Annotated in this window: 60 protein-coding genes and 4 pseudogenes (2 of these 64 cut by a window edge); 27 read left to right on the top strand and 37 right to left on the bottom strand. The window is 68.3% G+C overall.

The window, feature by feature from the left end; translation table 11 throughout:
- Positions 1–5 carry the start of an HNH endonuclease signature motif containing protein gene (locus tag E4N62_RS19830; RefSeq protein WP_230216166.1) on the bottom strand. The gene continues 658 nt to the left of window position 1, outside the view, so the window shows 5 of its 663 coding nt (coding positions 1–5); it begins with the start codon at positions 3–5; the stop codon falls past the left edge of the window.
- Positions 6–313: 308 nt separating this feature from the next.
- On the opposite strand from E4N62_RS19830, the gene E4N62_RS19825 reads away from it, so the two are divergent.
- The 3 genes from E4N62_RS19825 (at position 314) to E4N62_RS48065 (ending at position 2077) form a co-directional block, all read left to right on the top strand.
- On the top strand, positions 314–748 hold the full coding sequence (locus E4N62_RS19825; protein ID WP_230216164.1) for a hypothetical protein: 435 nt from the start codon (positions 314–316) through the stop codon (positions 746–748).
- Positions 749–797: 49 nt separating this feature from the next.
- Complete coding sequence (locus E4N62_RS19820; RefSeq protein WP_230216162.1) at positions 798–1649, top strand: hypothetical protein; 852 nt, start codon at positions 798–800, stop codon at positions 1647–1649.
- Between the two features lie 299 nt (positions 1650–1948).
- On the top strand, positions 1949–2077 hold the full coding sequence (locus E4N62_RS48065) for a hypothetical protein (protein ID WP_268269554.1): 129 nt from the start codon (positions 1949–1951) through the stop codon (positions 2075–2077).
- 259 nt (positions 2078–2336) lie between these two features.
- On the opposite strand, the gene E4N62_RS19815 is transcribed toward E4N62_RS48065, so the two are convergent.
- Both E4N62_RS19815 and E4N62_RS19810 read right to left on the bottom strand, forming a co-directional pair.
- Positions 2337–3014, bottom strand: a complete 678-nt coding sequence (locus E4N62_RS19815; protein WP_230216160.1) for a hypothetical protein — start codon at positions 3012–3014, stop codon at positions 2337–2339.
- A gap of 122 nt (positions 3015–3136) precedes the next feature.
- Entirely contained in the window at positions 3137–3973 is an 837-nt protein-coding gene (locus E4N62_RS19810; RefSeq protein ID WP_230216158.1) for a hypothetical protein, read from the bottom strand.
- Between the two features lie 223 nt (positions 3974–4196).
- On the opposite strand from E4N62_RS19810, the gene E4N62_RS19805 reads away from it, so the two are divergent.
- From E4N62_RS19805 to E4N62_RS19795, 3 genes are all read left to right on the top strand, one after another.
- Positions 4197–4667, top strand: coding sequence for a hypothetical protein (locus tag E4N62_RS19805; RefSeq protein WP_230216156.1), 471 nt, complete (start codon positions 4197–4199; stop codon positions 4665–4667).
- Between the two features lie 180 nt (positions 4668–4847).
- Positions 4848–5831 carry a hypothetical protein gene (locus tag E4N62_RS19800; protein ID WP_230216154.1) on the top strand — a complete coding sequence of 328 codons (984 nt, stop codon included), beginning with the start codon at positions 4848–4850 and terminating at the stop codon, positions 5829–5831.
- 52 nt (positions 5832–5883) lie between these two features.
- On the top strand, positions 5884–6534 hold the full coding sequence (locus E4N62_RS19795) for a DUF3223 domain-containing protein (RefSeq protein WP_230216152.1): 651 nt from the start codon (positions 5884–5886) through the stop codon (positions 6532–6534).
- On the opposite strand, the gene E4N62_RS19790 is transcribed toward E4N62_RS19795, so the two are convergent.
- Positions 6535–7212, bottom strand: a complete 678-nt coding sequence (locus E4N62_RS19790; RefSeq protein WP_230216150.1) for a hypothetical protein — start codon at positions 7210–7212, stop codon at positions 6535–6537.
- 229 nt (positions 7213–7441) lie between these two features.
- Positions 7442–8026, bottom strand: coding sequence for a DUF4352 domain-containing protein (locus E4N62_RS19785; RefSeq protein ID WP_230216148.1), 585 nt, complete (start codon positions 8024–8026; stop codon positions 7442–7444).
- A 275-nt stretch (positions 8027–8301) separates the two neighbouring features.
- Between E4N62_RS19785 and E4N62_RS19780 the strand changes: the two genes are divergently transcribed.
- Positions 8302–8721 carry a hypothetical protein gene (locus E4N62_RS19780; protein ID WP_230216146.1) on the top strand — a complete coding sequence of 140 codons (420 nt, stop codon included), beginning with the start codon at positions 8302–8304 and terminating at the stop codon, positions 8719–8721.
- A gap of 66 nt (positions 8722–8787) precedes the next feature.
- Positions 8788–9312: a hypothetical protein gene (locus E4N62_RS19775; RefSeq protein WP_230216144.1), complete on the top strand. Its 525-nt coding sequence runs from the start codon at positions 8788–8790 to the stop codon at positions 9310–9312.
- A 171-nt stretch (positions 9313–9483) separates the two neighbouring features.
- On the opposite strand, the gene E4N62_RS19770 is transcribed toward E4N62_RS19775, so the two are convergent.
- A complete protein-coding gene (locus E4N62_RS19770; protein WP_230216142.1) occupies positions 9484–10470 on the bottom strand; it encodes a DnaB-like helicase C-terminal domain-containing protein in 987 nt (328 codons plus the stop codon).
- A gap of 423 nt (positions 10471–10893) precedes the next feature.
- A complete protein-coding gene (locus E4N62_RS19765) occupies positions 10894–11313 on the bottom strand; it encodes a hypothetical protein (RefSeq protein WP_230216140.1) in 420 nt (139 codons plus the stop codon).
- A 528-nt stretch (positions 11314–11841) separates the two neighbouring features.
- Between E4N62_RS19765 and E4N62_RS19760 the strand changes: the two genes are divergently transcribed.
- The 4 genes from E4N62_RS19760 to E4N62_RS19745 all read left to right on the top strand — a co-directional run bounded on the left by E4N62_RS19760 (position 11842) and on the right by E4N62_RS19745 (position 16812).
- Positions 11842–12906 (top strand): DUF6083 domain-containing protein, encoded by a 1065-nt coding sequence (locus E4N62_RS19760; protein WP_230216138.1) that lies wholly within the window; start codon positions 11842–11844, stop codon positions 12904–12906.
- A 98-nt stretch (positions 12907–13004) separates the two neighbouring features.
- Positions 13005–14888, top strand: coding sequence for a UvrD-helicase domain-containing protein (locus E4N62_RS19755; RefSeq protein WP_230216136.1), 1884 nt, complete (start codon positions 13005–13007; stop codon positions 14886–14888).
- A 756-nt stretch (positions 14889–15644) separates the two neighbouring features.
- Positions 15645–16166: a PadR family transcriptional regulator gene (locus E4N62_RS19750; protein ID WP_230216133.1), complete on the top strand. Its 522-nt coding sequence runs from the start codon at positions 15645–15647 to the stop codon at positions 16164–16166.
- 16 nt (positions 16167–16182) lie between these two features.
- Positions 16183–16812 carry a hypothetical protein gene (locus tag E4N62_RS19745; protein WP_230216131.1) on the top strand — a complete coding sequence of 210 codons (630 nt, stop codon included), beginning with the start codon at positions 16183–16185 and terminating at the stop codon, positions 16810–16812.
- A gap of 105 nt (positions 16813–16917) precedes the next feature.
- On the opposite strand, the gene E4N62_RS19740 is transcribed toward E4N62_RS19745, so the two are convergent.
- The 5 genes from E4N62_RS19740 to E4N62_RS19720 form a co-directional block, all read right to left on the bottom strand.
- The gene (locus E4N62_RS19740; RefSeq protein WP_230216129.1) at positions 16918–17649 is read right to left on the bottom strand and encodes an A24 family peptidase; all 732 of its coding nucleotides are present in this window, start codon (positions 17647–17649) and stop codon (positions 16918–16920) included.
- A gap of 16 nt (positions 17650–17665) precedes the next feature.
- Positions 17666–18040: a fic family toxin-antitoxin system, toxin component gene (locus tag E4N62_RS19735; RefSeq protein WP_230216127.1), complete on the bottom strand. Its 375-nt coding sequence runs from the start codon at positions 18038–18040 to the stop codon at positions 17666–17668.
- 17 nt (positions 18041–18057) lie between these two features.
- Positions 18058–18291, bottom strand: coding sequence for a hypothetical protein (locus E4N62_RS19730; protein ID WP_128382311.1), 234 nt, complete (start codon positions 18289–18291; stop codon positions 18058–18060).
- A 332-nt stretch (positions 18292–18623) separates the two neighbouring features.
- On the bottom strand, positions 18624–19499 hold the full coding sequence (locus E4N62_RS48785; RefSeq protein ID WP_230216125.1) for a DUF4190 domain-containing protein: 876 nt from the start codon (positions 19497–19499) through the stop codon (positions 18624–18626).
- A 180-nt stretch (positions 19500–19679) separates the two neighbouring features.
- Positions 19680–20483, bottom strand: a complete 804-nt coding sequence (locus E4N62_RS19720) for a hypothetical protein (RefSeq protein WP_230216123.1) — start codon at positions 20481–20483, stop codon at positions 19680–19682.
- 260 nt (positions 20484–20743) lie between these two features.
- Here E4N62_RS19720 and E4N62_RS19715 point away from each other — a divergent pair, with 260 nt between their 5' ends.
- Positions 20744–21733 carry a DUF4238 domain-containing protein gene (locus E4N62_RS19715; RefSeq protein WP_230216121.1) on the top strand — a complete coding sequence of 330 codons (990 nt, stop codon included), beginning with the start codon at positions 20744–20746 and terminating at the stop codon, positions 21731–21733.
- 68 nt (positions 21734–21801) lie between these two features.
- On the opposite strand, the gene E4N62_RS19710 is transcribed toward E4N62_RS19715, so the two are convergent.
- Positions 21802–24471: an ATP/GTP-binding protein gene (locus E4N62_RS19710; protein ID WP_308185274.1), complete on the bottom strand. Its 2670-nt coding sequence runs from the start codon at positions 24469–24471 to the stop codon at positions 21802–21804.
- A 149-nt stretch (positions 24472–24620) separates the two neighbouring features.
- Between E4N62_RS19710 and E4N62_RS19705 the strand changes: the two genes are divergently transcribed.
- Positions 24621–24866, top strand: coding sequence for a hypothetical protein (locus tag E4N62_RS19705; protein WP_230216119.1), 246 nt, complete (start codon positions 24621–24623; stop codon positions 24864–24866).
- On the opposite strand, the gene E4N62_RS19700 is transcribed toward E4N62_RS19705, so the two are convergent.
- The 4 genes from E4N62_RS19700 to E4N62_RS19685 all read right to left on the bottom strand — a co-directional run bounded on the left by E4N62_RS19700 (position 24830) and on the right by E4N62_RS19685 (position 28345).
- Positions 24830–26683, bottom strand: coding sequence for a zeta toxin family protein (locus tag E4N62_RS19700; protein ID WP_230216117.1), 1854 nt, complete (start codon positions 26681–26683; stop codon positions 24830–24832). The genes E4N62_RS19705 and E4N62_RS19700 overlap by 37 nt on opposite strands.
- A 105-nt stretch (positions 26684–26788) precedes the next feature.
- Positions 26789–27511, bottom strand: a complete 723-nt coding sequence (locus tag E4N62_RS19695) for a hypothetical protein (RefSeq protein ID WP_230216115.1) — start codon at positions 27509–27511, stop codon at positions 26789–26791.
- A 199-nt stretch (positions 27512–27710) separates the two neighbouring features.
- On the bottom strand, positions 27711–28079 hold the full coding sequence (locus tag E4N62_RS19690; protein WP_230216328.1) for a hypothetical protein: 369 nt from the start codon (positions 28077–28079) through the stop codon (positions 27711–27713).
- Between the two features lie 8 nt (positions 28080–28087).
- Positions 28088–28345, bottom strand: a complete 258-nt coding sequence (locus tag E4N62_RS19685) for a hypothetical protein (RefSeq protein WP_230216326.1) — start codon at positions 28343–28345, stop codon at positions 28088–28090.
- Positions 28346–29036: 691 nt separating this feature from the next.
- Between E4N62_RS19685 and E4N62_RS19680 the strand changes: the two genes are divergently transcribed.
- The gene (locus E4N62_RS19680) at positions 29037–29237 is read left to right on the top strand and encodes a hypothetical protein (RefSeq protein ID WP_230216112.1); all 201 of its coding nucleotides are present in this window, start codon (positions 29037–29039) and stop codon (positions 29235–29237) included.
- Between the two features lie 233 nt (positions 29238–29470).
- On the opposite strand, the gene E4N62_RS19675 is transcribed toward E4N62_RS19680, so the two are convergent.
- Both E4N62_RS19675 and E4N62_RS19670 read right to left on the bottom strand, forming a co-directional pair.
- Positions 29471–29845, bottom strand: a complete 375-nt coding sequence (locus tag E4N62_RS19675) for a hypothetical protein (RefSeq protein WP_230216109.1) — start codon at positions 29843–29845, stop codon at positions 29471–29473.
- A 75-nt stretch (positions 29846–29920) separates the two neighbouring features.
- A complete protein-coding gene (locus tag E4N62_RS19670) occupies positions 29921–30145 on the bottom strand; it encodes a hypothetical protein (RefSeq protein WP_230216107.1) in 225 nt (74 codons plus the stop codon).
- Positions 30146–30319: 174 nt separating this feature from the next.
- Here E4N62_RS19670 and E4N62_RS19665 point away from each other — a divergent pair, with 174 nt between their 5' ends.
- Positions 30320–30625: a hypothetical protein gene (locus E4N62_RS19665; RefSeq protein ID WP_230216105.1), complete on the top strand. Its 306-nt coding sequence runs from the start codon at positions 30320–30322 to the stop codon at positions 30623–30625.
- Positions 30626–30942: 317 nt separating this feature from the next.
- On the opposite strand, the gene E4N62_RS19660 is transcribed toward E4N62_RS19665, so the two are convergent.
- The 6 genes from E4N62_RS19660 to E4N62_RS19635 form a co-directional block, all read right to left on the bottom strand.
- Positions 30943–31320: a PIN domain-containing protein gene (locus E4N62_RS19660; RefSeq protein ID WP_230216103.1), complete on the bottom strand. Its 378-nt coding sequence runs from the start codon at positions 31318–31320 to the stop codon at positions 30943–30945.
- Complete coding sequence (locus tag E4N62_RS19655; RefSeq protein WP_230216101.1) at positions 31317–31580, bottom strand: hypothetical protein; 264 nt, start codon at positions 31578–31580, stop codon at positions 31317–31319. Before E4N62_RS19655 ends, E4N62_RS19660 begins: the two co-directional genes overlap by 4 nt.
- 187 nt (positions 31581–31767) lie before the next feature.
- Entirely contained in the window at positions 31768–32193 is a 426-nt protein-coding gene (locus E4N62_RS19650) for a hypothetical protein (RefSeq protein WP_230216099.1), read from the bottom strand.
- Between the two features lie 75 nt (positions 32194–32268).
- Entirely contained in the window at positions 32269–33663 is a 1395-nt protein-coding gene (locus E4N62_RS19645; protein ID WP_230216097.1) for a hypothetical protein, read from the bottom strand.
- A 114-nt stretch (positions 33664–33777) separates the two neighbouring features.
- Positions 33778–34596 (bottom strand): DciA family protein, encoded by an 819-nt coding sequence (locus E4N62_RS19640; RefSeq protein ID WP_230216095.1) that lies wholly within the window; start codon positions 34594–34596, stop codon positions 33778–33780.
- Positions 34593–37205: a hypothetical protein gene (locus tag E4N62_RS19635; RefSeq protein ID WP_230216093.1), complete on the bottom strand. Its 2613-nt coding sequence runs from the start codon at positions 37203–37205 to the stop codon at positions 34593–34595. The genes E4N62_RS19640 and E4N62_RS19635 overlap by 4 nt, the downstream gene beginning before the upstream one ends.
- An 808-nt stretch (positions 37206–38013) precedes the next feature.
- On the opposite strand from E4N62_RS19635, the gene E4N62_RS19630 reads away from it, so the two are divergent.
- Complete coding sequence (locus tag E4N62_RS19630) at positions 38014–38661, top strand: hypothetical protein (protein WP_230216091.1); 648 nt, start codon at positions 38014–38016, stop codon at positions 38659–38661.
- On the opposite strand, the gene E4N62_RS19625 is transcribed toward E4N62_RS19630, so the two are convergent.
- The 5 genes from E4N62_RS19625 to E4N62_RS19605 all read right to left on the bottom strand — a co-directional run bounded on the left by E4N62_RS19625 (position 38619) and on the right by E4N62_RS19605 (position 42979).
- Positions 38619–39545, bottom strand: coding sequence for an NAD(P)/FAD-dependent oxidoreductase (locus tag E4N62_RS19625; RefSeq protein ID WP_230216089.1), 927 nt, complete (start codon positions 39543–39545; stop codon positions 38619–38621). The two genes, E4N62_RS19630 and E4N62_RS19625, sit on opposite strands and share 43 nt — an antisense overlap.
- A complete protein-coding gene (locus E4N62_RS19620; protein ID WP_230216324.1) occupies positions 39542–40153 on the bottom strand; it encodes an isochorismatase family cysteine hydrolase in 612 nt (203 codons plus the stop codon). The genes E4N62_RS19625 and E4N62_RS19620 overlap by 4 nt, the downstream gene beginning before the upstream one ends.
- Positions 40128–41297: a helix-turn-helix transcriptional regulator gene (locus E4N62_RS19615; RefSeq protein ID WP_230216087.1), complete on the bottom strand. Its 1170-nt coding sequence runs from the start codon at positions 41295–41297 to the stop codon at positions 40128–40130. Before E4N62_RS19615 ends, E4N62_RS19620 begins: the two co-directional genes overlap by 26 nt.
- Before the next feature lie 174 nt (positions 41298–41471).
- On the bottom strand, positions 41472–42224 hold the full coding sequence (locus E4N62_RS19610; protein WP_308185269.1) for an AAA family ATPase: 753 nt from the start codon (positions 42222–42224) through the stop codon (positions 41472–41474).
- Positions 42221–42979, bottom strand: a complete 759-nt coding sequence (locus tag E4N62_RS19605; protein ID WP_230216085.1) for a GntR family transcriptional regulator — start codon at positions 42977–42979, stop codon at positions 42221–42223. Before E4N62_RS19605 ends, E4N62_RS19610 begins: the two co-directional genes overlap by 4 nt.
- Positions 42980–43280: 301 nt before the next feature.
- On the opposite strand from E4N62_RS19605, the gene E4N62_RS19600 reads away from it, so the two are divergent.
- The 3 genes and pseudogenes from E4N62_RS19600 to E4N62_RS19590 all read left to right on the top strand — a co-directional run.
- Positions 43281–44087: a hypothetical protein gene (locus E4N62_RS19600; RefSeq protein WP_230216083.1), complete on the top strand. Its 807-nt coding sequence runs from the start codon at positions 43281–43283 to the stop codon at positions 44085–44087.
- A 331-nt stretch (positions 44088–44418) separates the two neighbouring features.
- On the top strand, positions 44419–44916 hold the full coding sequence (locus tag E4N62_RS19595; RefSeq protein ID WP_230216081.1) for an ATP-binding protein: 498 nt from the start codon (positions 44419–44421) through the stop codon (positions 44914–44916).
- A gap of 232 nt (positions 44917–45148) precedes the next feature.
- Positions 45149–45262 (top strand): annotated as a pseudogene (locus E4N62_RS19590) (WhiB family transcriptional regulator); the annotation flags it as partial.
- A 110-nt stretch (positions 45263–45372) separates the two neighbouring features.
- Here E4N62_RS19590 and E4N62_RS19585 read toward each other — a convergent pair.
- Positions 45373–45840 carry a DUF6194 family protein gene (locus E4N62_RS19585; protein ID WP_230216079.1) on the bottom strand — a complete coding sequence of 156 codons (468 nt, stop codon included), beginning with the start codon at positions 45838–45840 and terminating at the stop codon, positions 45373–45375.
- Positions 45841–45872: 32 nt separating this feature from the next.
- Here E4N62_RS19585 and E4N62_RS19580 point away from each other — a divergent pair.
- A pseudogene (locus tag E4N62_RS19580) lies at positions 45873–46665 on the top strand (MerR family transcriptional regulator).
- Positions 46666–46676: 11 nt separating this feature from the next.
- The gene (locus E4N62_RS48780; RefSeq protein WP_230216344.1) at positions 46677–46985 is read left to right on the top strand and encodes a hypothetical protein; all 309 of its coding nucleotides are present in this window, start codon (positions 46677–46679) and stop codon (positions 46983–46985) included.
- Positions 46986–47077: 92 nt separating this feature from the next.
- On the opposite strand, the pseudogene E4N62_RS48775 reads toward E4N62_RS48780, so the two are convergent.
- The 3 genes and pseudogenes from E4N62_RS48775 to E4N62_RS19560 all read right to left on the bottom strand — a co-directional run.
- Positions 47078–47197 (bottom strand): annotated as a pseudogene (locus E4N62_RS48775) (hypothetical protein); the annotation flags it as partial.
- 8 nt (positions 47198–47205) lie between these two features.
- Positions 47206–49692, bottom strand: a complete 2487-nt coding sequence (locus E4N62_RS19565; RefSeq protein WP_230216077.1) for a tyrosine-type recombinase/integrase — start codon at positions 49690–49692, stop codon at positions 47206–47208.
- A complete protein-coding gene (locus E4N62_RS19560) occupies positions 49692–50843 on the bottom strand; it encodes a site-specific integrase (protein ID WP_230216075.1) in 1152 nt (383 codons plus the stop codon). The genes E4N62_RS19565 and E4N62_RS19560 overlap by 1 nt, the downstream gene beginning before the upstream one ends.
- A gap of 176 nt (positions 50844–51019) precedes the next feature.
- On the opposite strand from E4N62_RS19560, the gene E4N62_RS19555 reads away from it, so the two are divergent.
- The 3 genes and pseudogenes from E4N62_RS19555 to E4N62_RS19545 all read left to right on the top strand — a co-directional run.
- Complete coding sequence (locus E4N62_RS19555; RefSeq protein WP_230216073.1) at positions 51020–51385, top strand: MerR family transcriptional regulator; 366 nt, start codon at positions 51020–51022, stop codon at positions 51383–51385.
- A 46-nt stretch (positions 51386–51431) separates the two neighbouring features.
- Positions 51432–52448, top strand: coding sequence for an NADPH:quinone oxidoreductase family protein (locus E4N62_RS19550; protein ID WP_230216071.1), 1017 nt, complete (start codon positions 51432–51434; stop codon positions 52446–52448).
- Positions 52449–52457: 9 nt separating this feature from the next.
- A pseudogene (locus tag E4N62_RS19545) lies at positions 52458–52571 on the top strand (IS481 family transposase); the annotation flags it as partial.
- A 2-nt stretch (positions 52572–52573) separates the two neighbouring features.
- Here E4N62_RS19545 and E4N62_RS19540 read toward each other — a convergent pair.
- Positions 52574–53047: a DNA-binding protein gene (locus E4N62_RS19540; RefSeq protein ID WP_230216069.1), complete on the bottom strand. Its 474-nt coding sequence runs from the start codon at positions 53045–53047 to the stop codon at positions 52574–52576.
- Positions 53048–53182: 135 nt separating this feature from the next.
- On the opposite strand from E4N62_RS19540, the gene E4N62_RS19535 reads away from it, so the two are divergent.
- Together E4N62_RS19535 and E4N62_RS19530 are read left to right on the top strand one after the other, a co-directional pair.
- Positions 53183–53686: a hypothetical protein gene (locus E4N62_RS19535; RefSeq protein ID WP_230216067.1), complete on the top strand. Its 504-nt coding sequence runs from the start codon at positions 53183–53185 to the stop codon at positions 53684–53686.
- 67 nt (positions 53687–53753) lie between these two features.
- Positions 53754–54629 carry a hypothetical protein gene (locus E4N62_RS19530; protein WP_230216065.1) on the top strand — a complete coding sequence of 292 codons (876 nt, stop codon included), beginning with the start codon at positions 53754–53756 and terminating at the stop codon, positions 54627–54629.
- 40 nt (positions 54630–54669) lie between these two features.
- On the opposite strand, the gene E4N62_RS19525 is transcribed toward E4N62_RS19530, so the two are convergent.
- Entirely contained in the window at positions 54670–54882 is a 213-nt protein-coding gene (locus E4N62_RS19525) for a hypothetical protein (protein ID WP_230216063.1), read from the bottom strand.
- Positions 54883–55126: 244 nt separating this feature from the next.
- Positions 55127–55405, bottom strand: the 3' portion of a protein-coding gene (locus E4N62_RS19520) for an ATP-binding protein (protein ID WP_230216061.1). Its footprint extends 138 nt past the window's final position; the window shows 279 of its 417 coding nt (coding positions 139–417); its start codon lies beyond the right edge, outside the window; it ends in the stop codon at positions 55127–55129.

The raw sequence follows: 55405 nt of genomic DNA, 5'->3' as shown, positions 1-55405 counted from the left end.
CCCATACCGAATCGTCCGAGGCTGTCCCGAAGTTCCGGTTCACGGGACACCGTGCGCCGTGCCCGCACGCCCTGCAGCCATGCGGGCAGGCCACTTTCGTTCTCACTGTCACTCCCCCGCACAAACTCCCCCTTGGGTGCCGTCCCCGTGCCGTGACGGCATCCTGGCACGCACCACCGACAACTGGGCTGCCGCTGAACAGTCTGTGGCCGCCGTCCCCTGGCTGGGGAGGACGCATCTGGGAAAGCCCCTCTTTGAGTGAGCGGCCACCGTACGACGGACCGGTGCGTGGGCGCGGTTCTACGATGCTCGGATGGCTTCCTACGCGAAGGACCCGCGCTGCCTCGCCATGGCCGAGGCCCTGGTGCCGTTGCTGCGCCGCACCTGCCCCGAGGGCGCCGGCGGCTACGGCGGCTCCTACCAGGTGAACTTGGACGACGAGGAGGCCGTCGGGCTCGGCGGAGTCGAACTGATCAGGGCCGCGATGCGCAAGGCAGCCCGTCAGCTCGACTGGAAGGTCACCACCATCGGGTGGATCGGCACCCGCTTCGGCACCATGGTCGCCATCCAGGACACCCGGGACGTCCCCGAGGAGTTTCGGGCAGTGGTCGACGCGGCGAGGAACGAGCGCATGAGCGCCGCCGTGGCCAGGGTGTGGAGCGAGCCGGGCGAGACGCCTGTCGAGCGGGGGTCGGTCGCCCTGATGACGCAGGAGTTCCGCGCAGCTGTCGCCGCAGCGACCCCCTGATCCGGCACGTCCCGCAGACCTTGCCCGCTGCAGGGGGTACATGTACCGCATGGCGAACGAGCGGGTGCGGTGGCCGGTCGTGGTGGACCGGGCGAGACAGATCGTGGAGGGGTACGCGCCGCTCAAGGTCACCCTGCGGCAGGTGATGTACCGGCTCGCCTCCGAGGGCGTCCTGCCGCACACGCCGCCGATGTACCGCCGCCTGTCGTCGCAGCTGGCCAAGGCCCGCCGGGAGGGCCGCTTCCCCGACCTGATCGACACCCTGCGGGAGGTCCACGTCCCGGCGGCCTGGCCGGACTCGGGCGCGTTCCTGCGCGAGGTCCCCGACTGGTTCCGCCTGGACCGCACCGCCGGCCAGGAGCACGCCCTGTACGTCGCCGCGGAGAAGGACACCCTCCGGCAACTGCTGACCGACTGGCTCGCCCCGCTCGGCGTCCCGGTTCTCGTGGTCCGCGGCTTCGGCTCCCAGTCGTACGTCGACGTCGTCCGTGAGCGCACCGCCGGTGACCCGCGTGAGGCACATCTGGCCTACGTCGGCGACTTCGACTGTTCCGGTGAGGATGTCGAGCGGGACTGGGTGGAGCGCACGGGTTGCTGGAGCCGGGTCACCCGGGTGCTGCTCACCCGTGGCCAAGTCAGCGAGTACGCCCTGCCCGCGACCGCGGGCAAGCGCGACGACCCGCGCTGGCCGGCCTTCGCCCGCCGCTACGGCTTCGACATCGACCACCCCGTGCAGTGGGAGGTCGAAGCCCTCGAGCCCGACGAACTCCAGCGCCTGGTCCTCGCCGCCGTCGACCCGTACGTCGACCGCGAGATCCTCGCCGAACAGATCGCCCGCGAAGAACAGCAACGCCGCGCCCTGACCGACTACCTCGGCCGCTGGGGCTCGGCCGGCGAGTGATCGGCGTAGCGCAGCACGAGTCCCGGAGGAAGCGCAACGCATACTGCGGGACGGTGACTTCATACTCCCCCTCCCTGACACCGGCGAACTCGGTGTGATAGAGGGCCCATCTGCCGCAGAGGGACGTCAACGCACGGCGGGGGACTTGCACTTGCATGCACGTCTACTGTCAGGTGCCCCAGTAGTATGAATGGCGCTTCACCAGACACTCCCTTGAACTCTGCGTTGGGGGACGCGAGTTCACAGACCACCGGGGCCCGAACCGCGGGCGCCGGAGGAGAGGAAGGTGAGGTGGTGCGGTGTCCGGCCTGGACGAGCACGGCAGGAAGAAGTGGACCGGCCCAGAGAAGTGGCAGGTCATCCTGTCGGGGCTGAGCTTCGGGGTGGCGGCCATCGCCCTGGTGGGACAGTTCTCTCAGTACTTCTGAGTGCCCACCCGAGGACCCGGTCGGACCGGCGGCTGCATGCAGCGAGCCCGGTCGGCATCTACTCGACCGGGCTCGTAACTGCGTGAAGGCCTAGTTCTGGTGCCAGCCGGAGCTAGGCCCTTCGTGCGTCTCGCCCCGTCCGGGGCGAGAACAAGAACTCATCGAGCTGAGTTACCTGTAGTTCGCTCTGGTTAGCTCGACTGCAATCTAGGTTCTCACGTCCTCTGATTCATTGCCAACATCCGCGATCGTCGTCGGACTACGTTCTCGCTACGTTCTCCGTACGCTCTCGCCACCTTCTGACTGCACTCTCAGTCCGCGAGCGAAACACGGCTTCGCGCCGCTGGCTCTCCAGCAGCAGCCGTACGTGTCCGCCGAACCGACGCACCGCCGCGATCGTCACCGTGGCCTCGACGCGCTCGCCTTCCCGGATCCGCTTCAGCGGCTTGAAGGAAGCGCCCAGGCTGTTGTGGTGCTCGACGAACAGCTCGCCCGGCATCGGCACGGGCTGGCGCGGACCGGGAAGGATCTTGCCAGCCCGGTAGGCCTCGGCCAAGTGGTCCAGGTGCTCGGGCCGGTAGCCGTCCGGGAGGTAGATGAGAGCGCAGGCACGGTCGAGCCGCCGGTAGAGGATGTTCAGTTCGTCGTCCGCGTCCCACATGGACTGCCACTGCTCGCGAGTCAGCTCGTTGCCCGGGATGTGCCGCAAGGGCTCACTGTCCCGCTTGACCTCCAGGTAGCGGCGGATCGTCGCCTCGACCTCGGAGCGGCTGAGGAACTCGGTCGCGAACTGGCGGGCGTGGTGCTCGTCGTACCAGGCGGGCAGGCAGTACTCCGAGCTGCCGGTACGCCGCATCCGCCCGAGAAGGAGGGGCGTGGGACGGTCCGCGCGGCTGGAACGAACGGGCGTGGTCGAAGGAGTGGTCTGGGTGGTCATCGCGATCGCCTCGCAGAAGCGTGGGGTCGGCCCCGGCCGGACGGCCGGGGCGATTCGTCTCGTGCCTGGAAGTGCGCTGATGAGCTGGGTTTGCCGTGATGGCCTGGCGGCCGCGCGAGGCGTCAGCCGGTCGTCCACTGAAGGTCGGAGACCGCCAGGGCGTCCTTGTTGCACAGGCGCACGAGGTCGGCGGTGGACAGGCCGCGCCGCTGCGCTCCCTCCCAGACGAGCTGAGGCGAGACGGCACCGGCGACGTGCTGCAGGGTGTCCGCGCAGAAGAGCGCCATCAGCTGCGGGTCGTCGGCGTGCCGGGCTCCGGCCTTCCTGGCGGACGCGAGGGTGTTCTCGTACACGCTGCCGTCCGCGCGGCGGGCGGCCGTGCCCTTCCTGGCGGCGGGTTCGCTGGTGGCGGGCTGGTCGGCGGGGGCCGCGTCCGGCTCGTACCAGCGGTACATTCCGCCGCGGGCCGCGCGGAACGACGCCTCCGTGGGGACCTCATGGACCCAGTCGGCATCTGCGGACGGCGAGCGCTGCGCGGTGCTGGGGATGCCGTAGACGGCGACCGAGCCGACATGCGACTTGTACTTGCCGGAGTCGCGGACCGCTTCCAGTTCCTCGCGGCTCTGGGACGGCAGCATCTCGCCGTTCGCACCGCAGCGGGGGCCTCCGTTGACGATGTCGTCGGCAGGGTTGACGAGATGCCATGCCTGCTCCACGGCCGTCAGCGGCGAGACGTAGCGGGCGATGTCGAGGTTGCCGTCGGCGTCGCGGAAGACGGCGACCATGCGCTGGCGGGTGGCTTCGGGGCCGTCACCGAACCACATCTCCAGGACGCTCAGGGCCCATCCTTCCAGGCGGGTGACCAGGCCAGGACCGCCGTAGACGAAGATCCGGTCTCCGGGGGCGAGTGGCGTTGCAGGGGTGGTCTGTTCGGTGCTGACGGTTCCGGTCGGGTTCATGCGATCCCCTCAGGGAGGCGAGTTGGGTTGGCGTGGAACAAGTTGCCGCTTGATCCTTAAAATCAATTATACGCCTTTCCGTGACGGGGTCAATACCCGGACACACAGCCCGCGAAGAGCCCGCGCGAGGTGCACTCCGCGAGATCCGCGGGCAGGCTCCCTCGTCACGCTCACGCTGATCACGGGCGCGCACAGTGTGCGCCCGGTCCGAAGGGAGACACAGGTGGGAATCGTCGCCAGGCTGTTAGGCAAAGAGCCCTCCATCGACTGGCCCCGGAGCTACAACACCTTCCGCAACGAAATGTCCAAGGCGGCCGGCATCGGCGTGGCCAGGATCCGCTGCCACCCCAACACCTGGGCCTATCTGGAAGAGAACGTCCCCCGGGACGAAGACAAGGGCCCCGGCGGCGTCTTCCGCCCTCCGACCGAGGAAGAGATCGTGACCGAGAAAGACGGCATGATCACAGTGCCGCTCTCCGGGACCAGCCTCGCCGCGGTGCTCAGCTGGTGCCGCACTGCCGTGTCGAGCACGCTCAGGGGCCCATGGTCCGCACTGGACGCATCCATCGCCCGCCGCGTCGGCGCTGCCATCTCCCAGGCGCTCCGCAACGTGATCCCCTCCCACGGCCAGGACGGACCCACAGCCGTGATCTACCTCGACGACCGGATCACCGCCAAGGAAGCCAAGCCGTAAACCGTGCGGGTGGACCGCCTCGGCTCGGAGACTGACCCATAGCCGGCACCTCCGGCCGCCCGTTCCGCCAACCGGGTGAATCCCGCTCCATCGATCGGGTGGTGGCGTCCAACGACGTGCGGGCAGCAGGTGCAGGGTGTGCGGGGAACGATCCCGCGGAGAGAGACGGACCCCCCACAGATGACCCTGTTCGGCGTCGAGCACGTCCTCCCCCGCGACCAAGAGACAGACGCCCTGGCCGGGACCGAGTTGCGCGAGCAGGCGGCCAAGGCGGTCGACGCACTGTCCGCGGCCGTCGGTGAGGACCCGCAGACCCTGTCCCGCCGGGTCCTCAAGCTGCTGAACCTGCCGCGGCTTTCCGACGCCGACGACCACGACCTGCGAGAGATCCTCCGGGAGCTCCGCATCTGCGAGCAGGAAGGCAAGCGGGCCTATCGCGCACGTCTGCGGCGCGTCACCCGGGTTCCCCGGCCGGGCGGCATCGGCCGGCTGCCCCGGCCCCGGTCGGTCAAGGGCGCGAGCGCGCCGGGTATTTGCGCGCTGTGCGGCGACGGCTACACCGCGGGCGAGCTGATCGGCCGCCCGCCGTTCACGGAGGAACTCCCTTACCTGCCGATCGGCTGGCTGTGCTGGCACTGTCTGGTCCATCGCCGCCAGCAGCCACGCCGCCGGGACGTCCTGCTGCGCTTCTTCCACGCGCTGTTCGCCGGCATGGAAGGCGTCGGTCTCAACGGCCACGAGTGCGGCGTCCTGCTGGACTGGCTCACCCAGGAGCCGGCCCTCGCCAACAGCAAGCCGTGGACGGCCGACCCGCTGGAGAACACCCTGGTACGGCTGCGGGCCAGCACCGCCGACGCAAACCCGGCCACCTGGCTCAGCGCCCAGACCGCGCACACCATCATCGCCGTACTGCAGGAGGCCCCCGCCTCCCCGAGCACGACGCCCCAGGATGGCGAGACGCTCGATGCCCTGGTCCAGCACCTGGCCGAATGGGAGACCAACCCCGCCGGCGTGCGACGGGCACAGTACGGAACAGGCTGGCGCTACCGTCAGCGCGTACTTGAGCTCACCGCCCACCCCACCGGCCTGTCCGAACGCGGCGGCCCCTTCCACCTCTTCCAGTGCCGGGTCAACCCCTCGGGACAGCTCGTAGAAACCGAATAGACCAGAACCCGAGTGGGCAGCACTGCCGCACACAGGAAGAGGAGGGGACGCGTTGCCCAAGTTCTGGATCGGACCGCGGGAGTACCCGTCGAAGAAGGCGGCGCAGGAAGCCGTCCGCGACGTGCTGTACGGATACAGCGTGGGCAGCATCGTGGACCAGGAGGCGGATCACCTGCTCCTGCTGGACCTTCTCGACATGCACGCCGAGGCCGATGCCAAGATCGGCGTGGGCGTGGAGTCCTTCGCGATCGCGCCACCGCTCAAGGGCCCCTACCCGGGCTTCGAAGTGATCCGCACCGACGGCACCCGGATCGACTCCTCCTACCTGGCCTGCCTGAAGCCCCCGACCTACCGCCAGCAGGTCTGTGCCGCGATGCGCCTCGAAGCCGAGCCGAACACGACCGCCTACTTCACGTCCCGGGCGGCGGCCAACACCCTGGTCTCGGACGAATCCGGCAGAACGCTGGACATCACTGACACCCACGTCAGCCACTACCGCGGCCCCTCGTTCGCGGAACTCGCCGCGGCATTCGCCCACGACGTCGGCGGCTGGGACGCGATCGAGCTGACCACGTCGAGCGACCCGGGCCGCGGCCAGTTCACCGATCGCCAGCTGGCCGAGCGCTGGCGCGAGTACCACCAGGAGCACGCGGTCCTCGCGCTGCTGTCCTCCCAGGAGAACCTGCGCCGCCCCCGCACGTGACTAGGTTCGCTCCCGCGCGTAATCCGGCCCCAGGTTGACCTGCCAGTCCTGCACGTTGGTGATCTGATCAAGAAGAAGGTCCAGCGCGGTGCACGCCTCACCTGCCCTGCGGGCGAGCTCGGGGACGTCGACGTAGAGAGGGTCCGGGCGGGCCGGCACCTGCGTCCCGCCCGGACCCTTGACCACGCTGTACCGCAGCGCCTGGCCACTCGGATCCAGGGCGTGGACCTCGTCGCAGAGCGATGTGACGTCGCCCTGAAGGTGCATCCGGAACATGGGCGCGAGCTGGACGAGATAGTCAGTCAAGACGCTGAGCTGATGGGTGTGGGCGAGCTTCTTGCCGACCTTCTCCACGATCTCGGGCGGCTGATCGCCCGGTGCAACCTCGAACTTGATGCTGTCGACCAGAGCGCGCAGCACCACTTTGAGCCCCAGCTCGAGAGCGTGCCGGTAGTTGTACAACACGACCAGTACCAACGAATCGTCCGCGCGGTCGGCGTGCCAGTGATCGGCCAGATGGTCGGCGGCCGTACGGAACGCGAACGCAAGCTCCGCATCAGTCTCCAGCTCCGGCTCTGCGGCCTCGGAGGGAGAGGCGGCAGACCGTCCGCCGAGGATCGCGTAGTCCTCTGTCCAAGGGCTCGGGTACGAAGAGGAGAACACGGCACGAATCGTCATGAGGAACATCTTGGAGTCCCGGACGACGGAGTGGGAGCGAATAAGGAGCGGAGGCCGCTCCCAGATCGTGGCCAGCGTCCTCTCCTGGTCGGACACGTCAGGTCCGCTGATGCTGCTGTAGCGCATCAATCGCGTCAGGTCCGAAGCGAGATCCGGCGGCCGGACGCTGGGCGTGCCGGATGTGCTGATCTGTGGTGTGGAGCTGAGGGCCCCATGGTTCGTCCCTGGCTCACTGATTCGGCAGTTCGATCACAACTGTGGTGTCCGAGACGTCACCGCCGCTATCTGGACCGGGCATGGTCAGAGTCCCGCCCCGGACCGGTACATCGAACACGATCGCTCCCCTGACGTACTCGCCAGGCAGGTAGCTGGTGCTGATGCTCTCCTTCTCGGGATGGAAGACGCCCGTGCTGAGTACCTGGCCGTCCGGTCCCGTCCAGTGGAACGGATCATGGAAGTGGCCGTTTGTAGTTCCGACGTTGGCCAGCGTCACGTTCACCACAACGTAGGTGCCTCGCTCGCTGTCCGTGGTGTACTCGCTCAGGCGCTTCACGTACTCGACCCCGTGCACGGTGAGCTTGAAGTCGGCCACGTCGTTGCTGACGGCACTGGTGAAGCGGAACTCGCCGCTGTCCCCCACCCTCAGCGTCTGTGTCCGCGTCTTCTCCTGCTGCTCTTGGCGCTGCGGCGACTCCTGCTGCTCCTGTCGCCATGGCGACGCGGGGTCGTCGCCTCCTCCGCAGGCCACCACGCCCCCCAGCGTCAGCGCCCCGGCCAGAGCTGCCGACGCTGCGGCTGTCTTCCGATACCGCATGATGGATCATCTTCTTCGGACTGGTTATAGGTCCAGTGTGGACCCGCACCCGCAGGTCAGAGGTACTTCCGTCGTTGTCGCGGGCGAAGCGTCCTGTACGCCGTGCGTTTCCGCCCGATAGCCCACAGGTGGGGACCATCACACCAGGTCAGGCCCATGCTGAGTGGCTGATAAGCGAACTAATCGGCATGATCGGGGGAATGTTCGACAAGCTCCGCCGCCGCCCCCGCGCAGCAGCTCTGCCCGTTCCGCATCCGGCCCCGGCCCTTCACACAGTGGCCGACGCTGCCCTCCTCGCCCGCGTCGACCGCGTACGCGAAGCCCTTACCGCCGCCGGCGTCAATCTTGAAGGGCTCGGCGCCGCTCCCGAACCTGCGTGGTTCGCTCACCTGCGCAGCGGTCAGCGCCTGTCTCTCGGCCCGACGGAACTGAAGGAGACAGCTGACCATCTCCCCGGGATCGCGGTGGAGGCCGTCCTCTCCGAGGAGGCCTGCGCGAGGCTCTTGAGTCGCATCGAGGTACTCACCACCCTGCGGGAACTCAAGGACCAAGGGCTGGACCTGCGCTTCTGCCACGGCGGGGTCCCCGAAGATGCAGCAACGGTGCGGTCTCTGGCCAACCACGTCCGCAATCAGATCGCAGCGGCGGCCGCAGGCGATGACGACGCGGCTACAGGTCCCGGAAACGCTGCCTGACGGCAGTGGCCAGGCAGGGAACCCGCGTCAGGCGACTGCGAAGCCCGGCAGCAGTTCCTCCTGTGTGTGCTTGCGCAGACGACAGGTCGTGGTGGCGAGCGGGCGCCGTGGCGGGTCGGCGGTGCTTCTCGCTACCGTCGCCAGATGACCTTCAATGATGAGTTCGCCGCCGACTTACGACCGAGCGAGGCACCGACCGGCGTGATTGTCAGCGCGCTGCGCTGGGAGATCCTGAACGAGTGGGTCCGGTACCTGAACGACGACAAGCACCCGGACAAGACGGCCGAGATGTCGTACGTCTGGGGATTCATCAACCGGGATTTCGGCGGCGACGCGCTGCGGTGCCTGTGGGGCAAACACGAGACCAACTACCCCATGTTCGCCGAGGCCGTGTGGCTGCTGCACCGCGAGTTCAGCGAAGGCGCCGGCTCAGAACATCACCCTCTGTTCGCCGACCTGCCGCGGATCCCTGCCGACGTCCTGTTCCGAAAGATCGCGAACTCCTCCGCGGTGGCCTTCCGGAAGCTGACCGCAGACCAGATGGTCGAGATCCTCCGCAAGGCACCGCAGGACTACGCAGCGATGCGGTAAAGGCCCACCCCGAACGCCGACGGCCCCGCCCTGGAGTTCGCCTGATGGGCGGGGCTGTCCATGGCTCTCACCAACCGCGTCAGGGTCCTGACCCGCATCGACCTGCTCTTAGCGCGCCTCGCGCGTGATCTCGTCGATCGTCCGGTGGGTTGCGCCGGAGTGGTTCCAGAGTCAGCGAACAGGCTCGGAAACCAAGTCGAAGAAGCGGGCGCGAGCGAGTTCCACACCCACCTCGACGGACCCAGTCCGGCCGTGGCGGTTGTGCGGGACGAGGAGCTCGGCGCGCTGCACGGCCGGCTCGGGCAGCCCGTACCGCGGGAACAGGACCTCCGGATACAGCTCGGGATCGGGTGAACGTTCGTAGCGGCCCGTGCTGTGCTGCGGGTCGTAGTAGGCGGGACGGTGCAGGAGGATCACCGCCTCCGCGTGGCTGAGCAGGGCCTCGCCGTGGCAGAGGTCGCTGAGCCGGGGCCGGTGATCGTCCCGGAGTTCCGGTGCCTCGGTGAGCTGTTCCACGATCACCACGGCGGCCTTCAAACGGGTCGCTAGCTGTTGGAGATCTGCCACGACACTGGCGACCTCCTTCTGACGGTCCCCCGAGGCACGCTGCTGCAACGCGCCGTCCATCAGGCCGAGATAGTCGACGACCAGCAGGTCCAGATGACCGTGCCGGCCCACTACGGTGGCGCACTGCCGCTCGATCTCGGCGACGGCGGGCGTGGTGCCGTCGCCGCCGAAACTCAACAGCATCTTGCTGTCGGCATCCGCAGCAAACGCGCGAAGGAGGTCAAAGTTGGAGGGATCCAGCGTCCGGCGGCGCATCTTCTCGGTGAGTACGCCGGTTTCTGCGGCGAGCGTCCGCTCGAGGAGCCCCTCGTTCGACATCTCCAGGGAAGCGACCTGAGCCGGACGGGCCTGGCGGAAGGCACAGTTGCGCGCCATGGTCAGGGCGAGCATGGACTTGCCCATCGCGGTACGGGCCGCGACCACGGTGAGACGTCCAGGCCGCAGCCCGCCACCGAGGAGTTCGTCCAGGGCTGTCAGGCCGGTCAGAACGCGGGGCTTGGGCACATGCTGCTTCACGGTGCGCCGGTGGCTGCCCTCGCCGGATTGGGTGCCGCGGCGGGCATCGGTCTTGCGGGCGTGGTTGCGGACCACGGTGTCTTCCGTTCCGACGCTTCAGGCCCGTGGTCCCGTACGCGTCGTCGCTCACAGAGTGACCATGCCGGGGGAGCGCTGGCGTTGATGCGCTGGCACCTGGGGTTCGACGCCCCTTGTGGTCCACGGGACCGTTCAGAGGCTCACACGGGCCGACGCAGCTGCGGCCATCGCCCGGCAGCCTAGCGAAGCAACATCCTCTCCTCGCGCTCCGCCACACCCCGCGTGTCGTTGCCCGCTCGTCGGACATCGTCCAACGGGCGTTGATCTTCGGCGCAAGACCGTCTTTCGTGTCCGAGAACCGCCCGGCAGACTGGGCCGCCGGTGAAGTGACCAGGGGGGATACATGGAGTTGGAGCCCACCGAGCTGTCGGAAGCCATCAAGGCGGTTCGCGCCGGACTGGCTGTAGACAGGGCCCCTCGTCACCGAGAGGGGGTCTCCGTTGCAGGTTGGGGAAGCGGCCCTGGGATCGGTGCGCTGGCTTTTGCCGCGTTCCAGTCCATGAGGAACCGTGCCGGCAGGTCACGCCGTTCGACCACGCGAATCGCGGCGGGGTCGATACAGACACTCTCATCCTCGCCTGCGCGCTCGAGGAAACCTCGTGCTGTAAGCCGCTCGACGGCTTCGAGAACCTCGTCGACGGTCAGGAAGTCGAGCGGCATGAGGATCAGCGCCAGGCCGAAGTTGTTCATCTTCGGGCCGTCAGGCCGGAGCACCTCCGCCTGCTTCAGGGCCAGCCGCAGCAGGGCCGCGGCCTCGTACGGGTAGGCCGCCAGATCCTCCAGGGCATCTTTGTGCCAGGACACCACCAGCGTGCCGGCGTCAGTGGAGTCCAGTTCCATGTACATGCGATCTGCGTGCGGCGGCAGGATCCGGTGGGGCGGCATAGGTTCCAGCGCGCGCCGGGCGTCCGAGATGCGCCCGCCGTGAAGCTGGGAGCGGCCAGCCCGATCGGGCGCGCACTTCTCCCCCGGCGCGGCACGGCAGTCCGGACAACTCCGGGCGCGGGCCCGCTCACGGACGGCCGGCGGCACAGCTCGACTCACCACTACCTCCCGAAAAGCCTCACGGGCACGGTGGACCAACGCGCGTGATACGCCGAGGTCACCAGAGTTACGGCCAACTGGGTGCCACGCCGTCGTCGCCATGTCGGTCATGGCACGAACACCGGACGACACCGCCACACTCGCAGGAGCGGCATTAACCGACGCCCCACGCGCACACGCCGGGCCTCGCGCTCCTTGCCGGGTATCTGCGCCGCTCACCGGACATGCCAAAGGAATGCCGTCGTGACGTCCCGGTCGGCAACGCCACGCCCCTAAAAGTAGTAAATGGGCGGTAAGGGCCTTATGGGTGTGTAGAAGAGGCTCGTGTCAGAGCGCTTTCACTGGGACGGTTCCCACAAGGGTTACGGCGAGCAGCCCGGCTTCGCCGGGGCGCGCACGATGTGGCTGCACCGCAACAACGCATCCACAACGCTGCGGCGGGATGCCCTGACGCGGTGCCGCTACTGCGGCCTGCTGATGGAGTACTTCGACCGATACGACCATCTGCGAATCCCGATGCTGCCCAAGCAGATTCCATCCGCCGCCGTCCCCGCTCGGATGCGGTGGCACGTCATGGGCGGGATCGCGTTTCCCGGCGACAACAGGCAGACGATGTGCCTCGTCCCGCATCCCGCTTTCTGCCCGATGGTTGAGCACGAGGACGACGATCTGTCCCTGGCCGAGGCCCGTGCGGTCTTCCGCAAGAAGTCGGAGGAATTGATCGCGGCCGGGTTCATTCCGGACCTGCGCCCTCCCCGGTGCGAGGAAGAGGTCGCCGAGCAGCACGTCGAGGACGTCGAGGGTGTCCGGCATGTCGTCGCCTACTCGAGCCTGTTGTGGCTGGCGCCGGGCCCAGTGGAGACGATCCAGTGCGTGGCGCACGCGAGTAGCACGGATGAGAGGTGCAAGAAGCTGGTCTGGGAGGGGGAGGGGAGCTGGCAGGAGGTCGAGATCCCCTACGCGCCGGGCCGCGCGGGGCAGCAGGTCCTCTGGGCGGGTACGACGATGTGGGTGTATGGGCTGCACGCGCTGTACACCGCCGAGTTCAACCGGTGGATGCGCCAGCGCTGCGGATCCCATGCCCCGGGCCAGTCCTACGCGCCGGATGCCGTGCCTCCCCAGTGGGTCACGTTCGATGCCCTGCGCCACGACGAGTACATCCTGCGCCAGCGCCCCGCCGGCGCGGAGGTGATGCAGAAATCGCCAGCCACGCTCCCCGGGATCGCCCTGGGACCAAAGCGCACGGCATGCGCCAACACCGGCTGCCGCAACGGCAGCGCCGCCCCGGTCCCGGAAGGGTGGCTGTGCTCGCAGTGCGAACACAGGAGCGCCCGCCGCGAACGGACCCATCAGAAGTGGGTCGCCCCACCAAGTGACCACCATGTGTAACGAGGGCGCTACTCTACGGGTCGTTGCTGGTGTGAGACGAGGAGCGTGCGATGGGTCCTTCTCCCTCGCGCCGCCGCGGTCCTGCCCCCGATGATCAGATGGCGCTGTTCGGGCCCGCCCAGCCGGCTCCGTCCGCTCCACCTGTGCCGCTCTCCCCGCAGGCGGAGCTGCGGCAGCTGATGACCGTGATCACGGCGCGGACGAGGCTGGGATTCCGCGAGGTCAACTACCGGCTCAACCGCAGGCTGGGGGTGGACACCCGCCAGGGGGTGCCCTCCGAGGTGATCGAGCGCGCCGTAGTCCTGGCCCGTGAATGGCTGGCCAGCCTCGACCGGCCCAAGCCGCCTCCCCCACCGCCGCAGCTCCGCATCGGTGCCGTGTTCGATACCCGGAGCCCTCGGCAGCCGTCGCCTGCGTCACCACGCCCGGCGCGGGGGCCGAAGCCGACACCGGAGCAGGAACGGGTGCTGGAGGGCAAGCAGTCCGGGACCCATCTCGTCCTCCAGGCCGGCGCGGGCACCGGGAAGACCACGACGTTGACGATGCTCGCCCGCTCCGACCGGCGGCGCGGCATCTACATGGCCTACAACCGGGCCGTCGTCGACGACGCGGCCCGCAAGTTCCCGTCGAACGTGCCCTGTTTGACCGGGCACGGCCTGGCCATGCGCACGGTCGGCCGCCGGTACTCCGCGCGGCTGAACGCTCCGCGCGAGCCCGGATGGAAGGCAGGCCAGCGGATCGGCATCGCCCCCACGATGAAGGTCGTCCTGGGAAACCGGCTGATCACCCACAAGACCTTGTCGTACACGGTGTTCGAGACGGTGCGGAAGTTCTGCCACTCCGCAGACACCGAACTCATGCGGCGTCACGTGCCGACGCTGCGCGGGCTGCCCGACGAATACCGCTCCGACCTGGCCCGCCTGGTCCTGCCCTATGCCCGGCGCGCCTGGAGTGACCTGCAGAACCCCGAGGGCGGCCTGGTGCGGTTCGTACCCGACCACTACCTGAAGATCTGGGCACTGACCGAGCCGACGATCCGGGCCGACTTCCTGCTCCTGGACGAGGCTCAGGACACCAACCCCGTCCTGGAAGAAGTGTTCAAGGCGCAACGCTCCCACTCCCAACTGATCATGGTGGGGGACTCGGCCCAGGCCATCTACGGCTGGCGAGGAGCCCGCGACGTGATGACCGGCTTCGACGGAACTCAACTGTGTCTGTCGCAGTCCTTCCGGTTCGGTCCCGTCCTCGCAGAGGAGGCGAACCGATGGCTGCGCATCGTCGAATCCCCGCTGCGACTGAAGGGCACTCCCACCCTCGACACGAGCATCGGGCCCGTCGACACCCCCGACGCAGTGCTGTGCCGCTCCAACGCAGGCGCCATCACCGAGGTGCTGCGCCTGCTGGAAGAGGGCACGCGTGTCGCGATGGTGGGCGGCGGCGAGGCCCTGGAAAAACTCGCGCTGGCAGCGGGCGCACTGAAGGCCGGACGCCGTACGAGCCACCCCGAACTGGTCTTGTTCACCTCATGGGACGAGCTGCGCGAATACGCCACGTCCGACCCCTCGGGCGGTGACCTGCTGCCCCTGGTCGACATCATCGACGACTACGGCGTGGACGTCGTCCTGGCCGCAGTCCGCAATCTGCATTCCGAACCCGACGCGGAAGTCGTGGTTTCCACCGCCCACAAGGCCAAGGGACGCGAGTGGCCAGCGGTACGGATCGCCAGTGACTTCGAGCCCAAGCCCGGCAACAGGCAGAAGAACCCGGACCAAAACGACGAAACCCTCCCCGACATCAACCTGGAAGAGGCCCGCCTCGCCTACGTCGCCGTCACGCGCGCCCGCGAACGCCTCGACCTCGGAGGCCTCGCCTGGATCAACAACTACCCCGACCACGCCGCCCCCCACTCCGCAGCCGCCGCACCCGCGCATCTGCCCAGCCCGCCCTCACCGTGGGACCGGTTGGGTCCCACGCCCAGATGACCCCTGAACCGGCCTGTGTGCTCAGACCCGTCCCGGTGCTCACGCCGTCTGCACCAGCCCGCGACAGGCGCCACTCCCCCAGGCTAGCCAGCACGAAGCCCGCTCCGTGCGCCATCAGCAGCCCCCGCCAGTGACGCCTTGGGGTTCGTGAAACCGGCAGTCGTTTGACGACGACTTCGGGTGTACTTGGGGGATGCTGGCACGTACGGTCCGCTCTTCGAACGACGCACAGGGCGGTCCTCGCCCGACACATCCCGGGCCTTGGTGATCCGCACTCGTGTCGACGAGCTGCTCCTCGCCGTCGAGCAGCAGCACAAGTGCATCGTCGCGTTCTGCCGATCCGCGGTCGCTCCGGCGTCCTTGCCCAGCTCGGATCTCGTTCGTGGCCTGGGCGATTTGGATGGCCCGGCAACTCGATTCGGCGACAACGGACTTCGCGATCCACGTCGCCAATCCCGCCAATGATCAATCCCGAACTGCGTGGCTGGCGCGTACCGGTACTGAAGAGGTCGCGGCTACGCGGTCGGAAAGCCGGGAATTCTCCCTGCCTCTAAACCGGTAGCAGTGCGGCTGCAAGTGAATCCATCGAGTTACACAGCGTGGGCTCACTTGAACCTTCTATATTTGACACAGAAAGGCCTTGAGTCACATCCAATGCCGTTTCCTTGACGAAACCCTGAGAGCCACGTTCACTTGCCTTCGGACCCCTATATCGGCGGTCCGTACAAGCCCCGGATGCTCCGGGAGGAGTCCTACATGATCCACACCAAGAAACGACCGATTCGATCCCAAGCCGTGGTCATGGCCTTTTCGGCAATACGAGCCGCCCCGGGCGGCGCGCACCACGTGTGGCCGACGTTTGACAGCGTCGTCCATGGATCGACGGGAGGAGATCCCGAAGTCATGTCCGCCAAAACTCACACCCGAGCCCACGGCATCGTCGTCACGAGCAGCATGGCCCGCGTGCTGTCCGTGTTCATCACCGAACCTCAGATTTCCCGCTATGGCCTGGAACTCATGCATGAGACAGGCCTGTCGGGCGGCACCATCTACCCGGTCCTCATCAGGCTGGAGCGGGCCGGATGGGTCACCTCTTCGGAGGAAGACATCGACCCCCACAAGGAAGGCAGGCCTCGCCGCCGAAACTTCACCATCACTTCCGAAGGCCTCCGCGCAGCTCGGACGTCTTTGGCAGATCTGGACGAACTCAACTACGTCCAGACGCGCGCACCTGCGCCGACCGGCCAGGGCGCCCCACACCGGCTGAAGCCAGCCTAGCTCCTGGGAGCAATCAATGATCAACGTTCGCGCCGAGGCGGTCGAGGCCGCTAATTCAACGGCCCAGAATTCATACTTCCTCGGCGCGAGCGCTGCGGAATGGATAGTGGGAATCGTCATCGCCCTCGTGTTGATGATGGCTTCTGGAGTCTTCCGAATTATCCGATCCAAGACTCGCCAGGATGCCGGTCGCATCCCCGTCGTACTGCTCTACGTGGGACGGATCTTCATGTCGAAGGGTGACTGGCGGTACATGCTCGACAGATACTGGCTTCCCGACCAAATCACCATGATGCAGGTCGAGGAAAATACATGGAAAGGTCGAGCACTTCGATACGGGGAGTGCTGCTCGTATGCGCTCTCTGTTGCGTTGAGCGGGGCACGGAAAGCCCAGAAGGCCCTCACCGAAGAACAAGGTCGCGTTCCTCTCCACGACCTGCGGCGCCTGAAGAAGGTGTTCGCACGCATGAGGACGCCCCTCATCCTGGCCCTGGCGACCGGCATCGGGTGCGGTGTCACCACCATGTTCCAGGATCCCCTGTCCATCGGACGCCTGGCCATCGGCGGCGCGCTGGGCTTCGGAGTCGCCTGGCTCGCGTTGCTGTTCACCGCCGGCATTCAGGCCCGCGCTCAACGGCGCGATTGATCTTCACTTATCTAGCAAGGTGTCGGGAGAGCACGTCTCCCCGGCACCTTTTTCGTTTGGGGGTCTCTCGTTCTCGCGTGTTCCATCGGATACTCGAGCCGGGATTCAAAGGGTGTAGGAGCCCAGGAGCACGCCGGCCAGCGCCCCGGCGAGCAGGAACGGGCCGAACGGGATCCTGCTCGTACGGTCGGCCCGGCCAGCGAGCATCAGGCCGATGCCGTACAGCGCGCCGAGCAGGTACCCGACGAACGTCCCGACCAGGACGATCGCCCAGCCGTACCAGCCCAGGACAGCGCCCAGGGCCAGGGCGAGTTTCACATCGCCGAACCCGAAGCCCTTGCTGAGGAGGAAGAGCACAAAGTAGCAGGCTCCCAGAATGAGGGAACCGAGCAGCGCGGACGTCCAGCTGCCGTCGGCGCCGGGCAGCACCGCGGCGACGCCCAGCAGGACGATCGCGGCCGCGGCGAGCGGCAGGGTGAGCGCGTCGGGCAGCCGGTGCGCCGCGAAGTCGACGGCGGCGAGCAGCACGGCGGCCGGGGCGAGCAGCAGCCAGACCACCAGCTCGGGGCGTGCCCCGGTCGCGGCCGCCAGCAGCGCGCAGACTCCAGCCGTGACGGAGACGACGGAGAGAGTGCTCGGCCCGTAGGAGTCCCCGGCGGCGCAGCGGGCACGCCCCAGCCAGCCGCCTCCGGTACCGGTGAGGGGATGTCCTGCCGGGCACGCCGACCGCCACGGTTCCTCGATCGGTACGGAGAACCGGTAGGCGGGACGGGATATGAGCACGCCCGTGCCGCAGCCCCACAGAGCGGCAGCCGTGATGATCAGCAACGTCTCCACCGGACGGAGCCTATGCTCAGCTGCGCTCGGTCCACTCCTTCAGGGCCGCGGCCAGGGCGCGCACGTCCACGTGTCCGGAGGACACCTGGTCGGCGAGGTCGGCGGCCTCCTTGGCGGTGAACCGTACGGGCAGGCCGCTGGCGTGCAGGTAACCGGCCGCGACCGTCGCGCCGAAGAGTTCGTTGCTGTGCTCCAGGGCCGGGACCCGGGCAAGCGAGTGGAAGAGAGCGGCGGCCCGGTGATGCGGCCGCGGGTATACGGGTTCGTCCAGGACGCGGAAGGCGTGCCGCGCTCGGGCGGCCTCCAGCGCTCCCCAGTCCGTCACGTCAGGGTCGTCCAGCTGGGTGCGGGCGATCTCCATGAGCCACGGAAGATCTACCGTGAGGTCCACTGCGTCGCTGCCCGCCCCTACGCCGCGGACGCGGTGGGCCCGGGTTCCGGGCCGAACCGGCTGGCGAACTCCTCGCGTACCCCGGGAGTGCTGAGGAAGAGGGCGCTGCCCTCGAGGAACCGCGCCTTGTTGAGCTCCTGAGCCAGGACGCGTCCGGCGTACACCGTCGGATCCTCGTGCCGCTCGTGCGCCTCGCGCTCCAGTTGCGCCCACTGCTCGTCATCGATCTCAATGCGAAGTTCCCTGGCCATGCCCCCACGGTAGCCGGACCCGGCGCCCGGTGGGGAGGGCTCTGAGCAGAAGGGGGCTGCGCCGCCGTCGCCACGGCGAACGCCTGACCCAGCCCGCGGTCCGCGGGCTGGGCCGGTGCGAGGGGAACATGTACCGCATGGCGGGTGAGAGGGTGCGGTGGCCAGTCATCGTGGACCGGGCACGGGAGATCGTGGAGGGCTACGAGGGTGGCGTCACGCTGCGCCAGGCGATGTACCGGCTGGTCTCCGAAGGAGTGCTGCCGCACACGCCGTCGATGTACCGGCGGCTGCAGTCCCGGCAGGCGCAGGTCCGTCGGGAGAGGCGCTGGCAATCAGGTGCTGGAACCGCTCCACAAGGCAGGTTCGTAGCTGAAGCCGGGCCTGACCTCGACGTCCAGGCTGGCCGAGGCGCGCTTGGGAAGGTCGAAGACGTAGGTGGCCACTGACTTCTTGCCCGGAAGCAGGGTGCCACTCAGATCGCCGCTGATGCCTTTGGCGCTGTCGAAGATCCGCTCGGCGGAGCGTCCGTCGGCATCCTTGGCGTCGACGGAGACGAGACCGAGATCCAGGTTGTGGTCGGAACCGTTGGTCACTGTGATGTCGAAGGCAACTGCCTTGTCACCCGGGGTGTAGCCGGCCGCCGTGTCGGACGGTGTGAATGGGCGCAGGGAGGCGACGGTGACCTGGACGCCGTCGTCGTAGTGCTGTGTAGTGCCGAACCGAAGGGCTCCGCTGGTGGGCGTCGTGGTCCCTTGCATCGTGGTGGCGGTGCTCTGGCTGGTTGGGGTGGGCGCGGGGGTCTTCTTCGGCCCCTTGGTGACGTCGTGGAAGACATCAGCGAGGATCACGATCCCGATGATCGCCATCACGATCGCGAGACCCCCGAGGATGGCGCCGGCGAGCGACATGCGCCGGTTGGTGGCATACCCCTGTTTTGCGCGGCGGGCCCCGATGATGCCGAAGACGAGGGCCATGATCCCGAGGATGCCCGCCAGCCAGAACAGCAGCGGGATGAATCCTGCGAGGAGGCCGATGATGCCCAGGATGAGAGCGGTGATGCCCAGCCCGTTGCGGGGAGGTGGTCCGCCCGGCTCTCCCGGGCCGCGGGGCCCGTGCGGTCCCGTGGGGCCGGAGCCGGACGGGCCCGGTGGAGACGGCGGTCCCTTTCCGGGACGTGGACCCCACTGCGGTTGGTCCGAACTGGCCACCCAGATCACTCCTCACCGAGATGATCTTTTCTGTAGGTAAGAATGGCCTCGCGAGGTGATCACTGCATGCTGGCGTGGCCGAGGTCACCCGATGGTGCAACGAAGTTGTTTTGGACGGCAGGCCTTGCGGACACCGAGTGATCACAACTGTCTACATCTGCACGATTGGGCCTGGGCCTTTTACTCTCCGCGAGAATCATTCGGCGGTAGCTGTAGCTCCGTCGGTGTCTCGGCCAGACGACTGAGTGCCTGAAGCTGCTCCGGGGTGATGACAGCGAATAGCTCCCCAGGAGAAACAGGCCCACCCCGGGTCTGGTCAACGGCCCACTGCACGAGGTCAGCGTGTGCTTCCATCTGCCGCGCCTGCGCCTCCATCTGGCGGGCCCGGGCGTTCTCCTGGCGAGCTTCGGCTTCCCCTCTGTCCGCCCCCGCCTCGATGTGGCGGGCGCTTGCTTCGTCAGCTCGTCGTTTGTTGCTCCAGTCACGGACAAGCTCGGCGATTTTGATGACCCCGTACGCGAGGAATCCGGAGTTCGCCAGATCAAGGACGAGTGGGCTGCCGTATTCGGCGCGGGCGACTCGCGTTGGAGTCCCGAGCACTTTGCGGACTCGGGCATCTGCGAGAGTTTCGATCAAGCTACCGGAGCCCCCGAGGGGCATGCCTCGCCAGCGCCTCCGCGGCCCAAAGTGCATCCATTCATCGAGGTACCTGAGGTCCCGGGGGGAGTATCCGCGTTCGAGAGCCTCGCCCTCCAAGCTGTGAGCGCCTTCCTGGGCGATGCGCTCCATGAGCTCCTGCTGGGCTGCCGCGCGGGCGAACGTGGTGCCCCACTGTTCGCCGACGCCGATCGCAATATCGACGTCCTGTAGGTAGCTCGCAAGATCGCGAGGCCGCAACGGTGACCCGACACCAGCCTTCCAGGTGACCTTGACCCACTCGCCTCCGGCAGGCGGGCGGAGCCTCGGCGCTCTCGGATCGACCATGTCAGCAGTCCTACCAGCCTTTTTGATCCGGCGTGAGCTGCCCTGCCGACCTGATGTGCCTTGCCAGCCTCATGGGTCAATACGACAGCCATACGGCTGATGGAGCGACTCGAACGGTAGGTCCCGGCCCCCGAAGATTACCCTTCAGACAGCGCCATCAAGATCATCCCTTCGCGCTAAATGGCTGTTCCGTTGTTCCCCGAGGCCGGACCGGCGAAAACAGCGCGCGAACGGCCTGCGTGCGCTGGGACGATTGAGGCGTGGCCGAACAACTGCCCCCTTCGGGGCGCGACGACCTGAAACGCATCGCCCAGCTGGCCCCCGAGGCCGACGCCCGGGTGCACCGCCAACACCTCATCTCCAAGGTGCTGCTCGCCCAGTTCGCCACGCCCATCCGGCACACCGCCGGTCTCCACGTGCAGCCCCACGACTTGCGGAATCCGCAGCGCCTGCCCAAAGCCCGCACTCCACGCGGCGTCGGCTGGATCGAGGACTTCGTCCCGTACGCCTCCGCCTCGCTGGAGCAGATCTGGAATCAGGCCGAACAGCACCTGCCCGAGGTTTTCGCTGCGGTCGCGGCCGGCACGGCGCTGGACGACCCGTCGACGACCAGCCGTCTACGGGACTTGATCGCACTGCACTGGGTTCGCTCCCAGCACTTCCGCGACTTGCACCAGCGTCTCTTCCCGGTCGTCTACCAGGAGCGGCAGCGGCACTTGCTCAACGAAGGCCGGGCCCTGCTGCAGGCCGCCGTGCTGGAGCAGACCGGCCTGTTCATCGACGGCCGTGAGGGCCTTGCCCTGCACGCCGAGCGGCTCCTGGAGCCCATGGCCACCGCGTACAAAACCGGCGCGCTGTTCCGGGTACGCATCGAGGCCTCATTCGCCAGGGCCCGTGGCCTCCTGGACAGCCACTGCGTGCAGATCCTGACTCCCCAGCACGGCGAGTTCCTCATCGGGGACACACCAGCCGTGACGGTGCGCCGTGACGGACCATTGATCTCCCACAGCATGGCCATCGGCGACTCCCACTCGGTGGTCCTGCCGATAGGCCCCAGATACGTACTGTCCACCGGCCCGCACCCGGCCTACCTGCCGGTCCCGCCCGCCCAGGTCGACGAGCTGAACACGCTGCAGATCCGTACGGCACGCCGGTACCTCTACACCCGCCCGGGCAGTCCCCTGCGCCCCTTCATCGCCCGGCAGATCCATGAGCGCGAGGGCACCGGGGGACGGCTTACCAGCGGGTGACTGGGGCGTGCCGACTCATGAGGTTGACGAGACCTCGCCAGTGCCGAGGCCAGTATTTGCCTCGCCGGCTACCGCGCGGTGCGCAGCAGGTCGCGACGAGCGGTGACCAGGGCCCGCCACCGGGCGCGGGTGACTCCTTCGCCGTCCAGCCAGCGCGGCGGGGTGTGGTCGGTGGGCAGCGGCAGGCCGGCCATGAAGTGCGCGATGTCGGCGTAGTAGGCGTATGCGCCGTCGCTGGTCTGCTCGCGGAGCCGGGCGATGGTGGCGTTCAACCCTTGGTGGTCGTCGAGGACGGCCTGGTGGAAGGCGACGGCGACTTCGAGGGTGGGCGTCATGGAGGTGAGGCCCGCGACGTCGAGTTCGGTGCGCAGGGTGCGGGCGCGGTCGTCGATGGCCGGGCTGCCGGCGTCGCGGATGAGGGAGGCGATGGCGGCGTTGATCGTCGAAGCCCGCAGGTCGAGGCTGGCGAGGACCTGCTCGGCGAGGTCGAGTTCGTCGTCGGCCTGGAGGGGGTCGACGAACGCGAGGGCGAGGGCGCGCAGGGCCTGGTTGTGGGCGGCTTCGCCGGCTTTGGCGTGCTGTTCGGCTTCGATGCGCCCGGCCAGGTACGCCTCTGCCGCGCGCTGTGGTTGTCCCTGGATCCAGTACAGGTCACCGAGGACGCGCTGGTGGCGGCCCTCCCACCCGAGGGTCTGTGCGGCGGCGAGCGTGGTCGGGAAGTCGCCGGCCAGCCGGGCGGCCTGCGCCAGCCCGCGGCGGGCGGCCTGGGCCAGGCGGCCCCCTCCGTCGGCCACCTGCTGGTAGCCGCGGCGTGAGTCTTCGATGCGTCCGATGTCACGGAGCGCTTTGGCCCGGTAGTAGACCGGCATCTCCTGCAGCTCGGCGGGCAGCAGGCCGGAGTCGATGACGGCGGTAAGCCGTTCCACGGTGCGGGCTCGGTGTTCGCGTTGACGGCGGGCCAGGGCGCTGAGTGTTTCGACCAGCGCGTCGGCCGGCGTCGACAGCACGGCGCTGTCGTGTCCGTGGGCGGGCGGCGCGAGCGGCTCCCACACGGAGTCTGAGACGTAGGAGAAGGCGGCCTCGGTGAGCCAGCCGAGCTCGGCGAGGTTGAAGTCGCGGGCCAGCCGCAGGCCTTGCCGCAGGACACCGATGAGTACCGCGCGGTCCCTGCGCGGCCCGTGGGCCCACTCCTGTCCGAGGGCGGCGTGCGCGCGCAGGGCGGCCCGGTGCCAGTCATGCTCGGACCACCGGTCGTCAGTCTGGTCGTCGGCGTTGCGGATCGCGGAGCGGACTACCTGATGGAGGTGGAAGGGCCACAGCCCCGTCAGGTCCTCGCGGATGAAGGGACGTTCGGTCAGCCGCAGGGCCGCCGCATCGCGCGTGAGCCCGGCCACCTGGGTGGCCAGCGGCACCGAGAAGGCGTCCAGCAGCGACACCGAGCGCAGTACGTGGCGTTCGTCGCTGGTCAGGTCGCTGAGGGTGCGGGAGATCAGGGCGGGGAAGTCGCCGAAGTCGTCCGGCTGCGGCACGCGGCCGCTGCGCCGGATCTCCAAGAACCGCATGACGGCCAGGTCGAGGTAGAGGGGCAGGCCGTGGGAGCGTTCGGTGATGGCCTGGCGCAGGTCCGGCCCGATCAACGGCTGCCCGTTGTGGGCCAGGCGGCGGGCGAGGTGGTCGTCGCAGTCCTCGGGGGAGAAGTCGCCGACCAGGATCTGCCGTACTGCAGGGCCGCCGCGTGTGCGGGCGCCCGGCACGTGTCCGGCCAGGCCGGGCCACGCGGTGGGGCCGGTCCAGTCGAGCTGTCCGTGCAAACCTTCCTCGGCCCACTGCAGCCGGTCCCTCCCGGTGATCACGAAGAAGGCGTTGGGCATCAGCCACACGATGCGCTGCAGCAGCCGTTCGAAGTCACGGTGGGTGCGGTCCCCGACTTCCTCGAAGCTGTCGAATAAGACCACCGGGGTGGCCCGCTGGACAGCGGGGAGTTGGGCCAGGTCCCAGGCAAGCAGGTGCGTGGCGAAGCTCAGCGTCTCCAGGTCCGGTTCGGCTTCGAGTATGTCGGCCAGGCGGCTGCAGTCGGCCAGCGCGCGTACGGTCTGTCGCCGCTCGCGCAGCGCGCCGACCAGGGCGGTGGTGAGCTGGCCGACGGCGCCCCCGATGGTGCCGGGCATGGCCAGGGCCTGGGCGACATCGGCCAGCGAGGACTGCAGCTGGCTCGGCAGATTGACCGCGTTGCTGAACCGGCTGAGCATCCCGCCGCGCCGCAGGTACTCCTCCAGCGGTTCGCCCGGGTGGTTGCGTTCCCAGTGCCGGCGCAGAGCCAGATCGAAGGCGGGCATCGGCCGTCCCAGGGCGGCGACCGCCAGGCGGATCGACAGCACCACCCGCTCGAAGTCGACGCCACTGGAGCGGGCCAGGTCGATGCGCACCGGTAACAGCCGCTCGATCGGCCACCCGGGCTCGGCCCACTGTTCGGGGCGCCCGCCCGGGTGTGTGAGCGACGCCTCGGTCTTGCGGGAGAACGTCGATTTCCCGATCCCGCCGACTCCGTGGGCGACCAGAACGTTGTGCCGGGGGCTGGCCAAGTCCTCGACGTCGAAGGACGGGTTGGCGACGCGCTGCAGATGGTCGGAGAGCGCTGCGACGACGGCCTGCCACTGGGCCTGGCGGTTCGTGAACGCCTCCTCGGCCGCCACCGACCGGTCATTTGCACCGAACAGCATCCGCAGATCCCGCGCCACGACACCCCCCAGGAAAGATCATCAGCGTAGCAACCTATGCGATCCCCGGTAGTGCCCGGCGGCGGTTTTCCGCACCACGGGCGCCGTGCCGCACTTTCTCGGCCAGGGACAATGACGGGCCATCACCCCCGATACCCGAAGGACATCCCTTGTCTGAACACGTGACCCCCGAGGCCGTCGAGCACCTGATGCAGGAGGTCAGCGCCTGGTACGCCGAGCAGATCATCAAGGAGCGGCGTGCCGGCGCGCCCGACGCCGGCCGCCTCAAGACTCTGCAGGACGAGCTGGCAGCGTGCGCCGCCGACCAGCAGGCCCTGCAGGACGCCGACGAGAAGGAAGTTGCCGAGATCGCCTCCCGTTACGCGGCCCGCGTGAGGGAACTCAAGGGCCAGTGACCGGGCCCCTCACGATGGGGGAGGACGGGCAGCGCCGCCGTGCAGAGCGTGGAGGCGAGGGCGCGCGGCTGCAGGTGGACGGGCATCAGAGGCCAGGCCAGCGCGGCGATCTCGACCAGATCCGGCCGGTACTGCGGCAGCTCACCGTGCACCTGCTGCAGCGTGGCCAGGAACTGCGCCGCTTCGGCCGGGGTGTACCGGCGCTGCTGCTCCGCCTCCACCATGTGCCCGCCCCGGGGCGGCTGCGCCCACGTGCCGCCCGGGGTGCGCTCGTTGCGGTACACCGCGGTCAGGTCCCTGCGGATGACAGAGACGGAGTCGACGATGTCCGGCTCGTCCTCGGCCGTGCGCACGACATCGGCGAGCACGTTGAAGGACACCTGATGGGCGGCCGTTGAGGTGAACCGGGGTGTTCCGCTCATGCGGGCCACCTCGGCGCAGCGGGCCGCGATGCCCAGACGGCTGTCCGCGGCCCGGACCCCCAGCACGATCAACTCCACGCGGCAGCCCGCCGCACGGTTGCGGCGCGCCCCGTCCAGGAAGTGCGCAACGTTGTCCGGGGCGATCTCGATCAGCTGGTCGCCGCGGCGCTCGCGCACGTACGCCTCGGCTTTCTCCTGCCAGGCCCGGTAGTCGTGACGGATCCGGGCTGATGCCGTGCGCGGCTCCTCCTCGAGGAGCCGCCGGTAGTCGGGGTGGACGGCCTTGAACATCCCGCCCTCGATGCGTGTGGGGCGTCGGGCGCGCAGCACGCGGCGCAGCGTTCGCGCCGTATGCGTCTTCCCGGCGCCCTGCGGACCCATCACATACAGCACCACCGGCTGATCGTGGGCGGTGATGCTGCCCAGGTACATCGGAACGATCAACTCGTCGAAGATGAACGCGTGCTCGTCGGCGGACAGGCGGTGGTAGTCGACCCCGGGCGGCACGGTGAGCGGCTGGGCGATGCGGCGTACCGGCTCGGCCAGGGCGAGGGTCCGCTCCAGACCTCCAGCAACCAGGAGGCGCCGCTCCGGCGTGCTCACCGACGGGTGCAACTGCTGTTCCAGGGCCCGTGCCTGGCGGCGGAATCGCCAGGTCTCCGGCGCCGTCCACGGCCGTGCCCGCGCCGCCGTCAGCGCCTGGTGCGCGCCCGCCGGGGAGGGGCCGGCCCCGTCCGTGCCCGGCCCGCTGTCGTACAGCACCTGAAGGTCACGCCGTACCACCATGACCCGGTCGGCCAGCCGTTCGGTCTCGATGACCTCCACGGACCGCAGGAGGCGGCGCATGACTTGGTCCTGGTTGTCCCAGGACACGTACCGGCCGGCGCCGTCCTCGGCGACCTGGGCGAGGTAGCGCTCCAGCACGCTCAGCTGCGTCACGGCCTCCGCCTCGGCCAGCACCACTACCTCGACGCGGTACCCGGCCGCCCGGTAGGCACGGGCCTGCTCCGGGTCGGCGGGGGGCGTTTCCACCAGCGCATCGAACCGCTGGCCTCGCACGTACTCCTCGACCTCGGCCTGCCACCGCAGCACGTCCGGCCGTACCTTGACACCCGCGGTGCGGTCATCGCTGCGCAGGAGACGCCGGTAGGCGGGGTGCGCCGACTTGTAGAGGTCGGGGCCGATCAGCACCGCGCCGCCCCGACGGTCGAGCATCTCCTTCAACACCTGGCAGGCGGTGGACTTTCCGCTGCCCGGCGGTCCGCCCACCAGCACGGCCACGGGCTGCTCCTGCGGGACAGCGCCCTTGGTGCAGGCAGGCAGGATCTGCGACGTCAGGATCTCCTTGTGCTCAGGCTCGGGCAGCACGACCGGGCGGACATCCGCGTCCTTCACCGCAATCCCTTCCTCTTCTCCTGGGGCCGGCGGCCGTCCCGGGGACCCGGGTGGTACGCCTCGGACGAGTAGCTGCGGCTGGTCATCGGGTGCTCTCCGCGTCGGTCAGAACCAGTGGGGACGGTAGGCGCCGCCGACGCGGGTGGGGCAGTCGTCGCCCGGCCGGAGCGGGAGCTCCCCCGCCGTGTACGCCGTGGCGATCGCCTCGACGTCGAGTTCACGGCCGCCGACGGCGGTGAACTCCCATTTGTTCGGCTCGGCCTCGCGCCAGCCGGCCGGGTCGAGTTCGTAGATGCGCCGCACGATGCCATCTACGGCGACGATGGCGTACCTTGCCTCGGCGCGGACCTTCTTGCCGATGGGCCAGACGCCGCGGTCGCTGTCGTACTGTTCGGGACCGCCGACTTCTCCGACACGGACACGTGTGTCATCGGGGTACTCGCGTACACGGTCGCGGCGCGAGATCACCACGGCGACGTTCTCGCCACGCCGCAGGTCGCCGAACCGTTTGGCGACGGCCTGACGGCTGACCTCAAGGGCCTCGGCGACCTCGTCCCAGTTCCCGCCGTGCTCCAGCGCGTGCCCGACATCGACGCGGATGCTGGAGCTGGCCAGCATTTCGAGGTGCTTGTAGATGGCGACCCGAGCCAGCCGGGCGGCCTTGATCTGGTCATCGCTGAGGCCATGGTCGTAGAGGCTGATCGGCGGGTCCTCCGGCCCGAGACCGGCCGCACGCCGGGCGAATGCCCACGCCAAGTCGTCGAGGCTGGCATGCAGTTCAGCACGGACAGCCCTCTCCAGGGGGTGCCGTCCCATCTCTTCACTCATGAGGCAACCCTAGTAATCCCCTCTCTTGATCGCAAAGGGATTACTAGGGTTGCCTCATCTGTCGTTCGGCAGTCACCGCCGCCACCGCCGCGTCCTCAACCAGCCCATCAGCGCAGCGACGACTGACGTTGCGCACGGGTGCAGCCGCGAACACAGCTGGGCCGCCCCCGTGTCCACATCCTTGCCATTTGGGTCGCCCTCAGGGATTCAGGTCCAGGACACGCACCGGCTCCCCCTCCCACCGCTTCGGAACTGTGGTGGCAACGATCGCCCCATCAGGACGGTCGGGCGTGGGCAGCGCCGCGTACTGGCTGTGAGCCGCCGCCCATGTCTCCTGGCGCGCCACGGCTAACGCGGCGGCCAGGTCCAGGTCCAGGACCGTGATGCCCGGCAGAGCCGCCAGGTGTTCGGCTGTTCCGGGCCGGATCCGGTCGGCCTCGACCAGTGCGCATGCCGGGGCGTACAGGAACCAGCCCGGCTCGGCGTGGGCGCGGTGGATCAGGCGGGAAGCAAGGACGTTGCCCTGGCCGGCCGCGGCCATTGCAGAGTCGTCCAGCACGATGTGCATGGCCTCGCTCACCGGCCCTTCACCTCGGCGAGGCGCCGGTCCAGCTCGCTGTCCAGGTCCTCCTGCTCAGCCGCGGTCGGCGCGTAGCCGTTCCACTCCTTCAACGCGGCCAGGGCCTTCTCTGCCCGCTCGGCACGCTCGGCCGGAGTCAGGAGCGTCTCAGCGAGACGGGCGAGATACGCGCGCAGCGACAAGCCCTCAGCGGCGGCTATAGCGGCCAGCCGATCTTTGGCTTCCTCGGGGATGCGGACGTTGGCATCGGACATCATCGTGCTCCTTCCCATCCCCCAAGGGTACGGGTACGTACCCGTACCCGTACCCCCTATGCGACTGATTCCGGTCAAAGCCCTGTCGTGTGGCCGAATCCAGTGCAATGCTGTGACGACGGTGATCCTCCAACCCCCGTGGAGGCCCCACCTTTGGCCCCGCCCGCGTGCTGTCACCTGGGCGGGGCCGCGCCGTCCCTCCCGGCCTCCCCACGGGAGGGCCGACGGCTGCGCAGACGGCGCGCTCTGATCGCCGGCTACGCCAGCCAGCACCTACCCCAGCAGGCCGACCGTTTCTCGAGGGTTGCCGGTTTTCCGTCTGAACACGTGTGCGTGGCACCCCCCGTTGGGGTTCCGTGGCCCGCTATTGTGTGCGTTCGATGTGCGTGAGCTCGGGACCCCGACGTGTCCTGGGCCGGCCGACACCAAGGCGCTCCGAAGTGGGCTTGAGCCTCATCACGCACTCGCTTGCTCTCGACCATTCTGCGGAGCCTTATGGGGCCGGAATCGGGGTCGACATGGAACTGACGGCCTAAGACACCGGGATTGACAGCCTCAGGAGAGCCTTGGCAGGGCAGTAGAGACCAGTGAACGTCGGCACGGCCTCAGCAAGATCCCACGTTGATTACGTGGTGGTCGGGCTGAGTGCCATGCACCCCAGGTCCGGCCACCGGAAAGGTCATCCGGACCCATGTCCAACCCGACGTTCAGCGTCAAGGTTCTACTGGTCGTGATCTGCGCGCTGGTTTCCATAATCGTGGCCACCGGCACCGCCATTCTCACGTACACCACCGGTGTGTCCATGGCTGAAGCGATCCTCTCTGCGGGAGGTGCTTTCGCTGTCTCCATGGGGCTCTCTCTGACCACATTGGCAGCGCTGGGGCTCCTCTGACGGCCCACGGGCCTGCGCCAGGAAGTCTGGCGCAGGCCCACGTCACCGAAGCTACGGGCGACTGATGGTCACGTGCCTTCCTCTGCCAGCCGCGCTATCTCCTCTGCCAGCTGCCGCGAGGCTTCCTCCTGCGCAATGGCGGCTTGCCGCAGGGCTTCCATCACCTCGGGCGACGTCTGCTCGGACATGAACTTCTCCTTCCCCAGCCGGTCGTTGGTTTTGCCGGGTGGTGATCAGTGGTCGCCCAGGTGGCGGCGGCCGGAGTCGTACATCCGTCGGACCGACGACTGCTTCTCCGGGTCATCGAGGATCGCTGCGGCGATTCGCCGCCACGAGAGCTTGTGGTCGTCACGGAGCCGGACGATCTGAACGGCGGAGCGCCGTTCCAACAGTGCCGCCAGTTGGGCCGTGCACGCCGCCGTCTGCAGTGCGCTCTCCGGCGATGCCCCCTCGAGTCCCACGTCGGCGGGGTCACCGAGAGCCTCCAGCGCGTAGGCGAGCTGGTCGCTCTCGATGGCTGTCGCCAGGTAACCCTGGGGGTCGTCGCTCTTCGGGTCCCAAGTGATCTCTGCGGTATGGCCGCTGGTCTTCGTCACGTGCACGGACACGGGCGTTTTCCTTGCTGGGTAGGGGTGCGGCCCCTGCCGTTGATCTGCAGGGGCCAGACCGTGGGCGGAGTCGGCTCAGCGGCCGAAGTGGAGGTCGCCGTGGTGGACGCCGCCGGTGATGCCCTGGTGGTCGCCGTTGATGACGGTGGTGGAGTTCGTCCCGCTGTCGTGGGTCGTGGTGGGCGTGCTCTCCCGGTCGCTGCGGGCCTTCGCGATGATCCGCTCGGTCTCCGGCCGCGTCGCCTCGATGAGGTGGTCGGCCATCCGCAGGGCCTCTTCCTTGTTCTTGAACATCCCCATGGTCAGTCTCCTTGGCAGCGGCGGTGGTTGGGCGGTTCCACGGTCAGTGGGGCCACCCGCAAAGGGTGTGTGCATTGCGCACACCTGGAGAGTGGCACAAGGTGTGCGCATTGCGCAAGGCGAGGGTGGTCCGTCATCTGTGCCCCGGCATCAGCGCTCAGTACGGTGGCAGCCATGGCGGAACACGGCGAGACGCAGAGCGGGTCGGCTCGGGCACGGCTGGGCGGCACCATCGAGCCGCCGCCGGGCTCACCTCCCGGCACGGTGCGGGTGATCACCGGCACGAGGGTCCGGCTGGTGAACGACCAGGAGGCGCAGGACTTCGGCATCTCCACCGAACGGGTCTGCCTGGAGATCGAGCACATCTTCTACGACGCCGACGACGATGTCCTGCGGCACACGGTGACCGTCGACTACAGCGGCCACCCGTACGTGACCCGGTACCAGCCCGCACCCGAGGACCTCGCACGGCGCGAGTAGCCGGCCCGCCGTGGAGCCCCCACGAGCCGAAGGCCAGCGCCTGAACCAACGCCCCCTCAGTCAGTAGCGCGGCGTTCGTCGTCCAGGTGGCCATGGCGTAGCCGCGTTCGTCGGGATGACGGGCCAGGCGTGCCATCACCCACGCGGTCCGGGCATCCATCCCCTCACCGAAGTCGGCAGCCAGCCGCCGCGCCTGCCACGTCGTGCGCGGAGCGAGCACCCACCGCACGAGCGGGAACCGGACCCGGCCGGTGCCGGAAGTCAGCAACTGCCATCCCCCGGCAGCGGGCAGGTGCCCGCACTGGGCGAGAGCGGCGTCAGGGGCTCATCGGGTTGAGCGGGCTCACCCCGGTGCCCGCGTACAGGTCAGGGGCCAGGGACAGCAGGGTGGCGTCTTCCCCGGCCTGCTGGGCCACGATCACCGAGGATGCCGGATGCAGCACCCGCCAGTCCGCCTGCCGCCACGCGCCGGCCACCAGGGCATGGGCACTGGTGAAGTCCGCGGCCGTGGTGAAGCGGCGCCCCAGAATGTGCTGTCCGGCGCCTGGTCGTTCACGCTCGGCGACTGCTGCGGACAGGGCGGGGATCACCATCTCGGCGTAGCCGTAGCTGGCTTCGACGTACAGGCCGTTGAGGAATTCGTCGCCGTCGGCGAGCGCCATGATGCAGGTGTGGTCGAGCAGGACGCGGATCACGCGGCGTGGTGCTCCCGTCCGAGGCCCTGCAGGAAGGATCGCGCCCGGGTACGTGCGTCTTCAGAGACGGTCACGCCCGTCGTCTGCTGAACCTCTTCCAGCGCCTGCTGCGCGCGCAGCTCCTTCTCCTCCTCGGTCAGCTCCCGCGTCACGAGCTCCGTCAGGAGATCGTTCATGGTGGTGCCGCGCTCGCTGGCCAGGATCCGCAGGCGGTCGCGGACGTCCTTCGTGGTCTTGATGCTGGTGTCTTGCTCACCCATAAGGCCACTCTACCGCCAGTAGAACGCCTGCGGGGGGTGCTGTACCCGGAGGACCCGGGTCGTAGACGGCGCGAAGATCTCCGGCATGGACCTGCACGCCGCCACGCCGGGGATGCCGCTACAGTCGCGAGCGGCGCCCGAAGCCACCTCTAATGGCTTCGGGCGCCGTGTGTCGTCGCCGTGCGGGTCAGGCCCGGGTGGGTGCGATGTAGTGCCGGACGACGACCATGAGGCACCCGGCGGCGGCGAATCCGGTCAGGACTCCGCCGACTCGGGCGCCGGCGGCAGCGGAGCCGGTCAGGTGCATGGCGTCGGCCAGGGTGAGAGCGCCGATGAACGCTCCGGCCCACAGGACCGCGCAGCCCAGGACGAGCAGGATGAGGCGGGCTTCGAGGGGCAGCCAGTCCGGGCCCTTGGAGGGACCGATGCGGGTGTTGACGTGGGCGATGTGGGCGGCGAGGGCCTGGCTGCGGGAGCCTGCCGGATGCCTCGGCATCCGGTTGCAGGAGCAGGAGGCCTTGAACCTGGCGTCGCCGGCACGGGTGGACGCGTCCTCGTCGATGACGATCTCCGGCAGGTGCCGGCCGTCGTCGATGGCGAATCGGTCGAACACGGGGTCCTCCTTCTCAGGTGCGGTTGATGGATGTGGTGTGCGGGTCGATGGTCCTGACCGTCGTACGGGCAGTTGTCAGGATGTGCTCTTTCCGGGCCCGAGCCGGTCGAAGTAGTCCTTGAGGACCTCCTCGCTGAGTTCACCGTCCATGTTCAGCGCGCTGCGCAGGGCCTTGACGGTGGCGTCGGCGGGGGTGTCCCAGCGGTTGTGCGCCTCGCGCATGATCTCGCCGATCGTCCAGTGGGCCGCGTCGGGATGGTGCCGGACGAACCAGTCCAGCATCTTCGCCACCGGGATCGTCAGATTGAGGTCCCACCAGTACGGCTTCTCGGCGGCCTTCTTCCTGCTCTTCGCATCGCGGAGCCTGAGCATCTCGGCGAAGTCGTCGAGGACGGCGTGCCGGATCGTCGCGCCGAGGATGTCGGTGGGCAGGATGCGGTCCAGGCTGACCGCGACGCTCCACGCCAGTTTGTCGGCGACCTCCTTGACCGACGCCTCGTTGCGCTGCCGCAGGATCCACCGTTTCCGCACGTCCGGGCGCTCCCACAGGGTGTTGAGGAAGTCGCCTGCGAACCGGTCCCGGACCTCGGCGGCCCCCGGCGACAGCTCGTCGCGGTCGCCGGCGGACATGGCCGCCCGCACCCCGTCGGCGGAGCGCCGGCGTGCTTCCACCCAGTCCTCGGCCACCGGCCGCGACCACTGCGCGCGGCCCCCGACGGTCGCCTGCGGCAGCGGCACGTCGCTCTCGCGGCGCGAGATGTAGGCCCGCAGCGTGGAGGCACTGATCTCCCCCCTCGCGGCCATTTCGGGGACCCCCAGCAGCTGGTCGCCGGAGAGCTCCGGGCTGGCCACGTTGACCACGCACCGGTCCAGTGGCAGGGCGTTCTCCTGCTGCGCGTGCAGTTGTGCCCACATGGCCAGGTGGTCGAGCCAGTTCTCCGGCGTCGGCGCCTCGCGGTCGAAGGTGGCGACCTTCAGCACGTGCGCGCGGGAGGGGTCGGCGCGGCCGTCGAGCATGTCGGACGCGGTGACCGTGACCGCGGCCTGTGCCTTGCGGCGCTCGTAGTCCTGGCTGACCGGGTCCCAGATCTGGCCGGGCCGGTACCAGGTGGTGCCGTCCCACCAGTAGCCGCCCGCCCGGTACAGCAGCGGGTCACCCGCCCAGTCGTTGTGCAGGGAAGAGGTGTGTCCGTCACTCATCAGGATCACGGTCCGGCCGTGCTCGGGGTGGTAGCGGACGGCCCAGGCGAGGTTGTGGTTGATGGGGTCCGTGGTGAAGGCCCGCCACCCGCCGTTGGAGCGCTCGGGGTCGAAGCGCCCCCAGGTGCCCTGGGCCTCGTGGCGGCCGACCGCCTCGATGGCCTCGGGGCCCTCGTCCAGCGGGACATGGGAGTCGTCGACGAACGGCAGGCCTGGGACCGGGTGATCGGTTCGGGTGCCGTTCGCGAGCGGACGGAAGTAGTGCGACAAAGTGTTGCCCTTCTTTTCCCGGTGAGTGCTGTGTATCTAGTACAGCACTTCCATGCCCCCTTCTACAACGAACCAAAACCCTTTAGTGCAGCGGTATTTGGCCAACTTGCACGTTCATGCCGTACGCCGGTCAGACAGGGTCTGTTCCCCAGCTGCGGTGCTGACGCGTTGGGCGCGCTCGGCGCGGGCTCGGCGCAGCGCCTGGGCATGCGTGGCCTTGGCCTCGCGGCGACGCTTGGCCCGGGTGTTCTCGATCGAGTCCGGGTCCGGGTCGGGGAACGCGCGTCGGCTGAGCTCGCGCAGGGCACGGGTCTGTGCCTCGATCGCCTCGGCGATGGCTGGGTCTACGTGTCGCTCTGGCCGGGCTGCTTGGGATGCAGCGAGCGCCTGGTGGTAACCGTCCGAGGCGGTCTCACGGGTGTGCACCAGTCCGGCGGGCACAGGCGGGCGCGGGTCCGGGTCGGCGGCCGCCGTGGCAGGGCTGGCCTTTCCGGATGCGGGCGAAAGGACGTTCAGGATGCGCACGTTCGCGCCCGGCACCGTAGCGTTGGTCGCCTCGATCATCTTCGGCGCGCTCCAGCGCAGCTTCGTGCCGTATGCAGGGGCCTCGGGGACGACGTCCAGGCGGCCGGTGTCCGCGTCGAACCCCACGGCCTGGACGTGACCGGCGAGTTCGGGCACGGCCGCGGCGAGGATGTCGTCGAACTGGGCGAGGACGCTGCCGCCGGCGGCCGGGGCGACCATGCCACGTTCGGTCATCATCATGCCGATGGCGGCACCGAGCCCGAGCGGGTCGCGGCCGTCACGGCGTACGACGGTGCCGGTGCGCCGCTTCGGCTTCTCCTTGCGGGTGCCGCCGTTCTTCTTCGCCGCCTCCCGGGCCGCTGTCAGGGCCTGGCGCGCGAGGTCGATGCCGCTCAGCTCGCTGCTCATGCGATCACCTCACCGGTGACGTCGCTGTTCAGCCGGCGCGCGGCGAGTTCGGGCAGCCGGTCCGTCCACGGCGCGGCGGCGGCCGTCTCCGTGCGGGCCGCTGCCTGCTCGCGCAGCTGTTCCAGCCGCTTCGCCAGCAGGTATCGGGCGGTGCGCTCCCGCGCCCTGTCGGAGGCCTTCGTCGCGGCTGCGATGGCGTCCGCGCCGTTCGGGTGGTGCTGGAACCAGGGGCGGCCCTGCTCGGCCTTGTACGCCCGCCGCGCCTCGGCTTCGGCCTCCTCAGTCCGGCCCAGCATCGCCAGGGCGTTGTCCTGGTACTCCTGGAGGGACTGCTGTGCGGTCTGGAACGCGGCGAACGCGTACGCGTCCTCAGCTGCCTCCGGATTGGCCTCCAGGGCAGCCACGTCGGTGATCTGCAGGAACTCCTGCCATGCGGTGGCGATGCTGTTGCCGATGGCCGTCCGAGCCTTGGCGGTGGCGGCCGCGACGGTGCCCGGGTCGGTCAGGCCGTCGGACCAGGTCGCCGCGATGAGCCCGGCCTCAACGATCAGGGTCTCGGTCTGACGGCGGTGGTCGCACGCCTCGCACAGCCCGGCCGACCGGTCCTGCCCGCAGTCCTCGCATGGCAGGGCCTGGCGCAACGCATCGGCGACGGTCTCGGCCTCACGTTCGCGCTCTGCTCGTTCCTGTGCAGCCGCTCGGGCGGCATCGCGGCGGGCCTGCTCCGCCAGCGCCTGCTCACGGCGCCACACGAAGTCCTCCGCCTCGATCGCGGCGTGCTCGCGCAGCCGGTCCTCGAGGACCTGGCGGCGCTCCGCCTCACCGATGCCGGGCAGCTCCCGGTCGATGTCCGCCGCGATCCGCGCCCGGCGAGCCCGCCGGATGTGGATCACGTTGTCGCAGTTGGCGCAGTCGCCGCCGGTGTCCAGCCGGATCCCGTCGTCGCAGCGCACGTCCGAACAGGCCGGCCGCCGAACCAAGCCGCGCCTGGTGATCCAGCCGAACGCGCTGTTCACCCGGGCCTCGCCACCGACCTCCTCAAGCCGGTCGGTGAGCCGGTCGGCCAGCAGCCGCGGCGCGCCCTCCGGCTGCATCAGCAGGTCCGACAGCCGCTCCAGCTCCGCAGTTGCGGCCGCCACGACCTGGTCCTGCTGCCAGCGGTTCAGCCCCGCCCACAGCCACGAGACCGGCCCCAGAGCCACCCGCAGACCAAGATCCTCCGGAAGGTCCACCCTCCCCTGCTGCCGCGTCTTTCCACCCCCCACGGCCTTCGGCCGGCCACCGGCCCCAGCTCCGGCAGCACGCTGCCCACCCTGCTCATCGACCGCGGACTCTCCGGGCTTTTCCCCGCGGAGCGGGCTGACCTCTGCCACCGGCAACGCTGGCTCGGCAGCGGCGTCCTCGCCGTCGACGGCCTGGTCCTCGCGCAGGCACGCGCGGTCCGGCAGATCGCCGGACCCCCCACGGCATTCGCCGGAAAAACCACCAGAGAGCTGCAGAGGAACTACCGGAGTAACCACAGGAGCGTGGACTGCGTGGAACGCTGCACCATCGGGACGCTCCTGATCTCCCGCACTTTCGCCACCCTCAGCACCGCAGATCCCAGTCGTACCAAAGGCACCTGCCACATCAGCGGGAGCATGATCTCCGCACGCACCATCAGGACGCGCCAAAAACACGGGATCGGAGCTCTGAACACCCTCCACAGAGGCCAAGGTGCGGCCGTACGCGCGGGCCACCGGCAGCAGCATGACCTTGCCCCGGCCGTTCATACGCGTCGACGTCGCCTTGCGCTGCCGCGCCACGACACCGGCCTCCGTCAGCCGCGCCAGCACCTTCCGCGCCCCCGAGGGCGAGCAGCCCAGCAGCCGGGCCAGAGTCGCCGCACCGCGCCCCTCGCGCTTCTTCACCGAGCCGCCGCACAGCTGCAGCCAGCCCGACGCCCGCGTGGACAGCACCATCAGCAGCAGCCCGAGCCGGTCGGTCGCAGCCCCCTTGCCCGTACGGCCAGCCAGCAGCCCCGGCGGCGTCGGCTCCTTGCCCTCCGGAGTCCAGCCGGGCCCGAACAGCGCCTCGATCAGGTGCAGCAGCGTTGCGAGCTCCGCCTTGTCCAGCGCCAGCGGATGCGCCGCTCCCCCGCTCTTACGCGCGTTCCACAGCGGCATCACCACGCAGTTCAGCCCGGTCGGGTGCCCCTTCGCGTCCCTCACCACCTGGGTGTGCAGCGCGTCCGTGCCCCGCAGCGGGGGCAGCACCTTGTGGTGGACCGTGGACTCCGTCATGCCCAGCCAGCGGCCCAGCTCCGCGCCCCAGATCGAGGTCTGGTTGTCGTCCTTCTCGCCCTTGGGCGCCCGCGACTTTGCGTACAGCACGATCGCCGCCAGCTTCGCCGCATCCTTCAGCCCGACGATCGACGGATCCGACAGCAGCGCCTGGACCGCAGCGAGCAACCGCAGCCGCATCTTGCGACCGAGGCGCAGCGGGTCCTCCGGGCCCTTGCTGTCTGGCTTCCCGGAGGTCGGCACCGACCGCAGCGCGGCCCGCTGCCGGGGAAGTACCGGAGCGTCGATCACGGCGTCGTCGGTGAACTTCGGAAGCGTCGTGGCCACTGCCGAAACGGCGCTCACGTCGACATCCCGGAGAGCCACGCTCGGGACGCCGTCCTGGCCCGCTCACATGGCGGAGTGGCCGAGTGATAGGGAAAGTGTGACCGGTAAGACGGCGCAAAATGCGCCAACCGGGCATGGATGGGCTGACAAAGGGCAGCAGCATGCTGCAACATAGGTCGTGCCTTCCTGGATGGTTCTGGAGGCATGAAAAAGGCGCCTTTGGCGCTGGTTCTGGGGAGAACCGAGTTCGACCCGACCGGACAGCTGCTAACTGCCTGGTCGACTCCTTCGGGAGGGCCTGCTAAGCCCGCCCGGTGGAAGATGGGACGCCATAGCCGAGGTGACGGCTAATCACCTGGGTGGCCGGGCGTCCCGGCGGTTGGAAGACCCGCTCAGCGGGCGCCGCCCATCGCACCTACTCCATCTCGCCCCCTTCCGGGGCAGAGGTACGCCCGCAGCCGGATCGGCGCGGGAAGGCAAAGAAGGCACCCGACCGGAGCGACGTACGAGCCGTCGCTGCCACGGCGGGTGCCTTGGTGTGTGCCTGTCGGAGGGTACGGGTACCCTGCATCATGTCGAGACCTTCCCTAGATAGGTCTGCGGCCGTGCCCCGGAGCACCACCTCGCGGGGCTTAACCATGTCCATATGGATCTTATTTAGGGGACACGGTACCCCTCCTAGATCCCGCGGCGACACCCCGGTACCGCTCGTGTCGCTAATGGATGAACGCCCCTTGACGGAGCGCCAGACCACTCGGTCACCTGCCCTGTTCCCCACCCGGGTCACCGTCCGGGCATGATGAGCGGTATGCACGCGACGCAGATGCCAACGCACGACGATCCCCTGGACGTGGAGACCTTCGCCCGTCCTGAGCAGCAGCGCCGCTACACCGCGGCCATGCACCGCATCGCCGCAGAGCGCCGCACCGGGGACCCGGTCCGCGTATACGTCAGCGCCGCCCCCAAGACCACGACCGACGCCAACTGGCAGCGCTGGCTCAAGCGCATCACCGAGGACCTGCCCGACGGCGTCGAGCTCCTCCACTACGGGTCCGCTTTCGAGGGGCAGCCCTACGCCTGGGAAGCGCTCGTAGACCAGCTCGACGGACTCGTCGTCATCGGAAGGCCAAAGCGCCTCGGTAGTCGTGTCCACGTCCTCGGACCCGTTGCCCGCCTCGAGCTTCGCTCGATGGTCGCGCAAAAGCCCGTCCTGCTGTTCACCCACAACCTCGGCCTCGTCCCCGTCATCGACTGCAAGAGCCAGGTCATGGCGCCGTCCGAGGCGCCGAGGCTGAAGCTGATCGCTCCCAAACGCTGGAGCCGCGACTCGGCCACGCTCCAGGCCGCCCTGGACGCTCTCCGGCCGGTCGACGGCAACGGCCAAGGGCCGGAAGCACACCGAGACACGGCGGATCACCTGGTGGCTCCATTCATCGGTCGAAGGGCGGTGTCGTAGTAGTAAGCGAGCACCGCCTCGGCCCCTGACCCCTGGGCGGTTGCAATGCGTTGGAAGCGGGCAGATCGCAGGTCCCCCGCGATTCGGATGCGCCGGTGCTGCTGATCGGACGGGTGATAGCCGTCACCATCAGAGATCAATCCAGCCAGACCAGCTGGCTTGCTCCCGAGGTTGTTGAGTATCGACGTAGCTGCGTAGACGTTCTTGGTCCCGTCCTGGCCCTTCACTTCGACCGTCCAGCCGTCGCCGGACGCGGGCCGGGAAATGGCGGCGTGCGACACAGGGACCAGTCGTACACGACCGTCGTCCTCGACTTCGGCCGCCTTGTATTCGTCGGATGGTGGGCACAGCACGTGCAACGTCGTCGTCGCATCTGGGTGCGCTCGCAGCCAGGTCCCGAGCGGACGATCAGCTCCGAGGACGTACGTTCGGCCTGTTAGCTCCTGCGGAGTGGCGCGCCAGAGTGGAGAAACGGAGAAGTCGGTGGGTGCGCTTACCCACTCCAGTTCGGAGGGAGACAACTCGGTCACACCGGTGGCGACCACGATGGACCCCGCAGTGAACACGCGTCCGTCGGCGAGGACGAGTTCGGCTCGGTCGTCGTGCCCACTGGCCTTCAGTACGTGGCCCCGTACAAGCGTGCACCGGCCGGCCTCCTGCAGGCGCTCAAGGTCCGCAGCCAGGGCCTCGGCAAACTGAGGACCGGTCAACCAGCAGCCCGGTACGTTCTCCAGGGCGCCGATCCTGTGCAGCTTGCCGCCCACCGGGCCGGACTCCACCACGATGGCCCGTAGGTTCAGGCTGGCCGCCATGAGAGAGGCAGCCACCCCGGCCGGGCCGGCGCCGACCACAAGCACGTTTGCGTCGTACGACGATGCGTTCACGGCTGCGCTCCCTCGGTTCCGCTGATTCGGGATAGGACGGTCTCGCTGGTGACGAGCTGGGATGCACCGATGTTCCGCGCGGCGAGCAGCAGCGCGGCGTCGTGGTACTGAGCTCCGCCGCTGGAGGCGCAGGCGTCAGTCACGATCCACGGCCGATAGCCGTTCTGATAGGCGGCCACTGCGGAGTCGTACACGCATGCGTCCGTGTCGATGCCGCACAGCACGAGATCGGTCCATCCCGAACTCCGAATGATCTCGGCGCCCTCGGGTGTGAAGACGGAGGCCTGCGCCTTGTCGATGACAGCGGCCGCGGCATCGACGAAGGGCGCGAGCTCAGTAACGAGAGCCTGCTCCTCAGGTGTGCGCAGCCTCGTCCAGCCAGTGATCGTCTCGTACGGCGAGCCAACTGCGTTGTAGAACCGCGTCAACACCACTGGAGCGCCAGCCGCCCGCCACCCCTCAACGAGCCGCACGATAGTGGGGAGAACGCCACCACTGTGCCGGTTGACAAAGCCCTGCTGTACGTCGATGACCAGCAGCGCCGTCGAACGAGGTTCCACACAGTCCGCCTTCCCATGACCGTCATTGAATGCTGTCCCGAAGGGCATCCTGGGCGGCACGCAGCCGATCAGGAAGTTCGCTCGTGGCGAGGATCGCCTCTCGCATCACGCGGTGCTGTGCCGTCTCCGTCGGCCGGGCGGTGGTAAGCCGGACGTAGGCGCCGCGCAGGAAGCGCCACCCGTACTCGGCCGGCATCACCGGGTCCTTGCCTTCCTCGATCATGTGCAGGACGTGCGAGGACAGGGCCCACAGCGCCTGGACATCCAACTCCAAGGAAACGATCTGGCTCGTTGTCAGGGCACGTTCGTCAGGCTGCGGGTGGTAGGCCACCCCAGACCAGCCAGCCACTCCCCGCGAAGCACCACCGTCGAACGCCACGGCTTCCGGGTGCGCCCAGCCGTCGCGGAACTTGGCGTCCTCGACACCGGTCCCGAGAGGCGTGATGCTCTGCGGGTTTTGGCGGTTGACGAGAACCGACGGTGTCGTCAGTAGCTGCAGAGCGGTGTCGAGTCCGGCCCTGGTCCAGGAGTGGTCACGCAACTCGTACGCCGACAGGACATACTCCGGATCCGGCGAAGGATCAACCGCAGTCCCACCCGGGTTGTACTGCCCCAACAGGTGCGTCATGCGCTGGCCAACCCAGGCACGATCGGTCAGATACGAGCGGTACCGCCACACCGCCAACTCAGTTAGGGAGTCGACACGTTGGTGCTCTTCCAGCAGCACCAACGCGATCCCACATGCGTAGACGTGGATTGTGGATGAGTGTGCCGTTCGATGCCCACCGGGCAGAACTCGCTGTTCGAGGCCTCCAGGACCCGACGGTCGTGGTGCCCCGGCTTCGTAGAGCGAGCCGAGCCGCTCCCCCAGGTAGACCGGCAGGAACTTGTGAGAGACGACGGTGCACGGCGCCGGCTGGGCGTCCTCAATTCCTGCTGCACCAATAGAGTCCCCCCGCAGTGCTGCCAGCCGGAAACGGAATGCCTCCTGCTCGTCTGGAGTGCACTGAGCGAGTGCCGCATCGAGGATCTGTGCCATTGAAGGACGGCACTCCCGATCTTTGTTCTCACGCCAGTGGGAAACAGTCCGGGGGCTGATGCCGAGGTCCTCGGCGAACGCTCGGACCGACTGACGCTTCACTGACCGCAGCAGCAGCGCCTCTTCACCTGTCCATCGGTCCACAGCGATCACTACACACCTCCTAAACGGTCCTTGACCAGGCAGACGAGGCCGTATTGCCACGCTGAGTCCACACCACTGCTACATGGGGGCATCTCTCTGAGCCTCAACGAACCGGAAGCTGGGCGAAGCGGATCCCGCCACTCAGCGCCCCGGTCGGAGGACCCCATGCCGAACCCGCGACGGTCAGGCCGACTCAACGTCGCCCCCGGGCGTTTGGGCTTCGCAGACCTGCCCCTGCATCTCATCGCCTTCGGCCTCCAGGCCAAGAGCGGCCAGGAGCGCATCCGGCTGCCCGTCGTACACGATGTGCGGTTCACCGGCGATCGGCGGGACGAAGCGGCCAGCGAACCTCTTCAAGTCTTCCTCGCTGAACTCGATGGAGTTTGGGTCGACCGTCGCCAGATGGTTGCGTTCCTTGATCCGCGCCCAACGCAGCTCGTGAGGTACAGGCAGGTAGACGAGTACTGGCACGCCACCGGCCTCCGTGACGATTCGTCCCCATTCGGCGCGCTCCTCCGGAGTCCAGAAACCATGGTCGACCACGGTGTCGTGGCCAGCCATCAGGTGGCGTCGGAGCTCAGCGGAGATGTCCTTGAGGACTGGGGCCTCCCGGATGCGGAACTCACCGCGGGGAAAGTCCCGACCGTAGTGGCCGTAGCGGCGAAACATCTCCTCGTCCGGGCAGAGCCTCTTGTAACCAGTCTGCTCAAGGGCCCGGGCCAATGTCGTTTTGCCCGCGCCCGGCATTCCTGTCATGAGGACAGCGCGCGGCGCGCGCCGAGGTCGGCCGGCCAGGGCAGCGTTGATCCGCGTGATCTCGGATCCTCCTTGCGCGGTCAGGGATCCGATGCGTTCGGCCCGCAGCGAATCACCCAGTCGTGTTTCGAGGCAGCTGACAAGCGTGTCGTCGAGTATCTCGACCCTTTGGACTATCACTGCGCCAAGTCCGAGGTGGTCCGTCGTGTTCTGCCGGGAGCGCCCAAGTCGACTCCGTATTCAAGGAGTTCACCGTCGGCGTCCAGAAATCTAGCGGTGAGCACCAGGATCGCCGCGACCACATCGCTCTCCAGTTCAAGGAGTTCCAGGTCTGGCCTGGTGGCGATCCGTGCGGACTCTTCATCCACGCGCATGACGACTTCTCGCCCGGTGGCCTGCGCAATCAGGTCCAGCGACAGTCCGCCCTTGAGGCGCTTGCTCTCCACCAGTTCTGGGAGTACCCGGGCGAATTCGGCTGGGATCCAGGACGTCGAGTGGGCGACGATCCCATGAGCATCGCGGTAAACACGGCTTCGGCGAATGACGTCGTCGCCAACAGCGATGCCGAGCGCCGTCGCAACGTCCTCGGGGGCAGTGACTATGCCGGCGGTGTGGCCGCTCGACTTCTCGCCATCGCCCCAGGACGACTTCGTCTTGCCGCTCCGGTCGTGGCGCTCAGCGCCGGAAGAGATCGACACAGGGCGTGCCATGACTTCCGTTCCGACGCCTGGAATGCCTTTGACGATCTTCTCGTCACGCAGCAGCTTCATGGCCCGATCGGCCGTGGCCGTGCTCACTTCCCACTGATCTGCCAGGACCCTGATGCTTGGGAGCAGATCGCCCGGCGCCAGCGCCCCGGAGCTGATGAGCTCGCGGTAGTGCTCCGCGATGCGCGCATACGGCGGCCGGTTGTCGGCTCGGGGTGGCCCGGGCATATCGCCTCCTTCGCTTCCGTAGGTGCCTCACTATACCGCTTGACACCTGAGGGTACCTGAGGCAACCTGATGTAGGTAAGGCGTTGGTGATCCTCCGGGAACACCGCGTCACCACCGCAGCTGTCGCCACCTTGGTGGCCCGGAGTTGAGAGCACCACCAACTCCTCCGGACCGTGACTGCCTGCGTGAACGTTGCAGCGCAATGCGCTGTCCGTCCTCCAGGACGCCGGTTCGCCGTGCGCCTGGTGGGCGGAGAGAGCACCGCGACGCACTCTGTCCCCTCGTACGTAAGGAGTCCTCGATGCCGGCAACGACCGCGGAGCTGACGGCCAGGAAGCGACCGCGCAGGACGCGGACCCGAACCGTCAGCACCCGACCGGCTATCAAGATCTCCGAGCTTCCGCTCCAGCACGTTGACTTGCGACCCGACTTCGTATCTCTGGTCTGCCCAGAGTGCGAGACGTGGTGCCCCGTCACCGCAGCCCAGAGCCGCACGCCGAAACTGGTCCCGCACCACAGCGACCCGGCGGACGAAGGCGAGGCGGCCCGCTGCGGCAGCAGTAACCGCCGAGTCGACCTGGACGTGCCGGTCGCGGAGTGGGCGAAGCGCCTCACCGATGGGATCGCGGACACCAAGAGCCGCAGGACCAACCGGGTCGTACGAAAGCCGAAGACCCGAGTTGTTCCGGCAGTCATTCAGATCCTGGAGCCCATCCTGGACGCGAAGGGCGCGCTCAAGCTGTACCGGAACCACCGCGACAGCTGCGCCATCTGCCAGCAGTCGGGTTACACCCGCTGTGTCGACGGTGGTCGGCTCGCCCACCTCTACGTCCACAAGCAGCGAACCGAGCCCAGCCGTCGCAAGGCCCTGGCGTTTCAGGAGGAGTTGGCGCGGATGGAAGAGGAGCGTGAAGAGCGAGGCCTTCCGCTGCTTCGCGAGTGGCAGTGGGGCGTAGCCGAGTCGACGGTTCGTCGAGCCGACATCCAGCGTGCCTACGACTCGCTGAAGGCGACGCTCCTGCACTACGGCCCACACCTGGATCGTTTCGAGCGGGCCGACCTCAGCAGCGTGATCACGACGCTGGCAGAGAAGCTGCGGCGCCTGTAACTCCTGCGCTACCTGTGCTCGCCGCCCGCTGAACGAGCGGCGACGGCAGGGGGCAGCAGGATCTTCAACAGGTCAGCAGCCTCGCTGGGTTGGCCTCCGCTAGGGGAGGCCAACCCAGCCCGTGAAGAACCGAAACAACGATGACGGCCCCGGGATTGCGCCCCGGGGCCGTTGTCGGTCGTCATCCATCGCGTGTGAGAGGAAGTCCGACCTTGCTGAAGAACATGATGCCATCCCGCGCACTGCTTGGTGCGGAGGGGGACGAGCAGCCGAGCCAGGCCGACGAGGCGCTGCGCCGAGCCCGCGAGCAGGACCAGAGGGGCGGGAGGCGGTGACGGTCACGGTCTTCGGTACCGGCACCCTGCACGCCGTGCCCGAGGACGGACATCTCACCCTTCCCAACCCGGTGCCAGGCCTGGTGGTGACCGAGCAGCAGCACGGTTTTAGCGCTGAGATGACGGCTTCCCTGGAAGCCTTCAGCGCCGTCCGCGCGCTGACTCGATCAGTGCCGACGGCATACGGATTCGCCCATGAGCTCGGCGACTCCGCAGAGCTCGTGGTGTCCGAGCTGCTCGGCAACGTCGTACGGGCCAGTCCCGAGACCGAGCCCGTGCCGCTGATTGTGGAGGTGCACGTCGTCGGGTTGGGCGTCGAGGTGATCGTCCACGACGCCGTCCCCGGCGCACCGAACCGCCGCGACGTCGCCCTGGACAGTGCCGAGGCGATGTCCGGGCGCGGGCTGCATTTGCTCGACCTGCTGACCACCCGCTGGACGTCCGAGCCGTCCCCGCTCGGCAAGAAGATCCGGTGCTACCTCACGGCTGAGTAGCACCACCGGCCGCACGGAGGGCGGACGGCCGGAAGGTCAGCCCCGCCTGGTGCAGCACCGACGCACCAGGCGGGGCCGGAGATCACCGTTCCCAGCGCCCTCATCCCCAGCAGCCCCAGGAACTCCGAGTTCCTGGGGCTGTCCGTATCTGGATCACAACGGAGGACCCATGCAGGACTTCTACGATCTCGTCAACCTCTCTGCTGCCCACAGGCCCGCCGCTGGGTCCGGCGTGGACTGGCGGCACAACGCGGTGTGCCGCGAGGAGGACCCCGAGCTCTTCTTCCCGATCGGCAACACCGGTCCCGCGCTGCTGCAGATCGAGGAGGCCAAGGCCGTCTGCCGCCTTCTCTGGGGGTAACCGTGTGGCGCGAGGCGAGTGAAGACCACTTTGTGCAGCTCAGCGCCGGTGTGATCGACAGTATCGTGTGCAACACCTGTGGCGCCAGGGCCGCATCAGGCAGGTCCTGGTTCGTTTCGCCGTGCGAGCCGCGCACGAGCAGCCTCGTGAGCGCTGCGCAGTAGCTGCATGACCGTGTCCGTCGTCCTCTCACCGGGATTGATGACGGAGATCCAGCTGAGCGTGCCGTATACCGGATGCGGCATCAAACTGTCGGCGGCCGCGTAGTCACGAGGACGGCTGATGCTGCGCGGCTCCTCTCCAGTGAGCTCCTGGAACATCGCGCGGTCGATGTGGACGTTCACGCGCCAGCGGCCCGGAGGGTCCAGGTCGGAAGCATCGTCGTCGGGGTAGTTCTTGGTGACGATCGTCCCGTAGGGCTGAACGTTCTTGGGCATCTGGCCGTCGGGGGCGTAGTAGAAGAACGCGTCCCCCCAGGCGAGTTCAGGGAAGTCGCTTCCCGGTTCCGGGATAAGCACAAGTGCGCCGTCGAGGCCTCGCACGGTCGCGATGATCTGTTCCATACTCATGGTTCAAGCATTACCTTCAAGTGCTTATGTGGGGTTTGCCGGTGGACGAGACCACGAGCGGTTGGCGACGAGTACCGCTGAGAACAGTCGATGTCGCCAGAGAGTCGGGGTACTCGGTGCAACAGGTTCGCGACCTGGAGCGGCTGGGAGTCATTCCCCCCAGCCGCTCGATCGAGCAACGGTTACCGCTCATACACATCAGCTCACGTGCATGCTCTTCGCGCCTATCGCGGACTCGCCGGTGCTGTTGGGCCTGTCGCAGCCCGGCAGATGCTCGCGGCGCTGCGGACGGAGTCGATCGCGGCGGCAGCCTCGGCGGTCAGCGCGGTGCACGTTCGGCTCGCGCGGGAACGGGACGAGGCTCTGCGTGCTCAACAAGCGTTGCGTGCGATCCAGGGTGAGACGAACACACCCGAGTTCGAGCAGGAGAGCGACGCGATGACGATCACGCAGCTGGCCGCAGCGCTCGACGTCCGTCCCTCAACCCTGCGGTTCTGGGAGCAGGAAGGACTCGTCATCCCCGAGCGAGTGACGTCACTGCGGGCACGTCGTTACGTGCTTTCAGCGATCAGAGCGGCCCGAATCGTCGCGGCCCTCCGCGGCACCGGTTACGGCATTCCCGCAGTACGCGACATCATGGGCTCCCTGCACCAGCTCGACGGCCTGGGAGAGACCCAACGCATCCTGCAACAACGTCTCGACCAGATCGCCATGCGGACCGTGGCACTACTCCGAGCGGGCGCAGACTTGGCAGCCGTTGTCACGTCCGCTCAGGAACCGCCGATCGCCCGAGAGCCCCCGGACCGCCTCGCGTGCTGACGATCGGGTCGGTGACTGACTCAGCCGCGCTGGTTCAGAGCTCTGGTCAGATCCCGGTTGGCCTCCCTCGCGGCACCGAGATCGGACCGGGCCTCCTCCAGCGCGGAGGTCAGTTCGACATTGTGCTGCTCCAGCCTCGTGATCTTCCGCTGGAGCTCGTCGATGTCCGCTGGGGCTCCGAGCCCGGACTCCTGCCATGCCTGAGCTCCCAGCGCCTGCGACAGCCGCTTCTCCAGCTGCTGGACGCGAGCGGCCAGGCGGGTGTTGCGGGCCTGGGCGTTGGCGAGGTCGGCCTGGAGCGAGGCCCGGCTGACCGGTGAGCCGCGGCCGGGTCCTGGGCTGCCGGTTCGAGTTCTGCAGCGTGGACGATTTCGAGCAGGTCGCGATGGCGGTAGAGGAAGCTGCGGTCAACTCCGGCTTGCCGGGCGATGGCCGAGACGCTGATCGGGGTGCCGTTCTTCGCGGCGTTCCTGACCGCTGTGGCCACCCGCTGGCGGCGGCGCTCGGAGTTGGCCTGACGGCCGTCTCGCATGGTGGGGCTCATGGGAGTCTCCAGGGACGGACGTCGGGCATGGGCTGGGCGATTCGCGGCATGCCGAGCATGACAGTGCGGCTGCGGCGTACCACCGCGACGGCTTCCTCGATCTGGGAGCGTTCCTCGGGTGAGAGGTCGTCGAGGTCGGCCTTGACCCGGTTGATCAGGCGGCGGACCCGGCGGATCTCTTCCTCGGAGGGCACCGCTTCACTGCGGGCCCAGTCGTCGGCCTCGAAGGCTGACATCAGCCGTTCTCGGCTGCGGAGCAGGTCATCGAGGTATCGCTCCAGGTCGGGAAGGTAGGAGGCGTCGGTGCGGAAGTGGTCGCAGCCGACGCAGCGGAAGCGGAGCGGGCAGCTCTGTCCGCCGGCCGCGACGTTGTGGGGCTCCAGGCAGATGCCGTAGGCCGTGGCGACCTCTCCGATGGCTCGCCGCACGTGCTCGGAGTCGAGCAGGCCCTGGGCCTTGCGCCAGACACGGGTGCCGTGCCGGTCGAACTGCAGGGCGGTGACGCGGTCGACGGCTTCGCGCCGTCGTTCCTGGTTGACGCGGTAATAGGACTGTGTGGTGGAGAGTTCGCGATGGTCCATCAAATCCTTGAGGACATCGGGTGCGATGCCGGCGTCGGCGTGCCGTTGTGCGTAGCTGTGCCGGTAGGCGTAGGGGAAGATTTTGGACTTGTCGAACGGCAGCAGCCGCGTGACGTGCTTCCCGTCGAGCTCGACGACGACCGGGATCATGATGTCGGGCAGTGCGTCGACCCATGCCCGGTGCTGGTCCCCGATCGTGCCGATGGACTTCTTCCCTTCGGGGTTGGCCACGGGGCTCGGCAGGAGTCTGAGCATGCTGGTCGGGGTGTCGGGGAACCGTTCGCGGACCCGTTTCTGCTGTTCGGTGATGATGGCGGCGGTCGCCTTGGCGATCGGCAGGCGTCGGCCGAGCCGGTAGTTCTTGTGGTTGTCGTAGAGCAGGATGAGGGAGTCGTCGGGGTCCGTGGTCAGGCAGTCCCAGGGGAGCTTGGCGATCTCGTCGGGCCGTCGTCCGGTGTCGATCAGCAGCTCGGTGGCGACACGGATCTCGCGGTAGCTGGTCTTTTCCAACAGGTCCAGGTTGTCGCAGAGTTCGCGCATCACCTCGTCCGGCAGGTCCTTGCCGGCCTCGGTGTCTTCGGGCTCGTCCGGGATGTCCTGCACGGACAGTGCGAAGCCCGCGGGGAGCCCGTCGAGTATCTCGCCGTGGGCGGTCAGGCCCAGGACGCGGATCCTGTTGAGGATCTGCCGGACGGCCCGGATCACGTGGACCCGGTGGTAGGCCCCGAACACGCCGGTCTCGGTGAGGAAGGCGATCCGGGTGCAGAAGTTGTCGATGTCGGTGCGGCTGAGAAGCCGCGGCTGGTGTCCGCCGTCCTCACGCTGCAGCCGCAGGGACTCCGAGAGTCTTTCCATGCCCCGGATCGTGTTCTGCAGGGAGGAGGCGACGTGCTGGCCGCGGCGCCGCGGAAGTTCGTCGTAGGCCCATACCTTGACCGCTTCCCGGAAGGCCTTCTGGTGGATCTTGGTGAAGTTGAGCGTGCCGCTGTGTCCGAAGACAACGAGGTCCCAGATGTCCTTGAGGCGTTCGGTCTCCGGAGTCGTCCCCAGTCGGCGCAGGGCGGTCCGGGCGCCTCGGATGATCATTCCGAGGTCGTCGATCAGGCCCACGCGGTCCAGGTCCGCGTCTTCGAGTGTTTCCAGACTCGGTATCTGGAGTAGGCGTACTCGGTCGCAGATCGTGCGGAACCGGTGGTCGCGCGTCTTCACTTCGCGCGCGGTGCGGACCTGGAGGCTGTAGAGGAGCTCGGCGACGAGCCGGTCGGGCAGGCCGCGCAGGCTGATCTCCCGGTCCACTGCCACCGCGGGCGTCGTGCGGCGCCATTTGTCTTCGTCACCGTCGAAGGTTCCGCGCTTGCGCTCGATGCTGAGTCGTGCGGCGTGCACGTCGCAGTAGAGGTTGCCCTCTCGGCTGCGGGTCCGGTAGCAGGAGGCGACGTGGCAGGGGCCGATGGCCGGCAGCGGATGCAAGTTCGGGCGGCTGAGGAAGTCCTCCATGGTCAGATCGCTCGATCTCGCCCAGTGGTACTGGTGCGCGGGACACAGCCTGGCGGCGACCGAACGGCGTGGACGTTCGCACTGCGGCACTTCGCAGAGCTTCTGGCCGATGCTGCGGAGCCGGCCCGTTCGGCCCTGGGCGGTGAAGTCCTCCAGGGACAGCCCGGACTGCCTCCAGCGGTTCATGCAGCCGACGCATATCGGCTCACCGAGCGGGGTGCCCTTCATGCACCCGGGGATCTCGCAGTCCGGCATCCCCAGCACCGGGTGGCTGTTGGGATAGCGGGCGACTCGCACCTCCCAGTCCCAGCTCAGAAGGCTCAGGAAGGCGGCGTCCAGCGCGTCGATGATCTCGCTGGTCCGCAGGTCCTGCAGTTCACGGGCCAGAGGCAGAGGCGTCGTCATCAGCTCTCCTCCAGGCCGCGGCGGCCTCGCGGTGAGGGGACACGTTCGATCGCCTCACGCAGCCGGGACCGGTCAGGTATCAGATAGGGCCGCGGTGACTCCGGGTGATCCTGTCCGAGCAGGGCCTGCACCTCGTCCAGCGTGCCGCCGGCGTCCGAGACGTTGCTGCCGAACGCACGGCGGGCCATGTGCGGGCCCACCTTCCGCGACAGCTTCGCCCGGTTGCCCAGGCGCTCGAACAGCTCGCCCATCGCGTCGGGCGTCATGGGGGTGCCCAGCGGTTCACGGAACAGGTTCACCAGCAGGAAGTCGCTGCCGCCGGTTCCGAGGATCTGCTGGCGCTCGTCGATGTACTGGTCGAAGGCCTGGACGACGAGGAAGTCCACCGGCTGGGTCCACGCCTTCTTCGACTTCGACCAAGCTCCGTTGTGGTTGTCCCGACGCCGAACGTGCAGGTGAGGGCCTTCGTAGTCACAGCCCAACGCCTTTGAGACCGGCAACAGATGGCAGTCGCTGCGGCGAAGGCCCGCCACCTGGCCGCGGCGTAGTCCGACCCGGCCGTGCAGCAGCACGACCAGCCGGTCCCGTGCGTTGCGGCACTCAAGGAACATTGCCACCAGTTCGTCGTCGGTGGCCCGGTCCACATCCGCCTCCGGCTCCTGCACCCGATGCCGGGCCCGCAGCCGGTAGGAAAGCCCCGCGTCTTCGCCCTGGGCTTCCAGCGGCAGGTCCCGGCTGTCGGCCAGCTCATAGATCTGCCCCAGCACCGACCGGGGCGCCTCACCGACCGACACGGCGTATGACAGCAGCCCGCGCACCGCGGTCAGCACCCCGTTCATCCGCCGTTCCCTCCGGGCCGGATCGGCCCCGGGCCCCAGCACCATCGGGGCCGGTTCGCCGTCCGGCGTCGACGGCGTGTACTTCAGCCAAACCATGAACAGGCCCAAGTCCCGGGCCGCCTGCGGCCACTGCCTCCCGGTCCGTTTGCACCACAACAGGTACAGGGCCACGCCACCGGCGTACGCCTTCGTCGTCAGCTCGGCCCGGCTCCGGCCGAACCGCAAGAACCTCAGCCACTGGTCAGCGACCGGCACCACCTGAAGGTCGTCGTCCACGACCGTCCAGTACCGCACCCCAGACGGCAACTCCACAGGAAAGGCCCTCAATGCAACTCCATGATCCGACGGTTGATGCAACAACCCGCCACAGAGCCACAACCCCCAAGAACGAGTCTCAGAAGATCAACTTAGCCTCCTCCTGCAACAACACACCACGCAGGTCAGCACCCCAGAGAAGATCGCGGTGCTCCTGGACGTTGGCTACAGGTATGAAGATCAGCGAGGCTTCCAGAGTCAGCGGGGTGAGTGCGCGGTCGCTGCGGCACTACGAGGACGAGGGCTTGATCGTCCCTGGTCGTTTCAGCAATGGGTTCCGTGACTACTGCCAGTCCACGATCGATCGGGTGCTCGTCATACGGTCGCTGCTGGAGTCCGGGCTGCCCGTGAGGTTGATCAGGGAAGTCCTGCCCAGCCTCGCTGACGGATCCGATGTCGGCACCGAGGTGGTGTGTGCGGAGTTCCTGCACGAGGTGCAGGGCTATCGCGATCGGATCGCTGCTCGTATCGCCGTTCTCAGCGATCAGCGGACGGCACTCGACGCCTACCTGAGAGAGGCCCGCTGTGCTGCTCTCTGACGGCCGCTTGACCTTGACGTAAGTGTGAGGTTCCTACGGTCGGCTCATGGAGATCAACGAGCAGCACAACGCCGCCGAGCAGACCGCGCGAGCATTGGTCCAGCACTCGCACCGAGGGCCGAAGGACCTGACTCTCACGACGAATCACCGCCACCCTGCCCCCGGGCCCGGCGAGTACCTGATCCGCGTCGGCGCGGCCGGGGTCAACTTCGCCGATGTCATGCAGACCTACGGCACCTACGGAGGAGGTCCGCAGGCACCGTACGTGGCGGGCTTTGAGGCGGCCGGTGAGATCGTGGGGGTCGGCCCGGACGTCGAGAATCCGCTGCCGCTCGGCACCCATGTCGTCGGAGCCGGACCGGGCGCCTTCGCGCAGTACATGACGATGCCGACCATGGGCGTGCTTCCCGTGCCGTCCGGCTGGAACGATGCCCAGGCTCTCGGTCTGGTGCTGAACTGGGCCACCGCGTTGGCGGCACTGAAGCCGTTGGGCGAGATCAAGACGGGTGAGGCGGTGCTCGTTCATGCCGCGGCCGGCGGCGTCGGGCAGGCTGCCGTGCACCTCGCCCGCCACTACGGTGCGCGGGTGATCGCCGCGGCCTCACCGCAGAAGCACGACACCGTCAAAGCCCTCGGCGCCGACGAGGTGCTGGACAGTCGGCGCCCCGATCTGGCTGAGGAGATCACCCGCCTGACCGGCGGGGTCGACCTGGTCCTGGAATCGGTGGGCCAGGCCACGTTCGAGGCCAGCCTGTCCGTCACCAAGCCCTTCACCGGACGCATCGTCGTGTTCGGAGCCGCTTCCGGTGACGCCACTCTGACCACGCACGACCTGGTCTTCACCCACCAGGTTCAGATCAAGGGCCTGCACATCGGTGCGCTGGCGGTCGCGGCCCCGTCCATCTACCAGTCGTTGCTCGTCGAGATCGACGCTCTCATCGCCCACGGCGTCTACCAGCCCGGCACCCCCCATGTGCATCCCCTGGCCGAAGGACCGGCAGTGCTCCAGCAACTCGAAGCGGGCCGGACCCTGGGCAAGCTGGCCCTCGATCCCTGGCGCTAGGAACGCCCTGTGCTTCACCGCAATGCTCCGTTGCCCCTTGAGGGACGACTTCGGCTCGTGCAGCGCTCGCAGTACCGTCCGATCGCTCATGTGGCGGCCGAGATCGGCATCTCCCGTGCCTGCGGCTAGCCATCCGTCCTCTCCGTACGGCTCGCCAGGCGTTCGTAGCGCTGCCTCGCCGCCTGGGGAGTCTGGAGCCCCAGGCCGAAGGCGATCTCCGGCCAGGTCATGCCCCTGCCCCGGGCCATCTCCAGGAGCCCGACCTCCAGTTCGTCCATCTCGCCACGGGCGAGGGGAATGAGGGTGAGGGCGGCGGCGATGTCCGCGCGGTCGACCTCGTCCTCCCCGTCGTCGAGGAGCGCGGCGCCGCTGAGCAGGAACGACACCAGCCGGATCGCCTCGTGGGGCCCGAGCACATGCGGATGGGTCTGGCGCCGGCGCTGCTCGTCCGTGGCCGCGTGGCGCTCCGCGATCCGGAACAGGGAAGCGGGGACGCGCTGAGCCCGCGCCTCGTCAGCGCTCGGTGGTGTGAACGGGTCTGTGGGGTCTGTGGGGTTGGCGGTGTCGGAGGGCTGTTGTGGAGTGTTCGGCGGCGTCATGGGTCCAGCGTCGAAGGCAAACAACCTGTTGTCAACGCCTTGTTGCTTGGAACTTGAAAATAAAACACGTGCGCGAAGGTCCGTGGGTTGATCTGATGGCTGTCGACCAACAAGGCTCAATCAACGGGGAATTACATGCGTATACGTACGACGGCGGCCTCCGCCGCTCTGGCCGGCCTGCTCGCTCTCGGCGCGGCGGTCCCGGCGCATTCCGACGACGACGGCAGCACGCAGGAGACCGCCAACACCTACAGCCTCGAAACCGAGGCCACCGGCGCGGCCGCCGCGGGCGTGGGCGCGTTCGTGACGGGCGGCGACAACGTCCACTTCTCACACACGGTGGCCGGAGCGGTCAACGCGCACGGCTGGTGGAAGCGCATCAGCGGCCCGGCGACCAAGGCCAAGGTCACCGTGGACATCCAGGTGAAGTCGGGGACCGGCTGGCGCACGCTGAACACGGGCACCAAGACGGTGTACTCCGGCGGCGGCAGCGCCAAGCGGGCGTCGGCCGCCTGGAAGTGCACGAACCTGATCCAGCGGAACTCCTTCCGCAGCGTCGTCGACGTCGACCTGGTCGGCTATCCGGACGACTCCAACAAGAAGATCACCGCCACGCAGACGCTGTACTGTGGCACGTGATGAAGAGCTGACAGCGGCGCCGGAGGAGAAATCCCCCGGCGCCGCGTGTTTTCCGGGAGCGCTCGCGATGTCCCCGACGGAGATCCCCCCGACCGGGGTGTTGCCGACCGAGATCCCCCCGACCCTGATCGTGGGTCTGCACGGCACCCTCCAGCGGCATCCCTGGCTGGACCGTGTGGTGGAGCGGGATCCCGAGAGTTCCGTCGAGGAGGACGTCCTCGGTCTCGCGATCGACCGGGCGGGTGCCTACGGCTGGCAGACCGTCAGCCGGTGGCTGAGCGAGGAGGGCCGGGTCACGGCCCACCACGAGCCCACCGCGTGGGCCCACGAGGAGGTCGGCGGCGACTGGACCCACGACGGCCGGGTGCACCAACTGGGCTGGCTCCAGGCCGGAGTTCTCCCCGACGCCGTACGCCCTAGGCTCCCCGTACGGCCGATCGCCCTGCTGCTGTCCGAGACGCTGGCCCGGGTGGGGGAGGTGACGTTCACCGGCCTGCACGCGCTGTTGCCGCTGCGCCCCGGCGAGCGCGACACCGCCTTCCACCAGACCGAGTTGGCACCGTGGTTCGGCCTCGCCGATCCCGACGCCCGCCACGAGGTGGTGGTGACTGTCTCCTGCCGCCCCACCGAGTGCGCGATGACCGAGGACGACGTCGTGGCCGTGCGCGACGCGGTGCGGGACATGGCACAGGACTCCGTGACGGACGTCTCCGTGGCGGACGCATCCGCGACGGCAGGCCGCTTGCAGGGACTGGAACTCGACCTCGACCGTGTCCTGCACACCCAGGGGATGCGTGGGGTGGCGCGGTTCGGCTGCCGTACCCGTGAGTGGTCACCGGACATCGCCGTGTGGCTGGTGGAGATGGTCGCCGACGGGCTGCGCGCGGCCGGGCTGTCGGCTCAGCTGGTGATCACGGTGTCCCTGGAACGAATGACGGTGTAGCTCCGGACTTCGGCGTACCGGAGCCACCTCGTCGTCGGCCTCAGTCCTGGCTGTTCCGCCGGGCCGCCCCCGCCGCCTTCCGGGCCGCGCGGTGACGTTTGGCCAGCCGCATCGAGTGCAGGCACGAGACCCCGTCCCGTCGGCACGCGTCCACGCAGGCCACGGCATGGTCCAGCCACTCGCTGAACGTGGCCAGGACGGGATCGGAGGGCGGGGCGGACCCCTCTGCTCGTTCTGTCGTTCCGTCGGTCATGCCGTACGTCCCTCCCCCAGGTACGCCGTGACATACGCCCGCACGAGGCATCCCTCGTCGGCTTCATCCGCGTGCGGTCCATCCATGAGTACGGCCCGCACGGGCGCCGCTCTCATCGGACGCCTCTCCCAACAGGGTTCGCGCGCCGGGAACGGCAACCACCGGCCGTACGTGGCCCGATACCGTTCCGCGCGGGCCGCCCAACGCCGCCACCGCGCGCGGTACGGGCTCAACACCGCCGCGCTCACCGTACTGCCCGCCCCGGGATCACGAAGTACGCCCACACGCACTTGGTGAAGGGCCGCGCCTCATGGCCCCACCGTTCGGAGAGCGCGTCGACCAGGACGAGTCCACGGCCGCCGTCCCGTTCGGCGTCCCCGCCGCGCTGTGTCGGCACCTTCCCCTTGTCCGGATCCGACACCTCGACCAGTACGCCGCAGCCTCGGACCGACACCACCACCTCGACCTCCGCGAGGGTCACCCGGCAGTGCCGGACCGCGTTGGTCACGAGTTCCGTGGCCAC

The organism is Streptomyces sp. MNU76 (assembly GCF_020982545.1).
In the GTDB taxonomy this organism is placed as follows: Bacteria; Actinomycetota; Actinomycetes; order Streptomycetales; family Streptomycetaceae; genus Streptomyces.
This window is presented reverse-complemented; position numbering and strand designations above follow the sequence as displayed.

Coding starts and splice junctions, on each gene's coding strand:
- E4N62_RS19750 (WP_230216133.1), top strand. CDS start 15,645: ATGATCCACACCAAGAAACGACCGATTCGATCCCAAGCCGTGGTCATG.
- E4N62_RS19540 (WP_230216069.1), bottom strand. CDS start 53,047: ATGACGCCGCCGAACACTCCACAACAGCCCTCCGACACCGCCAACCCC.
- E4N62_RS19535 (WP_230216067.1), top strand. CDS start 53,183: ATGCGTATACGTACGACGGCGGCCTCCGCCGCTCTGGCCGGCCTGCTC.
- E4N62_RS19555 (WP_230216073.1), top strand. CDS start 51,020: ATGAAGATCAGCGAGGCTTCCAGAGTCAGCGGGGTGAGTGCGCGGTCG.
- E4N62_RS19720 (WP_230216123.1), bottom strand. CDS start 20,483: ATGGTCGATCCGAGAGCGCCGAGGCTCCGCCCGCCTGCCGGAGGCGAG.
- E4N62_RS19800 (WP_230216154.1), top strand. CDS start 4,848: ATGACCCTGTTCGGCGTCGAGCACGTCCTCCCCCGCGACCAAGAGACA.
- E4N62_RS19680 (WP_230216112.1), top strand. CDS start 29,037: ATGTCCAACCCGACGTTCAGCGTCAAGGTTCTACTGGTCGTGATCTGC.
- E4N62_RS19730 (WP_128382311.1), bottom strand. CDS start 18,291: ATGGCCAGGGAACTTCGCATTGAGATCGATGACGAGCAGTGGGCGCAA.
- E4N62_RS19690 (WP_230216328.1), bottom strand. CDS start 28,079: ATGCACATCGTGCTGGACGACTCTGCAATGGCCGCGGCCGGCCAGGGC.
- E4N62_RS19820 (WP_230216162.1), top strand. CDS start 798: ATGGCGAACGAGCGGGTGCGGTGGCCGGTCGTGGTGGACCGGGCGAGA.
- E4N62_RS19685 (WP_230216326.1), bottom strand. CDS start 28,345: ATGTCCGATGCCAACGTCCGCATCCCCGAGGAAGCCAAAGATCGGCTG.
- E4N62_RS19815 (WP_230216160.1), bottom strand. CDS start 3,014: ATGACCACCCAGACCACTCCTTCGACCACGCCCGTTCGTTCCAGCCGC.
- E4N62_RS19550 (WP_230216071.1), top strand. CDS start 51,432: ATGGAGATCAACGAGCAGCACAACGCCGCCGAGCAGACCGCGCGAGCA.
- E4N62_RS19640 (WP_230216095.1), bottom strand. CDS start 34,596: ATGAGCAGCGAGCTGAGCGGCATCGACCTCGCGCGCCAGGCCCTGACA.
- E4N62_RS19630 (WP_230216091.1), top strand. CDS start 38,014: ATGCACGCGACGCAGATGCCAACGCACGACGATCCCCTGGACGTGGAG.
- E4N62_RS19525 (WP_230216063.1), bottom strand. CDS start 54,882: ATGACCGACGGAACGACAGAACGAGCAGAGGGGTCCGCCCCGCCCTCC.
- E4N62_RS19600 (WP_230216083.1), top strand. CDS start 43,281: ATGCCGGCAACGACCGCGGAGCTGACGGCCAGGAAGCGACCGCGCAGG.
- E4N62_RS19530 (WP_230216065.1), top strand. CDS start 53,754: ATGTCCCCGACGGAGATCCCCCCGACCGGGGTGTTGCCGACCGAGATC.
- E4N62_RS19605 (WP_230216085.1), bottom strand. CDS start 42,979: ATGCCCGGGCCACCCCGAGCCGACAACCGGCCGCCGTATGCGCGCATC.
- E4N62_RS19790 (WP_230216150.1), bottom strand. CDS start 7,212: ATGACGATTCGTGCCGTGTTCTCCTCTTCGTACCCGAGCCCTTGGACA.
- E4N62_RS19810 (WP_230216158.1), bottom strand. CDS start 3,973: ATGAACCCGACCGGAACCGTCAGCACCGAACAGACCACCCCTGCAACG.
- E4N62_RS19565 (WP_230216077.1), bottom strand. CDS start 49,692: ATGACGACGCCTCTGCCTCTGGCCCGTGAACTGCAGGACCTGCGGACC.
- E4N62_RS19695 (WP_230216115.1), bottom strand. CDS start 27,511: ATGAGTGAAGAGATGGGACGGCACCCCCTGGAGAGGGCTGTCCGTGCT.
- E4N62_RS19765 (WP_230216140.1), bottom strand. CDS start 11,313: ATGGAACTGGACTCCACTGACGCCGGCACGCTGGTGGTGTCCTGGCAC.
- E4N62_RS19745 (WP_230216131.1), top strand. CDS start 16,183: ATGATCAACGTTCGCGCCGAGGCGGTCGAGGCCGCTAATTCAACGGCC.
- E4N62_RS19785 (WP_230216148.1), bottom strand. CDS start 8,026: ATGCGGTATCGGAAGACAGCCGCAGCGTCGGCAGCTCTGGCCGGGGCG.
- E4N62_RS19585 (WP_230216079.1), bottom strand. CDS start 45,840: ATGGAACAGATCATCGCGACCGTGCGAGGCCTCGACGGCGCACTTGTG.
- E4N62_RS19755 (WP_230216136.1), top strand. CDS start 13,005: ATGGCGCTGTTCGGGCCCGCCCAGCCGGCTCCGTCCGCTCCACCTGTG.
- E4N62_RS19825 (WP_230216164.1), top strand. CDS start 314: ATGGCTTCCTACGCGAAGGACCCGCGCTGCCTCGCCATGGCCGAGGCC.
- E4N62_RS19620 (WP_230216324.1), bottom strand. CDS start 40,153: ATGCCCTTCGGGACAGCATTCAATGACGGTCATGGGAAGGCGGACTGT.
- E4N62_RS19665 (WP_230216105.1), top strand. CDS start 30,320: ATGGCGGAACACGGCGAGACGCAGAGCGGGTCGGCTCGGGCACGGCTG.
- E4N62_RS19655 (WP_230216101.1), bottom strand. CDS start 31,580: ATGGGTGAGCAAGACACCAGCATCAAGACCACGAAGGACGTCCGCGAC.
- E4N62_RS19670 (WP_230216107.1), bottom strand. CDS start 30,145: ATGGGGATGTTCAAGAACAAGGAAGAGGCCCTGCGGATGGCCGACCAC.